General features: G+C 31.2%; 68 protein-coding genes and 1 pseudogene (1 of these 69 cut by a window edge). 45 read left to right on the top strand and 24 right to left on the bottom strand.

Annotation, left to right across the window (positions count from 1 at the left end):
- Positions 1–252 precede the first annotated feature (252 nt).
- Positions 253–696 (bottom strand): DUF4870 domain-containing protein, encoded by a 444-nt coding sequence (locus HMPREF3125_RS09745; RefSeq protein ID WP_029055833.1) that lies wholly within the window; start codon positions 694–696, stop codon positions 253–255.
- A gap of 388 nt (positions 697–1084) precedes the next feature.
- Here HMPREF3125_RS09745 and HMPREF3125_RS09750 point away from each other — a divergent pair, with 388 nt between their 5' ends.
- Together HMPREF3125_RS09750 and nhaC are read left to right on the top strand one after the other, a co-directional pair.
- Positions 1085–2155 carry an NAD/NADP-dependent octopine/nopaline dehydrogenase family protein gene (locus HMPREF3125_RS09750; RefSeq protein ID WP_070453584.1) on the top strand — a complete coding sequence of 357 codons (1071 nt, stop codon included), beginning with the start codon at positions 1085–1087 and terminating at the stop codon, positions 2153–2155.
- 71 nt (positions 2156–2226) lie between these two features.
- A pseudogene (nhaC, locus tag HMPREF3125_RS09755) lies at positions 2227–3621 on the top strand (Na+/H+ antiporter NhaC).
- 435 nt (positions 3622–4056) lie between these two features.
- On the opposite strand, the gene HMPREF3125_RS09760 reads toward nhaC, so the two are convergent.
- Positions 4057–4839, bottom strand: coding sequence for a CHAP domain-containing protein (locus HMPREF3125_RS09760; RefSeq protein ID WP_017636248.1), 783 nt, complete (start codon positions 4837–4839; stop codon positions 4057–4059).
- 624 nt (positions 4840–5463) lie between these two features.
- Here HMPREF3125_RS09760 and HMPREF3125_RS09765 point away from each other — a divergent pair.
- The 5 genes from HMPREF3125_RS09765 to HMPREF3125_RS09780 all read left to right on the top strand — a co-directional run bounded on the left by HMPREF3125_RS09765 (position 5464) and on the right by HMPREF3125_RS09780 (position 9314).
- Positions 5464–7026 (top strand): helix-turn-helix transcriptional regulator, encoded by a 1563-nt coding sequence (locus tag HMPREF3125_RS09765; RefSeq protein WP_256278099.1) that lies wholly within the window; start codon positions 5464–5466, stop codon positions 7024–7026.
- A gap of 48 nt (positions 7027–7074) precedes the next feature.
- Complete coding sequence (locus tag HMPREF3125_RS13115) at positions 7075–7437, top strand: hypothetical protein (protein ID WP_256278100.1); 363 nt, start codon at positions 7075–7077, stop codon at positions 7435–7437.
- 40 nt (positions 7438–7477) lie between these two features.
- Complete coding sequence (locus HMPREF3125_RS09770) at positions 7478–8200, top strand: transcriptional regulator, SarA/Rot family (protein WP_046467137.1); 723 nt, start codon at positions 7478–7480, stop codon at positions 8198–8200.
- 28 nt (positions 8201–8228) lie between these two features.
- Complete coding sequence (locus HMPREF3125_RS09775) at positions 8229–8558, top strand: PH domain-containing protein (RefSeq protein ID WP_046467138.1); 330 nt, start codon at positions 8229–8231, stop codon at positions 8556–8558.
- 414 nt (positions 8559–8972) lie between these two features.
- Positions 8973–9314, top strand: coding sequence for a transcriptional regulator, SarA/Rot family (locus HMPREF3125_RS09780; RefSeq protein WP_029055839.1), 342 nt, complete (start codon positions 8973–8975; stop codon positions 9312–9314).
- 349 nt (positions 9315–9663) lie between these two features.
- Here HMPREF3125_RS09780 and HMPREF3125_RS09785 read toward each other — a convergent pair whose 3' ends face one another.
- Genes HMPREF3125_RS09785 through HMPREF3125_RS09815 form a run of 7 tightly spaced genes read right to left on the bottom strand, consistent with a single transcriptional unit; the run spans position 9664 to position 14714 of the window.
- Positions 9664–10500: an urease accessory protein UreD gene (locus tag HMPREF3125_RS09785; RefSeq protein ID WP_017638565.1), complete on the bottom strand. Its 837-nt coding sequence runs from the start codon at positions 10498–10500 to the stop codon at positions 9664–9666.
- Positions 10500–11114: an urease accessory protein UreG gene (ureG, locus tag HMPREF3125_RS09790; protein ID WP_070453588.1), complete on the bottom strand. Its 615-nt coding sequence runs from the start codon at positions 11112–11114 to the stop codon at positions 10500–10502. Before ureG ends, HMPREF3125_RS09785 begins: the two co-directional genes overlap by 1 nt.
- 12 nt (positions 11115–11126) lie before the next feature.
- A complete protein-coding gene (locus HMPREF3125_RS09795) occupies positions 11127–11816 on the bottom strand; it encodes an urease accessory protein UreF (RefSeq protein WP_046467139.1) in 690 nt (229 codons plus the stop codon).
- Positions 11809–12261: an urease accessory protein UreE gene (ureE, locus tag HMPREF3125_RS09800; protein ID WP_017638562.1), complete on the bottom strand. Its 453-nt coding sequence runs from the start codon at positions 12259–12261 to the stop codon at positions 11809–11811. The genes HMPREF3125_RS09795 and ureE overlap by 8 nt, the downstream gene beginning before the upstream one ends.
- A gap of 14 nt (positions 12262–12275) precedes the next feature.
- Entirely contained in the window at positions 12276–13991 is a 1716-nt protein-coding gene (gene ureC / locus HMPREF3125_RS09805) for an urease subunit alpha (RefSeq protein ID WP_070453591.1), read from the bottom strand.
- A complete protein-coding gene (locus tag HMPREF3125_RS09810) occupies positions 13991–14398 on the bottom strand; it encodes an urease subunit beta (RefSeq protein WP_017638560.1) in 408 nt (135 codons plus the stop codon). The genes ureC and HMPREF3125_RS09810 overlap by 1 nt, the downstream gene beginning before the upstream one ends.
- Positions 14399–14411: 13 nt before the next feature.
- A complete protein-coding gene (locus tag HMPREF3125_RS09815; RefSeq protein ID WP_017638559.1) occupies positions 14412–14714 on the bottom strand; it encodes an urease subunit gamma in 303 nt (100 codons plus the stop codon).
- A gap of 264 nt (positions 14715–14978) precedes the next feature.
- Here HMPREF3125_RS09815 and yut point away from each other — a divergent pair, with 264 nt between their 5' ends.
- Positions 14979–15890 (top strand): urea transporter, encoded by a 912-nt coding sequence (yut, locus tag HMPREF3125_RS09820; RefSeq protein WP_017638558.1) that lies wholly within the window; start codon positions 14979–14981, stop codon positions 15888–15890.
- 50 nt (positions 15891–15940) lie between these two features.
- On the opposite strand, the gene HMPREF3125_RS09825 is transcribed toward yut, so the two are convergent.
- The 4 genes from HMPREF3125_RS09825 to HMPREF3125_RS09840 are packed head-to-tail and all read right to left on the bottom strand — an operon-like array spanning position 15941 to position 18930.
- Complete coding sequence (locus HMPREF3125_RS09825) at positions 15941–16630, bottom strand: amino acid ABC transporter permease (RefSeq protein WP_070453594.1); 690 nt, start codon at positions 16628–16630, stop codon at positions 15941–15943.
- An 11-nt stretch (positions 16631–16641) separates the two neighbouring features.
- Positions 16642–17325 carry an amino acid ABC transporter permease gene (locus HMPREF3125_RS09830; RefSeq protein ID WP_029055842.1) on the bottom strand — a complete coding sequence of 228 codons (684 nt, stop codon included), beginning with the start codon at positions 17323–17325 and terminating at the stop codon, positions 16642–16644.
- 1 nt (position 17326) lies between these two features.
- Complete coding sequence (locus HMPREF3125_RS09835) at positions 17327–18154, bottom strand: amino acid ABC transporter substrate-binding protein (protein WP_070453748.1); 828 nt, start codon at positions 18152–18154, stop codon at positions 17327–17329.
- A gap of 26 nt (positions 18155–18180) precedes the next feature.
- Entirely contained in the window at positions 18181–18930 is a 750-nt protein-coding gene (locus HMPREF3125_RS09840; protein ID WP_017638554.1) for an amino acid ABC transporter ATP-binding protein, read from the bottom strand.
- Positions 18931–19085: 155 nt separating this feature from the next.
- On the opposite strand from HMPREF3125_RS09840, the gene HMPREF3125_RS09845 reads away from it, so the two are divergent.
- From HMPREF3125_RS09845 to HMPREF3125_RS09865, 5 genes are all read left to right on the top strand, one after another.
- Positions 19086–20231, top strand: coding sequence for an acyl-CoA dehydrogenase family protein (locus tag HMPREF3125_RS09845; RefSeq protein ID WP_070453597.1), 1146 nt, complete (start codon positions 19086–19088; stop codon positions 20229–20231).
- A 129-nt stretch (positions 20232–20360) separates the two neighbouring features.
- On the top strand, positions 20361–21269 hold the full coding sequence (locus HMPREF3125_RS09850; protein WP_070453601.1) for an ABC transporter substrate-binding protein: 909 nt from the start codon (positions 20361–20363) through the stop codon (positions 21267–21269).
- A gap of 156 nt (positions 21270–21425) precedes the next feature.
- Positions 21426–22364: a nucleoside hydrolase gene (locus HMPREF3125_RS09855; protein WP_070453604.1), complete on the top strand. Its 939-nt coding sequence runs from the start codon at positions 21426–21428 to the stop codon at positions 22362–22364.
- Positions 22365–22432: 68 nt separating this feature from the next.
- Positions 22433–22981 carry a biotin transporter BioY gene (locus HMPREF3125_RS09860; protein ID WP_070453607.1) on the top strand — a complete coding sequence of 183 codons (549 nt, stop codon included), beginning with the start codon at positions 22433–22435 and terminating at the stop codon, positions 22979–22981.
- A 73-nt stretch (positions 22982–23054) separates the two neighbouring features.
- Positions 23055–23810 carry a GNAT family N-acetyltransferase gene (locus tag HMPREF3125_RS09865; RefSeq protein ID WP_070453610.1) on the top strand — a complete coding sequence of 252 codons (756 nt, stop codon included), beginning with the start codon at positions 23055–23057 and terminating at the stop codon, positions 23808–23810.
- A 35-nt stretch (positions 23811–23845) separates the two neighbouring features.
- Here HMPREF3125_RS09865 and fdhD read toward each other — a convergent pair whose 3' ends face one another.
- Positions 23846–24640 carry a formate dehydrogenase accessory sulfurtransferase FdhD gene (gene fdhD, locus HMPREF3125_RS09870; RefSeq protein ID WP_070453613.1) on the bottom strand — a complete coding sequence of 265 codons (795 nt, stop codon included), beginning with the start codon at positions 24638–24640 and terminating at the stop codon, positions 23846–23848.
- Between the two features lie 187 nt (positions 24641–24827).
- Here fdhD and modA point away from each other — a divergent pair, with 187 nt between their 5' ends.
- The 5 genes from modA (at position 24828) to HMPREF3125_RS09895 (ending at position 28619) form a co-directional block, all read left to right on the top strand.
- Entirely contained in the window at positions 24828–25613 is a 786-nt protein-coding gene (gene modA, locus HMPREF3125_RS09875; protein ID WP_070453617.1) for a molybdate ABC transporter substrate-binding protein, read from the top strand.
- 12 nt (positions 25614–25625) lie between these two features.
- Positions 25626–26297, top strand: a complete 672-nt coding sequence (gene modB / locus HMPREF3125_RS09880) for a molybdate ABC transporter permease subunit (RefSeq protein WP_017638546.1) — start codon at positions 25626–25628, stop codon at positions 26295–26297.
- Complete coding sequence (locus HMPREF3125_RS09885; protein WP_017638545.1) at positions 26298–26903, top strand: ATP-binding cassette domain-containing protein; 606 nt, start codon at positions 26298–26300, stop codon at positions 26901–26903.
- Between the two features lie 187 nt (positions 26904–27090).
- Positions 27091–28095 (top strand): ThiF family adenylyltransferase, encoded by a 1005-nt coding sequence (locus tag HMPREF3125_RS09890; protein ID WP_070453749.1) that lies wholly within the window; start codon positions 27091–27093, stop codon positions 28093–28095.
- Positions 28096–28115: 20 nt separating this feature from the next.
- Positions 28116–28619: a MogA/MoaB family molybdenum cofactor biosynthesis protein gene (locus HMPREF3125_RS09895; RefSeq protein WP_070453621.1), complete on the top strand. Its 504-nt coding sequence runs from the start codon at positions 28116–28118 to the stop codon at positions 28617–28619.
- Positions 28620–28687: 68 nt separating this feature from the next.
- On the opposite strand, the gene moaC is transcribed toward HMPREF3125_RS09895, so the two are convergent.
- The gene (gene moaC, locus HMPREF3125_RS09900) at positions 28688–29176 is read right to left on the bottom strand and encodes a cyclic pyranopterin monophosphate synthase MoaC (RefSeq protein ID WP_046467145.1); all 489 of its coding nucleotides are present in this window, start codon (positions 29174–29176) and stop codon (positions 28688–28690) included.
- Between the two features lie 58 nt (positions 29177–29234).
- Between moaC and glp the strand changes: the two genes are divergently transcribed.
- The 7 genes from glp (at position 29235) to HMPREF3125_RS09935 (ending at position 33926) form a co-directional block, all read left to right on the top strand.
- On the top strand, positions 29235–30494 hold the full coding sequence (gene glp, locus HMPREF3125_RS09905; RefSeq protein WP_070453624.1) for a molybdopterin molybdotransferase MoeA: 1260 nt from the start codon (positions 29235–29237) through the stop codon (positions 30492–30494).
- The gene (mobB, locus tag HMPREF3125_RS09910) at positions 30491–30961 is read left to right on the top strand and encodes a molybdopterin-guanine dinucleotide biosynthesis protein B (protein WP_070453628.1); all 471 of its coding nucleotides are present in this window, start codon (positions 30491–30493) and stop codon (positions 30959–30961) included. The genes glp and mobB overlap by 4 nt, the downstream gene beginning before the upstream one ends.
- A gap of 5 nt (positions 30962–30966) precedes the next feature.
- Complete coding sequence (locus HMPREF3125_RS09915) at positions 30967–31413, top strand: molybdenum cofactor biosynthesis protein MoaE (RefSeq protein WP_017638539.1); 447 nt, start codon at positions 30967–30969, stop codon at positions 31411–31413.
- A 1-nt stretch (position 31414) separates the two neighbouring features.
- On the top strand, positions 31415–31648 hold the full coding sequence (gene moaD / locus HMPREF3125_RS09920; RefSeq protein WP_017638538.1) for a molybdopterin converting factor subunit 1: 234 nt from the start codon (positions 31415–31417) through the stop codon (positions 31646–31648).
- 4 nt (positions 31649–31652) lie between these two features.
- A complete protein-coding gene (gene mobA, locus HMPREF3125_RS09925) occupies positions 31653–32258 on the top strand; it encodes a molybdenum cofactor guanylyltransferase MobA (protein WP_070453631.1) in 606 nt (201 codons plus the stop codon).
- Positions 32259–32270: 12 nt separating this feature from the next.
- Positions 32271–33293: a GTP 3',8-cyclase MoaA gene (gene moaA / locus HMPREF3125_RS09930; protein WP_017638536.1), complete on the top strand. Its 1023-nt coding sequence runs from the start codon at positions 32271–32273 to the stop codon at positions 33291–33293.
- A 282-nt stretch (positions 33294–33575) separates the two neighbouring features.
- Positions 33576–33926, top strand: a complete 351-nt coding sequence (locus tag HMPREF3125_RS09935; RefSeq protein ID WP_070453634.1) for a SarA family transcriptional regulator — start codon at positions 33576–33578, stop codon at positions 33924–33926.
- A 74-nt stretch (positions 33927–34000) separates the two neighbouring features.
- Here the strand turns inward: HMPREF3125_RS09935 and HMPREF3125_RS09940 are convergent, their stop codons facing one another.
- Positions 34001–35206, bottom strand: coding sequence for an MFS transporter (locus tag HMPREF3125_RS09940; RefSeq protein WP_070453637.1), 1206 nt, complete (start codon positions 35204–35206; stop codon positions 34001–34003).
- Positions 35203–35637: a MarR family winged helix-turn-helix transcriptional regulator gene (locus HMPREF3125_RS09945; protein WP_017638533.1), complete on the bottom strand. Its 435-nt coding sequence runs from the start codon at positions 35635–35637 to the stop codon at positions 35203–35205. Before HMPREF3125_RS09945 ends, HMPREF3125_RS09940 begins: the two co-directional genes overlap by 4 nt.
- A 178-nt stretch (positions 35638–35815) precedes the next feature.
- Between HMPREF3125_RS09945 and HMPREF3125_RS09950 the strand changes: the two genes are divergently transcribed.
- Positions 35816–36577: a VOC family protein gene (locus HMPREF3125_RS09950; protein ID WP_070453641.1), complete on the top strand. Its 762-nt coding sequence runs from the start codon at positions 35816–35818 to the stop codon at positions 36575–36577.
- Here HMPREF3125_RS09950 and HMPREF3125_RS09955 read toward each other — a convergent pair.
- Complete coding sequence (locus tag HMPREF3125_RS09955; RefSeq protein WP_070453644.1) at positions 36574–36825, bottom strand: hypothetical protein; 252 nt, start codon at positions 36823–36825, stop codon at positions 36574–36576. The two genes, HMPREF3125_RS09950 and HMPREF3125_RS09955, sit on opposite strands and share 4 nt — an antisense overlap.
- Before the next feature lie 211 nt (positions 36826–37036).
- Here HMPREF3125_RS09955 and HMPREF3125_RS09960 point away from each other — a divergent pair, with 211 nt between their 5' ends.
- Entirely contained in the window at positions 37037–38287 is a 1251-nt protein-coding gene (locus tag HMPREF3125_RS09960) for a lipid II:glycine glycyltransferase FemX (protein ID WP_017638530.1), read from the top strand.
- Positions 38288–38405: 118 nt separating this feature from the next.
- A complete protein-coding gene (locus HMPREF3125_RS09965) occupies positions 38406–41570 on the top strand; it encodes an efflux RND transporter permease subunit (RefSeq protein WP_070453646.1) in 3165 nt (1054 codons plus the stop codon).
- Between the two features lie 45 nt (positions 41571–41615).
- On the opposite strand, the gene mspA is transcribed toward HMPREF3125_RS09965, so the two are convergent.
- Entirely contained in the window at positions 41616–41933 is a 318-nt protein-coding gene (mspA, locus tag HMPREF3125_RS09970) for a membrane stabilizing protein MspA (RefSeq protein ID WP_017638528.1), read from the bottom strand.
- A gap of 99 nt (positions 41934–42032) precedes the next feature.
- Positions 42033–42200, bottom strand: a complete 168-nt coding sequence (locus tag HMPREF3125_RS12860; protein ID WP_017638527.1) for an SE1832 family protein — start codon at positions 42198–42200, stop codon at positions 42033–42035.
- Positions 42201–42327: 127 nt separating this feature from the next.
- On the opposite strand from HMPREF3125_RS12860, the gene HMPREF3125_RS09975 reads away from it, so the two are divergent.
- A complete protein-coding gene (locus tag HMPREF3125_RS09975) occupies positions 42328–43239 on the top strand; it encodes an AEC family transporter (RefSeq protein ID WP_046467155.1) in 912 nt (303 codons plus the stop codon).
- Positions 43240–43346: 107 nt separating this feature from the next.
- Here the strand turns inward: HMPREF3125_RS09975 and HMPREF3125_RS09980 are convergent, their stop codons facing one another.
- From HMPREF3125_RS09980 to HMPREF3125_RS09990, 3 genes are all read right to left on the bottom strand, one after another.
- Positions 43347–44138 (bottom strand): glucose 1-dehydrogenase, encoded by a 792-nt coding sequence (locus HMPREF3125_RS09980; RefSeq protein WP_046467156.1) that lies wholly within the window; start codon positions 44136–44138, stop codon positions 43347–43349.
- A 22-nt stretch (positions 44139–44160) separates the two neighbouring features.
- Positions 44161–45024, bottom strand: coding sequence for a GRP family sugar transporter (locus tag HMPREF3125_RS09985; protein WP_029055858.1), 864 nt, complete (start codon positions 45022–45024; stop codon positions 44161–44163).
- Positions 45025–45213: 189 nt separating this feature from the next.
- Positions 45214–46107 (bottom strand): GNAT family N-acetyltransferase, encoded by an 894-nt coding sequence (locus HMPREF3125_RS09990; protein WP_070453648.1) that lies wholly within the window; start codon positions 46105–46107, stop codon positions 45214–45216.
- A 166-nt stretch (positions 46108–46273) separates the two neighbouring features.
- On the opposite strand from HMPREF3125_RS09990, the gene HMPREF3125_RS09995 reads away from it, so the two are divergent.
- Both HMPREF3125_RS09995 and HMPREF3125_RS10000 read left to right on the top strand, forming a co-directional pair.
- Positions 46274–48412, top strand: coding sequence for a DNA topoisomerase III (locus HMPREF3125_RS09995; protein WP_070453652.1), 2139 nt, complete (start codon positions 46274–46276; stop codon positions 48410–48412).
- Positions 48413–48523: 111 nt separating this feature from the next.
- Positions 48524–49858 (top strand): NCS2 family permease, encoded by a 1335-nt coding sequence (locus tag HMPREF3125_RS10000; RefSeq protein WP_017638521.1) that lies wholly within the window; start codon positions 48524–48526, stop codon positions 49856–49858.
- A gap of 69 nt (positions 49859–49927) precedes the next feature.
- Here the strand turns inward: HMPREF3125_RS10000 and HMPREF3125_RS10005 are convergent, their stop codons facing one another.
- Positions 49928–50320, bottom strand: a complete 393-nt coding sequence (locus HMPREF3125_RS10005) for a hypothetical protein (RefSeq protein WP_017638520.1) — start codon at positions 50318–50320, stop codon at positions 49928–49930.
- A gap of 355 nt (positions 50321–50675) precedes the next feature.
- Here HMPREF3125_RS10005 and rpsJ point away from each other — a divergent pair, with 355 nt between their 5' ends.
- From rpsJ to rplE, 14 genes are all read left to right on the top strand, one after another.
- Positions 50676–50984: a 30S ribosomal protein S10 gene (rpsJ, locus tag HMPREF3125_RS10010; protein WP_001118667.1), complete on the top strand. Its 309-nt coding sequence runs from the start codon at positions 50676–50678 to the stop codon at positions 50982–50984.
- Between the two features lie 27 nt (positions 50985–51011).
- The gene (gene rplC / locus HMPREF3125_RS10015; RefSeq protein ID WP_070453655.1) at positions 51012–51683 is read left to right on the top strand and encodes a 50S ribosomal protein L3; all 672 of its coding nucleotides are present in this window, start codon (positions 51012–51014) and stop codon (positions 51681–51683) included.
- A 28-nt stretch (positions 51684–51711) separates the two neighbouring features.
- The gene (gene rplD, locus HMPREF3125_RS10020; protein WP_070453659.1) at positions 51712–52335 is read left to right on the top strand and encodes a 50S ribosomal protein L4; all 624 of its coding nucleotides are present in this window, start codon (positions 51712–51714) and stop codon (positions 52333–52335) included.
- Positions 52335–52610, top strand: coding sequence for a 50S ribosomal protein L23 (gene rplW, locus HMPREF3125_RS10025; RefSeq protein WP_070453662.1), 276 nt, complete (start codon positions 52335–52337; stop codon positions 52608–52610). Before rplD ends, rplW begins: the two co-directional genes overlap by 1 nt.
- 28 nt (positions 52611–52638) lie before the next feature.
- Positions 52639–53472 carry a 50S ribosomal protein L2 gene (gene rplB / locus HMPREF3125_RS10030; RefSeq protein ID WP_017638517.1) on the top strand — a complete coding sequence of 278 codons (834 nt, stop codon included), beginning with the start codon at positions 52639–52641 and terminating at the stop codon, positions 53470–53472.
- A gap of 67 nt (positions 53473–53539) precedes the next feature.
- Positions 53540–53818 (top strand): 30S ribosomal protein S19, encoded by a 279-nt coding sequence (rpsS, locus tag HMPREF3125_RS10035; protein ID WP_002450522.1) that lies wholly within the window; start codon positions 53540–53542, stop codon positions 53816–53818.
- Between the two features lie 28 nt (positions 53819–53846).
- Positions 53847–54200, top strand: a complete 354-nt coding sequence (gene rplV, locus HMPREF3125_RS10040; protein ID WP_029055861.1) for a 50S ribosomal protein L22 — start codon at positions 53847–53849, stop codon at positions 54198–54200.
- Positions 54201–54223: 23 nt separating this feature from the next.
- A complete protein-coding gene (rpsC, locus tag HMPREF3125_RS10045) occupies positions 54224–54880 on the top strand; it encodes a 30S ribosomal protein S3 (protein ID WP_017638515.1) in 657 nt (218 codons plus the stop codon).
- A 2-nt stretch (positions 54881–54882) separates the two neighbouring features.
- Entirely contained in the window at positions 54883–55317 is a 435-nt protein-coding gene (rplP, locus tag HMPREF3125_RS10050; protein WP_002450520.1) for a 50S ribosomal protein L16, read from the top strand.
- Positions 55307–55516, top strand: coding sequence for a 50S ribosomal protein L29 (gene rpmC, locus HMPREF3125_RS10055; RefSeq protein ID WP_000644737.1), 210 nt, complete (start codon positions 55307–55309; stop codon positions 55514–55516). Before rplP ends, rpmC begins: the two co-directional genes overlap by 11 nt.
- A gap of 25 nt (positions 55517–55541) precedes the next feature.
- A complete protein-coding gene (rpsQ, locus tag HMPREF3125_RS10060; RefSeq protein ID WP_070453665.1) occupies positions 55542–55805 on the top strand; it encodes a 30S ribosomal protein S17 in 264 nt (87 codons plus the stop codon).
- A gap of 31 nt (positions 55806–55836) precedes the next feature.
- Positions 55837–56205 (top strand): 50S ribosomal protein L14, encoded by a 369-nt coding sequence (gene rplN, locus HMPREF3125_RS10065; RefSeq protein WP_017638514.1) that lies wholly within the window; start codon positions 55837–55839, stop codon positions 56203–56205.
- 35 nt (positions 56206–56240) lie between these two features.
- The gene (rplX, locus tag HMPREF3125_RS10070) at positions 56241–56558 is read left to right on the top strand and encodes a 50S ribosomal protein L24 (RefSeq protein WP_002466469.1); all 318 of its coding nucleotides are present in this window, start codon (positions 56241–56243) and stop codon (positions 56556–56558) included.
- Positions 56559–56583: 25 nt separating this feature from the next.
- Positions 56584–56778: the start of a 50S ribosomal protein L5 gene (rplE, locus tag HMPREF3125_RS10075; protein WP_026083545.1), read on the top strand. Its footprint extends 345 nt past the window's final position; only the first 195 of its 540 coding nucleotides appear in the window; the start codon lies at positions 56584–56586; its stop codon lies off the right edge, out of view.

Genomic DNA, 56778 nt, shown 5'->3' on the forward strand with positions numbered 1-56778 from the left:
CATCTTCATTTACCAATTTAAGTTTTAATCGTTTTACGACAAGAGTAACTTTAACAGATATCAATGACTTTGTGTGTGTTGTTACACTATCGTAATTAAATTAAAAAAACCATGACTCTTGTTGTAATAAACAAAAATCATGGTAATAAATATAGTTAACGCTTCCAAAGGCGTTGTAAATCTATTTTTTTAATATAAGTAACATTTCTAAAAAACATATATTACAAGAGGTTGTAATAAACTATCCAGAAATTATTTGAAAAATCTTATGCTTAAAGGAATTAAATATTCTTTACCACCATAATATTTTACACATGCAATGATAGTAAAAATAAATGATAGTAAACATAAAACTAATAATGCAATTATGCCAACAATATAGAAGATGATGCCAATTATTGCGGCAGTATCATTATTCATACTTAAACCGATAATAAAAGGTATTAACATAATTACTGTAAGAATGATTGTCCAAATAGTATACGAAATAGCAAAATTAAAATAGTTCTTACCAGCTTTATCAACAAGTTTAGATTCTTTACGTTTAATAACCCAAATAATAATCGGTCCAATAATGCCACTAAATAAACTTAGTAGATATATTAGCATAGACATAAGACGTGAATCTTCATCGTTCGAATCAACCATTTGAGACGTTTGATCAGATATTTCATTATCTTGAAATTGTTCTGCCATAGGAATACCCCCGTTTTATATGTAAATTAAATTTATTACATCTTTACTATATCAAATGTTTATAAATTAATAAATAAGTTTTTAGTTTATATAATAACATGTTTTGTCTTATCGTCTATCTACAGGTTTATTTATTTTAAAATAGGATATATAAAATTATTAGTTTCGTCATTAAGTATTCTGTAACCTAAGTTTATATATAAATTTAATATGTAAATGGTGACTAAACTAAATAAATAGTTTAATCATATTGTATTAACAATTATAATGTAGAAATGTAAAATTATTAATGATTTACGAAGGTATAGAGTGGGACTAGGATAACTTTTTATAAAGCCATTTTAGTTCCACCTTTTTAATGAAATATAAATAAGAAAGAGGTTTTTATATGAAAATTGCAATTATTGGATCAGGTAATGGTGCAGTAACAGCTGCTTTAGATATGGTAGACAAAGGGCATGATGTTAAATTATATTGCCGAAATCAATCTATTGAAAAGTTCAATAAAGCATTTGAACGTGGTGGGTTTGATTTTAATAATGAAGGCGAAGAAAAATTTATAGAATTCACTAATATTAGTGATGATATTGAAGATGTAATGAAAGATACAGAAATTATTCAAGTTATTATTCCTTCTTCATTTATAGAATATTATGCAAAAGTGATGTCTTATCATGTGACAAATGATCAATTAATATTCTTTAACATTGCAGCTTCTATGGCATCTATTCGTTTTATGAATGTATTAGAAGACAGACATATTGATGTTATGCCTAATTTTGCAGAAGCGAATACATTAACATATGGGACTCGTGTTGACTTTAATGAAGCACGTGTTGATTTATCTTTAAACGTACGTAGAGTTTATTTCTCAACATTTAACAGAGAAGAATTGAATGATAGTTATGATAAAGTATCAGAAATTTATCCAAACCTAGTTAAAGAAGAAAGTTTACTTAAAACTAATTTAGAAAATGGTAACCCCGAAGTTCATCCAGGGCCAACTTTATTAAATGTAGGTCGTATAGATTATGCAGAAGAGTTCTCATTATATAAAGAAGGAATAACAAAACATACGGTACGTTTACTTCATGGCATTGAATTAGAACGTTTAAATTTAGGACGTAAATTAGGTTTTGAGTTAGAAACCGCTAAAGAATCAAGAATTCAAAGAGGGTATTTAGAACGTAAAGATGAAGACGAACCATTAAATAGATTATTTAATACCAGTCCAGTATTTTCTCAAATTCCAGGTCCTAATCATGTGGAAAATAGATATCTGACAGAGGATATTGCATATGGTCTAGTGCTATGGTCAAGTTTAGGCCGTGTCATAGATGTACCTACACCTAATATAGATGCAGTCATTGTCATTGCTTCTACTATATTAGAACGTGATTTCTTTGAAGATGGTTTAACTGTAGAAGAATTAGGATTAGATAAATTAGATTTAGAATAATTACATGTCAAAAATATTGAAAGGAAAGAGGTCTTGTTTCAAAAAGAAAAGTATAGATAAGGGGAAAATATATGAAAAGACAACCAACTTTTTTAGAATCGATATCTACTATTATAGTTATGGTAATAGTAGTAACTACTGGTTTTGTAATATTTAACATACCTATTCAAGTATTGTTATTGATCTCTTCTGCATATGCAGCTTGTATTGCATACCGTGTAGGCTTACGATAGGAAGATTTGGAAGAAGGAATTTCTAAACGTTTAAATACAGCAATGCCAGCTATATTTATCATTTTAGCAGTAGGTATTATAGTTGGTAGCTGGATGTTTTCAGGTACAGTTCCGGCACTCATTTATTATGGTCTTAATTTCTTAAATCCGAGTTATTATTTAGTATCAGCTTTTATAATTAGTGCAATTACTTCAGTAGCAACAGGGACTGCTTGGGGATCTGCATCCACTGCAGGGATTGCTTTAATATCAATAGGAAATCAATTAGGCATTGATAGTGGTATGGCTGCCGGTGCAATTATTGCTGGAGCTGTTTTTGGTGATAAAATGTCGCCACTTTCTGATACTACCAATTTAGCAGCTTTAGTTACAAAGGTGAATATCTTTGCACATATCAAATCGATGATGTGGACAACAATTCCTGCATCAATCATAGGTTTAATTGTTTGGTTTTTTGTTGGATTACGCTACCATAGTCAAACTAATCCTAAACAAATTGAACAATTACTACATGAACTTGCAAAGATATATCATATCAATGTATTTGTATGGATTCCTTTAATTGTTATAATCATTTGTTTACTATGTAAAATATCTACAGTACCTGCGATGTTAATATCAAGTTTAAGTGCATTATTAGTCGGTACATTTAATAATCATTTCAATATCGTTGATGGATTTAAAGCGACATTTAATGGCTTTAGCCATACAATGACGAATCATAGCCATGTGTCGAATAATGTTAAAGCACTTATTGAGCAAGGCGGTATGATGAGTATGACCGAAATTATTGTTACGATATTTTGCGGTTATGCATTTGCGGGGATAGTAGAAAGAACAGGTTGTTTAGACGTATTGTTAAAAACTGTCTCTAAAGGTGTTAATTCAGTAGGGACACTGATTTTAATAACAGTTGTATGTTGTCTTATGTTAGTTTTTGCGGCAGGTGTAGCTTCTATCGTCATCATTATGGTTGGCGTTTTAATGAAAGAAATGTTTGAAGAAAGACAATTATCACAAACTGTGTTATCAAGAACGTTAGAAGATTCAAGTACAATGGTGTTACCTTTAATTCCTTGGGGTACTTCAGGTATATACTATGCACAACAATTAAATGTAAATGTTAATGACTTCTTTATTTGGACAGTTCCTTGTTACATTTGCGCAATTATAGCAGTGATATATGGCTTTACAGGAATAGGAATTAAAAAAATTAATAAAAATGAAGTTTAAATTAATAAATAAGTGGAAAATAGTAAATACGTTAAAACAATTACATAGGTATAAATTGTAGCGATTATATCTTCATTATGTTTTAACTATGATAAATATCCTTCTAATTAGAGTAGGGGTTAAGTTTTGTAGCGGAATTTAACCGTGAAATATTAGACTAAACGAATTCTTTTAAACAACATATTAATAAATTGCCAATTATTATGAGAAAGACTAATCAAGAAATTTATTTGAATTTGTTTATAATCAAAGAACCAGGTGAGATATATTGATATTACCTGGTTCGTTTGGTTATTGACTATGTCGAATGATAAGTTACGACATTTTTGATGAGTAAATAATAGTTGCACTAATATAATATAAGAAGACCGAGCTATGAAATCACTAGAAAGTGACTTATAGTTCGGTCTTCTTTTTATTAATATTTAAAATTGATTAGTGAATGTAGTTATATGAAGCGGCTTGACTAGCTGAGATTGTACGTGAAGTAACAACACCAGCACCATGACCATAATTCATTTCAGATACACGTACTGAACCATTACTATTTACACTTTCAACATATGCAACGTGACCATATCCACCTTGAGTTGTTTGTAAAATAGAACCAGCAGCTGGTTTATTATTTACTGTATAACCTGCAGCTGCAGCAGCATTTGCCCAGTTATTAGCATTGCCCCAAGTTGATCCAACTTTACCACCTACGCGATCATATACGTAATAAGTACATTGACCAGCAGTATATAAGTTACCACCATTTGAAGATGCTTGAGATAATGATACACCGTTTGATGATGGTGCAGTAGTAGTAGTTACATGTACATTGCTGCTTGAAGTTGAGTAACTAGCACCAAGACCACCTGTACGTTGGTTGTTTTGATTATAAGCTTGTGTATTATAGCCGTAATCATAACTATTTTTGTAGCTATTGTAATTATTGTTATAACTATTGTAATTATTATTGTTGTAATTGTAAGCTTGAGTATTGTAACCATAATCGTAGCTATTATTTTGGTTTACTTGATTTGGACTCCAGTTACCTTTCCAAGTGTAGTGGTAGTTACCTTGTTGATCGATTGTGTATGAGTAACTATATGAACTTGGGTCATTTGGGTTGTAGCCCCCGTTATTATTTTCTGCTGCTTGAGCATCATGACTTGCAAAAGCGAAAGTAGCGATTCCTGCAGTTGCGATTGTAGCTGTAGCGATTTTTTTCATTTGATAAATATCCTCCTAAAATATGTTTAAAAAGTTTAAATAGCATTAATGCTATAGTTTATGTAAGTTTTATTTCGTTTGTTAACGACAAGACATACTTTACCAAAAAAAAGTGAATTTGTGTGCCTTGTTATTGATTTGTAATTTTATGCTAATATTGTTACACAATTTAAAATTAATATAATAGTACATGAAAGGCACATAAATATGGTGGTTAAGCTATTTATCAAATATATTAAAAAAGTTACAAAATGATGTGTTACATATCTGTAAATTTACAGAAAATTTAAATTGAATATAGATGAAAAGTATAAACAAAATTTTTAAGTGTGAGACAACCTCTTTTAATCATACGTTGACTAACGTGCATATTTTAAAATCAAAGTAAGATGAATGAGCAGTGATAAAATATTAAGAAATATGGATAAAGTAACATATAGTTCAAAACATGCTATTTAAATATAATTAAAAATTGATATAATATTAAAATAAATTGCTACTATAAATTTTTGAATCATTATACAATTAAGTAAGAAGATAGATGTTATCTAATTTAAAGATTTAAAAGAAATGGGGACAAAATAAAGATTAGAAATATGTCTATATGCAACGTGAGGAATTTAAATGATAGAAAATTATTCAATTCGTGTTTTCAAGAATTTAATTATTAATAATAGTAAAGAGACAAATGTTAAACTTGTTTATTGGTTGAAAGGGAATGGAGATATATTAATCAACTTAAAAAGATATAAAATGCAAACCGGTAGCATTGCACTTATTATGATTAATGATGTGTATCAAATTAATAGTGAAGAACAAGCTATAACTAGTCTAATAGAAATTTCGGCAAAGGATTTTATGAGATTTATGACTCCTGGGACGAGTTTATTAGGTGGAGAAATTAATTCAGAAAATCATACAAGAATATCTTGGTTATTAAAGAAACTAATTGAATTAAGATGTATCAATCAAACTCAATACATGACGATAGATAAAGTTATTAAATACTTGTGTATCGAACTATGTTCAGTTGATTCAAATATTAATGATAATGAAAAATTATCTTTTATTGCTGAACCAGTTCATGAATACTTAGTTAAGAATCATTCACAAAAAATTATTAAAAGTGATCTCGTGTCTGCTACAAAAATACCTAGTCAATTATTAACAGAAATGTTTCGTCATACGCCATTCAATAGTTTTAATCAATATTTAAATCATATTAGACTTAGATTTTGTTTATTAGATATTATTTCAACGAATCTTCCTATTGAAGATATAGCTGGTAAGCATGGGTTTAATCACTATTCTCGATTTATACAACTTTTTAAAGAAGCTTATGGACAAACTCCTAAATTAATTAGAAAGAAATACATAGGAACATCTATCTCAAATAATGAAACTGAAGAAATTAAATTGGACGAAAATGTGTTTAAACTTATACGTAATATAGAGAAAGGTTCTAATAACACATCTATACAATGTGATATTCAATTTTCTGCGCAAGACAAACAGAATTGTATTTTTCCATATCAACTTTATATAGAAATGAATAAATTAATGACGTTGAGTCATTTTGATTTATTAAAATTAAAAAATAAATTGAATTATAGAAGTAATGAGATACATCTTATTATTGACATTGATTTTGACTTAATTATGCAAAATATAAAAATATTTGAAGATAACATAACTCAATTGTTGACATTAATGGACGATGTACATATGACGCCTGTTTATAAAATCAAAACTAAACAATCTAAGTATTTTACAGCGCAAGAAAGAATAGCATTACAACAATTAATGAATACGTTGTTTCAAGTATCAAGACGCTTTAGAAATGAAAATATTGAATTTTTAATGCATGAATTAAGTTTATTTGAAATAAAAGAACTTAAGCAAATTTTAAATTCATATTTTGATAATCACATTTTGCTATGGAGACCTAATGAAGAACAATTAGCAATAGTTGAACAAGTTGAAACATTCGTTGACTATATTATTCTTCCAATAAATCAGACAGATAAAATCAAATTAGCGCAACCAAATAAGTTAATGATAAGTAATTTATTTACAAATACAACAAAAGAACTTATTGATATAGTTGATTTAAAAAATTTGAAAAATATATTTAAACATCTATGTAATATGAGATCTATTCATTTATATTGGCAACATTTAGATTAGAAAGAAAAACAGTCATCTCAAATTTCATTGTCAGATTCCATTTTATTTATGCTAAATATTTTTAATCAACTACGAGGGGATATAGTTTATCTAGATACACAATTATTAGTTACTAATTATAAAAATGAATATCAATGTATTGCACTATTTGATTTACCTATTTCCAAAAATCCAAATGTTGAGCAAGTTCAATTAAATTTCTCAAGTATTAATAAAATCACTCATGCTGAAATTAACATGATTAATTATCAAACATTTATGAAACCAATGAAAAACGATAATGAATCAATTGTAAGTGAAATGAAAATAGAGAACCTTTATTGGATTGGCGAAATGACTAAAAAATACATAGAAGAAAGCTTAATTCGATTACCAAGTATGACAATAGCACATATTAAAATATTGATTTAGTTAATTATGCATGACTGATTAGTAGAGAGGAAGATATGTCATGTCATATGTGAAAATGAACTGTTTTGTAGCACACTATATGTTAGTTAAATTAGCTAATGATTATTTAAAATATTCATACCATTTAACTATAAATCATGTTAAATTACTCTACTTTATATTATATTTATATGATGAAAATAAGCATATAGATATTAGCCAACTCGAAATGTATAATAAGCGATCGAAATTTTCAATTTTAAAAATGTTGCAATATTTGTATCAAAACAATTGGATATCAAAAGAACGTGATGACAAAGATCAACGAAAATTGGTTATTACTATGTCAGAACAACAGAAGAATAAAATTCATTTATTATTTAATGAAATTGATGAGATGCTAGAATCTCGAAAGATAGTTATAAATCAGAGAGTAAGTAACCACATTTTATATTTTATTAAATGTGGTGAGGTACTTGATGATATGGATGAACAATTAATGATTAATAATCTCTCTTTGGAAGAGGTGTATTTGTTAGCAATATTACTTAATAATGATAATAAAATGACAGTTAAGTATATGAGATATAAAACTCAAGTAGGTATAGTTTCTTTAAGTTCTATAATAAAAAAGTTAAATCAAAAAGGCTATATAATCAAAGAACGTAGTTTAGAAGATGAAAGAACGATTATATTAAAATTGAACGATTGTAAAGCATCCTTAATACTTTCTATTATTGAATCATGTTACAATACTTTAAAACAAGGAATGAAGAACTTGTAAATTAGTAAGTGATAGAAGGAGTTAACATATGATTTTAGATAATGTAAATCCCAATGATTTATTTCCAACAGAGAAAAAAGGGCCTTCTGTATTAGGCATTATGGATTACGAAGTTAGAGGACAGTCACAATTTGAAGGTGCATTTATAGCTACTTCAGAAAGAATTATAATGAATGTAGATATGAATGGACAATTTTATTATAGAAGTATTGGGTATGATGAAGTTAATGATATACAATATGATGGTAAAACAATCACTTTTGATTTCAATATTGGTAAAATTCCAATGCACGATTTTAAATCTAACGATGTACAAAGTTTTGTTGATTTTGTTAAAGAAAAATTACAATCAAAGTAATTTAGAGTTTCAAAATCAGCTGAATTAAAATTATTAATATAGCGATAAACCGTGAATAAATTAATTCTTAATTTTTTCTGGCTTATCGCTTTTTTATTTTAAAAGTTTAAACATGTAGAATTACTTCTAAAAAGTCAATTAATCAGATAGTTATTATAAAATAATTAAAATATAACCAATAATTAAAAGTATTAAAATTTTGATATGCATATTTTAATAACCTTGAATAAAGTTAAATAAATGTTTGTGAAAAGTAATAAATATATAAATGCAAATTCGAGTAATAAAATTATTGAATTTTTATACTTGTTTGTTTAAAATGAACTTTGTAACATGGGTGGAGTTCAATTCAGTTAGATGAAATTATGTGAGCCTTGCTACAACAAGATGTGCATCAGAGGAGTGGTTTTTAAAATGGCAAAAATAAAAAATATTAATGATTTAGTAGAAGCTACATTTCAAGTGAAAAAGTTCTTTAGAGACACTAAAAAGAAATATAATTTGAATTATGAGGAAATTTATATTTTGAATTATATCTTAAAAAGTGGTTCTACTGAGATTTCTTCTAAAGAAATTGCGACATGTTCTGAATTTAAACCATATTACTTAACAAAAGCATTACAAAAACTAAAAGAGTTAGATTTATTATCGAAAAAAAGAAGTGTTCATGATGAACGTACAGTTATAGTATATGTAACTAAAGAACAAAAAGATAAAATTAAAAAGCTCATTGATGAATTAGAACAATATATCTAAGTAACTCGTTTTATTATATTGTATTTCTTATATTAAGGGTTCAAATTCAGGTGATTGATGTAATGGAAAAGTAGGTTTTGGAATTGAGAAGTGGAATGGAGTATATAAATTTATATGATATGCTCCATTTAATAGGGTAGCTAGGAAATGATAGATGTTGATCAGTAAGAAAGTTTATTAAATAGAAAAGAGATTTATTTAATGGTTAGTGAATGTGTTTTTATTGTTAATACGATAAAGAGTATCCATTGATCACAAATTGAATAGCATCTAAACTACATAATATAGCTTCATCCTTATTTTTTAGCTTGAAAAAGGCATGGTTACATTTGTAACCATGCCTTTTAATTTAATATTTTCTTAAAAAGTTAATTTCTCTATCATACAGTTCATTAGCAATATAAGATTGGGCTTTTTCAAGTATGGATTCTATATACTGCGTACGGTTAGACAAAATTCTAATTGAAAGTCCATGAGTAGGTAATTGAGTTATACCTAATCGACAGTTTAATTCTTTCTCAAAGTGTTTAATTTGATTATAAATTTCATCAATGAATTTTTGATTTACACTAGGATGAATAAAATATGCTGAGCCTAAGTGTGTATAATTTTCCATGTAACCTAAAGAATCAATTGAATTTTTTTCAGGATTTAACATAAGATTGTCGTATGTTACGAGTTCATTATTGATATAAATTTCATTAACTAAATGCATATATTTATATGAAAAGTTTTTATCATCTGATGAGTAACCAGGTGTGAGAATATCGGTATAAAACATCGCACTTGTTTCATCTAAATCAAAACGATTGTGTTGATAAAATTTAGCATTTTCATAAGCAATGATTGGATCAGCTACGTATTCCATATAAGCATTAGGTTTTAATTGGAAAGTTTGATATTGTTCAACATGATCTTTTAAAGTTTTATAAATTTTTGTTGCACCTTGAGACGTTAATGTGACACTAGCATTATCTTCAATATTGAAATTCATAGAATAACGGTCACCATCAAGGTAACCACCACCTACATTAACAATATAGAAAGTAGGGGTAGTTGACCCATTTAGGTAAACAGGACGTATGACTTTTAATGCCTTTTCAAAAAAGATGTCACGTGCTACAGAACGTTTACCATTGTTAAAAACCGTTAAATCAAGTTGACCTGTCCAAGATTGTTGAGACATTATGATAATCCTTTAAGTAACGTATCTCGTTCAATCCACTCAATAACTTCATCTAGGCCTTCATCTGTTTTTAAGTTTGTAAATGCGAATGGTCTGTCACCACGAAATACTTTTGTATCTTCAGTCATTTGGTCTAAAGAAGCGCCAACGTGAGGTGCTAAGTCTGTCTTATTAATGATAAAGAAATCAGATTTAATCATACCTTGTCCACCTTTACGTGGAATTTTTTCACCTTGGGCAACGTCGATAATATAAATTGAAAAGTCAACAAGTTCAGGACTAAATGTTGCAGCTAAATTATCGCCACCAGATTCAATGAAAATAAGTTCGATGTCATCATTTCTTTCTAACAATTCATCAATAGCAGCAAAGTTCATAGAAGCATCTTCACGAATTGCTGTATGCGGACAACCACCAGTTTCAACACCGATAATTCTATCTTCTGGTAAGACACCTGTATTGACTAAGATTTTTTCGTCTTCTTTTGTATATATATCGTTTGTTATAACGCCAATGCTCATATCTTTAGCTAGACGTCTAACAACTTTTTCTATTAATTGAGTTTTACCTGCACCAACAGGTCCACCAATTCCAATTTTAATTGGTTCAGTCATATATTTGACCTCCTATGAAATAAATATTCTTACATTTACATTTTCGTGTTCCATTTGATTTAATTCTAATCCAGGCGCAGTCATACCAAAGTCACTTTCATCAAGAGATAAAACATGATTTCGTGTTTCTTCTATATAAGGAATCATTTGAGTTACTACTTTTTGACCGGCAGTTTGACCTAAGGGAATAGCTCTTACTGCATTTTGCGTGAGACTAGATACATTTTGATAGAGATAATAATCAATAATTGTACTAATATCAACGCCTAAATAATGACCAAGCATAGTAAAACAAATTGCTGGATGTAACTTAGCTTTTTTATTTTTCATTTGTTCATGATACCATTGAATCCATTCACTATCGTATAATTCCATAGCTAATTTCACCATTCGAGTGCCCATTTGTTTAGCCCCGACACGAGTTTCTTTAGGTAAACTTTGAACAAAGATAAGTCGATCCATACGTAAGATTTTATCAACATCATTATTGTCTAAGGCTTCGTATACAATTTTCATTGCTAAACCATCAGAATAAGTTAGCTGTTCATTTAAAAATAATTTTAACCATTGAACAAATGTTAAATCATCATGTACCGCTTCATGTTGAATATATGTTTCCAAGCCGAATGAATGACTAAATGCACCGGTTGGAAACTGTGAATCACAGAACTGAAATAAGCGTAAATTTTGATGATCAATCATGAGAATGTCCTATATGTCTAAACGCTTGGTTTACTTTTCTATCTTCATGACTATAAGGAATACCTAAAGATTTAAGTAAATCTTCAACGAGATAGTCATATTGTACTAACATCTCAGTTTCTGTGAACTGTGCAGGTAAATGACGATTACCAAGTTGATGGGCAATATCTCCCATTTCTTTTAATGTACGTGGTTTGATAACAAGTAAATCTTCAGAATTTACATCAACGATAATCATGTTTGTATCATCTTTATATAAAATATCACCGTACTGTAAATCGATAGGTTGTTTCAAACGAATACCAATTTCATTACCATGATCCGTTTTTACGCGTTGGATACGTTTAACTAAGTCAGAATTTTCTAGATAAACTTTTTCTACATGTTTATTTTTTTCATCAGCTGATAAATTAGCAATATTGCCTTGAATTTCTTCTATAATCATTAACAATTTTCCTCCTAGAACAAGAAGTATCTTTGAGTTAATGGTAACTCAGTAGCAGCTTCACTTGTAATTTTTTCACCGTCAACAAATACTTCATATGTTTGTGGATCAACGTCTAATTTAGGTGTTGCACTGTTATTTTTCATATCTGCTTTAGATAAGTTACGAATGTTTTTAACAGGTCTTACCATACGTTGTAAGTTAAGTTGTCTATAAATACCATTTTCAAATGCAGTGTTAGAAACGAAAGTCATTGCTGTATGAGTGATATTACCACCATATTGACCATACATTTTACGATATTTCATAGGTTCTGAAGTTGGAATAGAGCCATTAGCATCACCGTTAACTGCTACATTGATTAAACCACCTTTAACTACAAGTTCAGGTTTAACGCCAAAGAACGCAGGATCCCATAATACAAGGTCAGCTAATTTACCTGATTCAATTGAGCCAACATATTCTGAAATACCATGTGTAATCGCAGGGTTAATAGTATATTTAGCGATATAACGTTTAATACGATTGTTATCATTATATTCTGAGTCGCCTTCTAAAGCACCACGTTGTTCTTTCATACGATGAGCAGTTTGCCAAGTACGTGTAATCACTTCACCTACACGACCCATAGCTTGAGAGTCAGAACTAATCATACTGAATACTCCCATATCTTGTAATACGTCTTCTGCAGCAATTGTTTCTTTACGAATACGAGAATCCGCGAATGCAATATCTTCAGGAATAGAAGCATTTAAATGGTGAGTAATCATTACCATGTCTAAATGTTCGTCTACAGTATTATGTGTATAAGGTAGAGTTGGGTTTGTAGATGAAGGTAAAATATTTGAATATGAAGCGGACTTAATTAAGTCAGGTGCGTGACCACCACCAGCACCCTCAGTATGGTACATGTGTAACACACGGTTCTTAATTGCTTTCATAGTGTCTTCCATAAATCCAGCTTCATTCAATGTATCAGCATGTAAAGCGATTTGGACATCGAATTCATCTGCAACATCTAAAGCATGACTTAAAGCTGAAGGCGTTGCACCCCAGTCTTCGTGTACTTTTAAACCAATAACCCCAGCGTGAATTTGTTCAATAAGTGCTGTATGATTGACAGCTTGCCCTTTACCTGTGAAACCTACATTGATAGGTAATGCTTCAGCAGCTTCTAACATACGATGTATATGCCAAGGTCCAGGTGTAACTGTAGTTGCTTTTGCACCTTCAGATGCACCAGTTCCGCCACCAATATGAGTAGTGATACCACTTTCTAAAGCAACTTCAGCTTGTTCTGGGTTAATAAAGTGAACGTGTGTATCAATACCACCCGCTGTAACAATTTTACCTTCAGCAGAAATAATATCTGTTGTACTTCTGATGATTATATTGACGTTATCCATAATATCTGGATTACCCGCTTTACCGATTGCAAAAATATAGCCGTTTTTAATACCGATATCGCCTTTAATTACCTTGTCATAGTCAATAATGACTGCATTAGTTATAACTAAATCGGCTACATTTTTATCATCACGAGTCACGTTAGGATTTTGAGCCATACCATCACGGATAGATTTTCCGCCACCGAAAGTTGCTTCGTCACCATAATTGGCATAATCTTTTTCAACTTCTGCGAATAGGTTAGTGTCGCCTAATCTAATTGCATCTCCAACTGTTGGACCATATAAACTTGTATATTGTGATTGAGTCATTTTAAAGCTCATTATCTTTTACCACCTTTTTTATTGGTATTTTCATGACCTTCGTCATTATAAACACCAGCGTACTCGTCGTCTTCACCAGTAGGGCGATAAACACGGGAGCCATCAATTGGACCATTAACGAATCCACGGAAACCATAAATTCTACGGTTACCAGAATACTCTACTAGTTGCACGTGTTTTACATCGCCAGGTTCAAATCTGACAGCGGCACCAGCTGGAATATCTAAATGTTTACCATATGCTTTGTCTCTTTCAAATTCTAAACCTAAGTTAGCTTCAAAAAAGTGGAAATGTGAGCCAATTTGAATAGGACGATCTCCAACATTCTTAACTTCAATAACTGTTTCAGGTGAATTTGGATTAATTTCAATATCTGTTTTTTTTACTCTAATTTCTCCAGGAATCATATTTATGTCCTCCTTAGACAATTGGATGATGGACAGTGATTAATTTAGTTCCATCTGGGAATGTTGCTTCAATTTCAATTTCAGTAATCATACTTGCAACCCCATCCATAACATCTTCTTCATTTAAAATTGTTTTACCATAACTCATCAATTCAGCTACAGTTTTACCGTCACGAGCACCTTCTAATAATTCATCGCTAATTAATGCAAGTGCTTCTGGATGATTTAATTTAAGTCCTCGCGCTTTTCTGCGACGAGCAACTTCTGCAGCTACAACTATCATTAGTTTATCTTGTTCACGTTGTGTAAAGTGCAAAATAATCCCTTCTTTCCCGAAATAAAGTTCGCAATAAACTTGCAAATTTTATATTAGGACGATTTTTAATTTTAAATAAGTATAACGATTCCATAAATTTAAAAATTTAATTAAAATGGGCAAAACTTTTAATGATTACAGCGCGTTTACTAATATTATTTGAATTTTTTAATTAGTAAAACATTTTCATTCTTTATATCAAATTAATACACATTAATATTAAATTGTTGTATCATATTCATTGTCGAATTGGGGGAAAAGTTCATGAAATCCATTCAAATCATTTTGAAAAACATTTCACAAGTTTTATTAATTAATAATCATTACACAGGGCTTTTTATATTAATTGCATTATTTGTTGGTAATTGGAAAGTCGGTATAAGTGCATTAATTGGAAGTATCATTGCATACATACTTGCGCCATATATTAACTATTCTCAAGAAGAAATAGATAATGGATTAGCAGGTTTTAATCCTGTATTAACTGCAATAGCTTTGACATTATTTTTAAATGAAAACTGGGCAGGTATTCTAATTACATTGATGGCAACAATATTAACATTACCTGTTGGATCAGCAATAAGAGAATGGTTAAAGCCATACGGAATAGCAATGCTTACAGCACCCTTTGTCATTGTGACGTGGTTTGCAGTTTCTATATCTGAACAAGTAAAAGCTGTGAAAACACCATTAAATTTATTACCAAACACCATTAAACCAGTGACAAGTAATTCTGGTCATCATTTAAATTTACTACATTCCATTTTAGATGGGTTTAGTGAAGTATTTTTAATACCTAGTGTATGGGCTGGATTATTAATACTTATTGGAATTTTAATTGGCTCAAGAAAAGCGTTTGTTTTTGCAATTGTAGGAAGTATTATTGGTTATTTAATTGTTGGTTTATTAGGTGGTAACACTGATAACATCAACCAAGGACTATTTGGATATAATTTAATTTTAACTGCAATAGCTTTAGGCTCAACATTTAAAACGTCAATTAATACATATCTTTCTGCCTTTTTAGGGTTATTACTAGCAGTACTATTAAATCTAGGTTTGAACACAATGCTTGAACCTCTTGGGTTACCTTCATTAACAATGCCATTTATATTAGCAACATGGATTATGTTATTTGCAGGCCGTCAAAATAGAGATATAGGAAGTAGAAATTAATAAAAAATTATGGGACTCACCATTAAAGTAGTGAGTCCCATAATTTTTTATTAAGATGTTAAATAGTGTGTTGTGCGATGTTCAATTTTATGGAACACATACTCAATAACAATTGCCAATGCCCAGTAAAATATCGCTGCTACTGTATATACTGGTACAAATTGATAACCTTCATTAGCAATTTCAGTACTTATTGCCATAATTTCTGTTACTTGTACAGCAAAAGCAAGTGATGTTCCTTTTAATAACATAATAAATTGATTTTCAATATTAGGTAATGCATAGCCAAACGCTTGAGGGAAAACAATGCGTCTATAAACATTCCATTTAGATAAACCTACAGTTTGAGCAGCTTCAATTTGTTTAGGATCAACAGAAAGTAAACCACCTTTAATAGATTCTGATAAATAGGCCGTCGCATGCAATGCAAAGGTGATTGCAGCAATCATCAATTGATGTGCCATATCTGGATTAAGTGAAGTATGAAAAATTGAGTTGAACCATAGAATAAGTGCTGGCAAACCATAATAGAAAATGAATAATTGAACTATGAGCGGTGTACTTCTGAAAAATGAATTATAAACGATTACTAATTGAGATAGTACAGGTATTCGTTGCAATCGAATAATCGCAAATACTGTACCTATAATAATACCAATCAACATAGCTATAAGTGTAATTGCAATTGTATTTGGTACACCCTTTAAAACTTCAATGAAGGTATGTAAAATGAATGACATTTGATTGCCTCCTATGCTTGATATGGTTTTTCTGAAACTTTATTAATTAATGTAAACACACCTTGAACAATCAAAGCGAGCATCCAATATATAATAGAAATAACAATATATACTTCTAACATTCCTAAACCATAATTATTGCCAATAATAAGTTGAACTTGTCCCATCATGTCTATAATTCCAATAGTAAATGCTAACGATGTATCTTTAATTAATTCTATAATCTGAGTCGTTAAATTAGGAATACTGTTACGTAAAGCTTGTGGAACGATAATATTTTTTAGTATTCTCGGATAGCTTAAACCTACTGATAATCCAGCTTCAATCTGACTATATTCAACAGATAAATAACCAGCTCGAAAGACTTCTGATAAATAAGCAGCACTATGAAGACTAAAAGCTAATATTATGAAAAATAATCTGTCAAAGTGATTAATGTTTATATGAAATATTAATAAAAATTGAGGTAATGCAAAATATACTAAAAACAATTGAAGTAGAAGTGGGGTACTTCTCATAAATGATTGGTATATTCTGACGCAAGGCGCCAATATAGGCGTTTGTTTAATACGAATCATTGTTAATAATAGTCCTAATATAATGGCAAAGATTAAAGCACTTATAATCATTACTAGAGTAATAGGAAGTTGTTGTAATACTTGATTAAATAAATCTAACCATTGTGTGGCAGACATATTATTGCACCTCCAATTGTTTCTTATGCTTATTGATATTTTCTAAATCATCAAACACATCAATATCAAAATATTTTTTAGATAATTTTTGAAGTTTACCTTCTTTTTTTAATTCTTGAGTAGCTTGATCAATATCATCATGTAATTGTTGATTATCTTTGTTATAAACGATGTGAAGCGGTTCTTTTTTAACAATGCCACCAATTTTAACATCTTCATTTACTTTTTCTTGAATCGCTTTATATGTATTCCAATTTAAAAACATTGCATCACGTCGATGATTACCAACCATTTTTAAATTATCTCCATTAGAAGGTGCTTGAATCGTATCTATATTGATAGGTTCTTTATGTGACTTGTTATATTGTTTTAATATAGAAAATAAACCACCACTTGGTGCCATTGGAGTTAATCTCTTATTAGTTAAATCGCTAAGCTGATGTATATCATGATTATTTTTATTAACTGCAAGCATAGGTAATGCATAACTGTAAGGAACATCTTGATATAAAAATTGTTTTTCGCGTTCGGGTGTTTTAAAGAACCAATTAATTCCCATATCAAATTTTTTAGAACCTATACCTACTAGGTTAGACTCTTCTTCACCAACTTCATATTTAAAATGATATTGTGGTAATTTCTTCTCTAATAATTTCATATAATCCATATCAAGTCCTACAAATTCATTCTTTTTATTAGTATATAAATATGGAGGATTTACTTCTGCCGATAACGCTACTTTGATTTCTTTTGGATGAGCTTTAGTAGCACGTTGTGATTGATCATTTGAGCATGCAGATAAAGCTATAGTAGATATAAATACGCTCATTAATACTAACCAAGGGAAGAATTGTTTCAATTTACATCTACCTCCGTTCTAATACGTTGTATAAAACGTTGGATACGGTCATTATCTTGATTATATAAAACATCACTTGGTGAACCATGTACGACTAGTTCTCCGTTATCAATAAATAAAATTTGATCAGCAATAGCTTCAGCAAAGCTAATTTCGTGAGTTACTATAACCATTGTCATTCCTTGTTGTGCAATACGTTGTATAAGATTTAATACACTTTGGATTGATTCAGGGTCTAATGCAGATGTAGGTTCATCTAATAATAGTACTTTAGGATTTAATGCAAGTGCACGTACTATACCAACACGTTGACTTTGACCTCCTGATAGTTGGATAGGGTACTTATCTTTATGTTCTAATAAATTCACCATATTTAAGTGATCTTCAGCAATATGTATCGCTTCTCTTTTTCCTTTACCTTGCCCATAAATTAAGCCCTCAGTAATATTCTCTAATACGGTTTTGTTTTTAAATAAATTATAATTTTGAAAAACCATTGCTGATTGTTGTCGAAGATGATAAATATCTTTTTTAGTATGTTGTTCAGCATTAAATTGATAATCATCAATCGTTATCGAACCTTTAGAAGGAGTTGCGAGTGCGTTGAGAGTACGAAGTAAAGTTGTTTTTCCTGAACCACTAGGTCCAATAATAGCTGTCACGGTTCCCTGTTCTTGTGAAAAATTAATATCTTTTAAAACCTGATTTGAATGATAAAAATGAGATAAATGTTCTACTTGTATCAAGGTATCAGCCTCCCAAATATATTAAAGTAAATTTATCACATTAATTCTTATCGGTAAAGTAGGAATTGTGAAATATCAGTCCTTTTATTTAATAATGTTGAGTGTTAAACTAAGGATAATTAACAAGCTATTAATACTATGATGAGGTGAAAATAATGACACAGTCATTCTTGGTGCAATCAGAGATACAACATAAATGGATAAAAAAGTTTAAAACAATAGAAGAGCAGTTTAAATCGTATGCGGAGCAAAATGATATTGCCTCACGCTTTCCATTTGAAAATATAGAGTGGTTAATTAATGAAGGATATACTTTATTAACATTACCAAAAGCATACGGCGGTGAAGGCGCTACGATTGAAGATATGGTTATTTTGCAAACTTATTTAGCAGAAATAGATGGCGCAACTGCCTTATCAATAGGTTGGCATTTAAGTGTAGTGGGTCAATTATTTGAACAACAATTGTGGGAGCCTGAATTATTAGAAGAATTTGCCGAAGAAGTGAAAAAAGGCACACTCGTTAATCGTGCAGTAAGTGAAGCTGAAACTGGTAGCCCTACACGCGGAGGACGTCCGGCAACTCATGCAGTAAGAGAAAAAGACGGCTATATTTTAAATGGTGTCAAAACATTTACTTCAATGAGTAAGGCATTAACACACTTTATTGTAGGAGCATATGTAGAAGAATTAGATCAAGTAGGATTCTTTTTAGTTCCAAGAAATGTTGAAGGCGTGGACATCGCCGATAATTGGAACATGATTGGTATGCGTGCTACTGAAAGTCATGATTTAGTGTTAAATAATGTAAAAATTCCTCATAAATATTTTGTTGAACAGAAACGTAAACCTGGAGCAAATGGTTGGATTTTGCATATTCCTAGTGTCTATTTAGGAATCGCACAAGCAGCTAGAAATTACGCAGTAGATTTCACTAAAACGTATAGTCCGAATAGTATAGAAGGAACTATTGCAGAATTACCTACAGTTCAACAAAATTTAGGTAAAATGGAATCTCTATTATTATCGGCAAGACATTTTTTATGGAGTACTGCCCACGGTTATCAATTATATGAGAAAGACACAGAAATTTGGAATGAGACTTCTGCAAGTAAAGTACTTGTATTAAATCAAGGATTGGAAGTTGTAGATTTAGCAATGAGAATTGTAGGAGCAAAAAGTCTTGAGATGGAAAGACCATTACAAAGATATTATCGAGATATGCGCGCAGGTCTTCATAATCCTCCGATGGAAGATATGGCATATACTAATATTGCAAAAAGCATTACAGGATTAATATAGTAATAAGTTACTTTATTGAAATAAATTTATTAAAATTTAAAAAAACTGGTGAAATTGCTTATTGTAAAAATATATGTAAAGTTGTATAATTTTAATGAAATTGATAATCGTTTTCAATGGGAGGAAAAAATGAAGAAATTATTATTACCTTTAATAGCACTAGTGTTAGTTTTAGCTGCATGTGGTAACAACTCAGACGATAGTTCAAAGAGTTCTGAGAAGAAATCTTACAAAACGGATGATGGGAAAACAATAAAAGTTCCTAAGGATCCAAAAAGAATTGCTGTTGTAGCTCCATCATATGCTGGTGGCGTGAAAAAATTAGGTGGAAATGTAGTAGCAGTAAGTAATCAAGTCGATCAAAGTGATATTTTGAAAGACAAATTTAAAGGTGTAACTAAAGTTGGAGACGATGATGTCGAAAAAGTTGCAAAAGAAAAACCAGATTTAATTATTGTCTTAGATCAAAATAAAAACATTAAAAAATATAAAAAAATCGCAGCAACTGTACCATTTAACTATGCGAAACATAGTTACTTAGAACAACAAGAAGAACTAGGTAAATTACTAGGTAAAGAAGATGCAGTTAAAAATTGGGAAAAAGAATGGAAAGATCAAACTTCTAAAGACGGCAAAGAGATTAAAGATAAAATTGGTAAAGATAAAACTGTAACTATCTTTGATGAATTTGATAAAAAATTATACACTTACGGCGACCATTGGGGCCGTGGCGGAGAAATTTTATATCAAGCATTCGGTCTTAAAATGCCAAAATCAGTTGATGATTTAACTAAAAAAGCTGGATTTGCTGAAGTTAAACAAGAAAAAGTTGATCAATACGCTGGCGATTACATTGTATCTACAAGTGAAGGTAAAGCAACACCTGCATATGAAAAAACAAATATGTGGAAAAACTTACCTGCAGTTAAAAATGGTAATGTGATTAAAGTTAAAGCAGAAACATACTGGTATAATGATCCATATAGCTTAGACTTCATGCGTAAAGATTTGAAGAAAAAATTAATGGATACTAAATAAAAAGATAATAAAAAAACGATATCAATAACTTAGAAGTTGAGACGCAAATTGTGTCTCAACTTCTTTTATGTAGTAGTAAATTATGAATTTTGTTTGTGATTTCGATATAATTACATATAAATTGAAAGAAATAAAATAATAAAAAGGAGAAAAACAATGAAAAAAGTTTATTTTAATCATGATGGTGGCGTTGATGATCTTATATCTTTATTCTTACTTTTACAAATGGAAGAAATAGAACTTGTAGGTGTAAGCACGATTGGAGCAGATTGCTATTTAGAACCATCTTTAAGTGCGTCTATCAAGATTATCAATCGCTTTTCCAATCAAAAACTTGATGTTGCACCATCATTTGAAAGAGGGAAAAATCCATTTCCTAAGGATTGGAGAATGCATGCATTTTTCATGGACGCGTTACCAATTTTAAATGAAAAAGTTACTTTAACAAATTCAAAAGAAAATCATCTTGAGGCTTATGAAGATATCATTAACATTCTTCAAAATACTGAAGAAAAAATTACATTGTTATTTACTGGTCCTTTAACTGACTTAGCTAAAGCATTAAAAATACAACCAACTATAGTGAACAAAGTAGATAAATTAGTTTGGATGGGAGGAACATTTTTAGAAAAAGGTAATGTTGAAGAACCAGAGCATGACGGCACGGCAGAATGGAATGCATTTTGGGATCCAGAAGCGGTGAAAACAGTATTTGATAGTGACATCAAGATAGATATGGTAGCTTTAGAAAGCACCAATCAAGTTCCTTTAACTTTAGAAGTGAGACAACGTTGGGCAGATGAACGTCAGTATACAGGTATTGATTTCTTAGGTGTTAGTTATGCAGCTGTACCACCATTAACACATTTTATAACAAATTCGACTTACTTTTTATGGGATGTGTTAACAACAGCTTATGTAGGTAATCCTAAATTAACTAAATCAGTTAAATTGAATGTAGATGTTATAGCACATGGCCCAAGTCAAGGTAGAACATTTAAATGTAATGATGGTCGAGAGGTTAATGTGATTAATTATGTAGAGCGAAATAATTTCTTTAATTATATAAGTGATTTGGCAAAACGCGTCAATTAATGTAAACTTTATATTCCATTAAGTTTACATTAATGGTATAATCATTCTCATGTAAGGAGGATGAAATGATGAGTACAAAAGAATTAGTATTTACAGCTTTGATGGCAGCCATCATTTGTATTTTAGGTTTGGTACCACCAGTACCTTTACCAATTATGCCAGTACCAATTGTATTGCAAAATATAGGGATATTTTTAGCAGGAATAATGTTAGGAAGAAAGTTAGGAACTATAAGTGTTGTTGTATTTTTACTGTTAGCTGCAGTAGGACTACCAGTGTTATCAGGTGGTAGAGGGGGTATCGGTGTTTTCGCAGGTCCTTCAGCAGGATTTTTATTCTTATATCCAATTGTAGCTTTCTTTATCGGATGGATAAGAGACAAATATTTACATAAAGTAAACTTTATAACGCTAATAGTTGCTACTATTATCATTGGTGTACTTGGATTAGATATACTAGGTACCATTATAATGGGATTCATTATAAATATACCTATTTCTAAATCCATCGTATTATCATTAACTTTTATGCCTGGGGATGTAGTTAAAGCAATTATTGCAAGCTTAATAGGAGCGACTTTACTTAATCACTCTCGATTCAAACAGTTGATAAAATAAAATCAGTGTAAGACAATGTTTCATATATAGAATCATAACAATTCTAATTATCTACTGAGATGGGGTAATATTTATGAAGCATTTGACGATGTCTGATATATATTTGGAAGGTAACATTTTTTTAGAAGATTCAATGAAGACCGTTTATTTAACACCATCAGATGCACTTCAATTTGCCAACAATACTTGGTTATATCATCAGTGCCCATCACAAGTTCAATGGTTGAAAGATATTGAAACCCAAAAGGAAATGCATGTTGCACAAGGTTCCAATCACTTATCTTTTTACTTTCCTGAGAACGATCAACTTAATGAACAGTGGTTTGAACTGTTTAAGGAATTAGGATTTGAACTTGGTGTATTAGAATTCTATATCATTGAAGCAAATGACTTAGCCCAATTAAGTAGAAATAAAGATGTAAGATTAATCAAAGTAAATCGTACTAACTTAAATGATTATCTTGATATTTACTATCAATTTTCATTACCATATGGCAAAAAATATGCTAAAAAAAATGTTGAAAAGATTAGACAAAATTTTGATAACATGAAAGCAATACCTATGATTGGATATTTAGAAAATAAGCCAGTAGGTATTGTCGATGTGATAGAAAATAAAAACTCTGTAGAAATAGATGGATTTGGTGTACTTGAAAATTATCAAAGAACTGGTATCGGTCGAACGATGCAATCTTATATAGGGGAATTAGCAGGGCAACGCCCAGTTATTTTAGTTGCAGATGGTGAAGATACAGTTAAAGATATGTATTTGAAACAAGGTTATGTATATAGAAGTTTCAGGTATCAAATATTAAAAGAAAATATATAAAAAGAGCTGCTGATGATTTCAACCACTAATTGAAATCACCAGCAGCTTTTTATACGTTCTGGATGGCTATATATATTAAAGTTACCGTCTCTAATAAAACCAACTGCAGTAATATTTAAATCGTCTGCTAATTGTACAGCTAACGTCGTTGGAGCTGATTTAGATAAAATAACGCCTACGCCAATTTTGGCAGCTTTAATTAAAATTTCCGAGGAAATACGACCACTAAATATTAAAATTTTATTTCTTACTGGAATATCATTTTGTATACAGAACCCAAATAATTTATCTAATGCATTATGACGACCAATATCTTGACGATGTTCAAAGAAATTATCACCATCACTAATAGCCGCATTGTGCAATCCGCCTGTCTGCTTAAATATAGTACTGGCAGTTTGTAAGCGAGTCATCATATTTAAAACTTGTTGAGGAGTAATAGTGATGTTAGATAAGGATGTTTTAGCAGTAGCAGCATCGTTATGAAAGTAAAATTCACGACTTTTACCACAACAGGATGCAATCATTCGTTTACTAGAATATTCGAAACGATCATTTAGCGATTTTGTCAGTTCAACATGAGCAAACCCTCTACTATCATCTATTTGTAATGATTTTAATTCTGCTTTTTTTAATAATGCACCTTCTGATGCTAAGAAACCCAGTACTAATTCTTCAATATTAGTAGGACTACAAATAACAGTTGCAAACTCTTCACCATTGACCATGATAGTTAATGGAAATTCTGTTACATAAGTATCTACTGTATCCTTTAATTCACCATTTTCAAATCTAATAATGTGCTGATTGGATGAAACATCTTTATTCATTTTGTAACTCCTTTATATCACTATAAATATTATATTAGTGCGTTTTTCATAAAATATAAATAAATTTGCTTTGATAGTTATTTCAATTTTAAAAAGTAAAGTATATAATCTACATATAGATATTAACTTCAAATAAAATATAAATCTATTAAATTTGAAGTATAATGTACTTTAAGGAGGAATTGTTATGAAGATTAAAAGTTTATTTGTGATTTTGTTAATGGGACTTTTGGTTCTAGCCGGATGTTCGAATTCATCATCAGATAATGGAAAGAAAAGTGAAAAATCTAACAGTAAAGATAAGAAACAAGAATTACAAATTTCAGCAGCAGCAAGTTTGACAGATGTTAGTAAAGAATTGAAAAAAGAATTTGAAAAAGATCATAAAGATGCTAAAGTTGATTTCAACTATGGTGGTTCAGGTGCTTTAAGACAACAAGTTGAATCAGGTGCACCAGTAGACGTTATTATGTCAGCTAACACTAAAGATGTTGACATCTTAAAAGATAAAAAGAAAGCGCATGATACATATAATTATGCCAAAAATAAATTAGTACTTATAGGCGACAAAGATAAAAATTATAAATCTGTTAAAGATTTAAAAGATAATGAAAAATTAGCTTTAGGTCAAATCAAAACAGTACCTGCAGGTAAATATGGTAAACAATACTTACAAGAAAATAATTTGTGGGATGCAACAAAAGACAAAGTAGTTTACGCAAAAGACGTTAAACAAGTATTAAACTATGTACAAAAAGGTAACGCACAACAAGGATTTGTTTATAAAACAGATTTATATAAAAATAAAAAGAAAATTGATTCAGTAAAAGAAATTAAAGAAGTAAAATTATCAAAACCAATTACTTATGAAGCAGGAGCGACTTCTGATAAAAAATTAGCTAAAGAATGGATGGAATTCTTAAAATCAGACAAAGCTAAACAAATCATCAAAGATTATCAGTTCTCAGCATAGGGGTTGTTTTTAATGCCTGACTTAACTGCATTTTGGCTATCGATTCGAGTAGCAACTTTGAGTACATTGATTGTAATGGTACTTGGAATTATTGTATCAAGATGGTTATATCATCGTAAGAAACGATGGGTTAAAATCATTGAAAGTTTTATATTATTACCTATTGTTCTTCCGCCCACAGTAATGGGGTTCATATTATTAATTATATTTTCACCACGAGGTATTGTAGGAAAATTCTTCAGTAATATATTGCATTTACCAGTAGTATTTACATTGACTGGGGCTGTTATTGCATCTGTTATTGTTAGTTTTCCACTGATGTATCAACATACAATTCAAGGTTTTAATAGCATTGATAAACGTATGTTGGATACTGCTAGAACAATGGGAGCAAGTGAAGGAAAGATTTTCTATAGAATAGTATTACCTTTATCTAAACGTTATATATTATCAGGAATTATGATGAGTTTCGCTAGAGCTATCGGTGAATTCGGAGCAACTTTAATGGTTGCCGGCTATATTCCTAATAAAACAAATACTCTACCACTAGAAATTTATTTCTTAGTTGTTGAAGGAAAAGAAAATCAAGCTTGGTTGTGGGTGTTAGTTCTAGTAGCATTCTCTATTGTTGTTATTATGACAATCAATTTATTAAATTATGATAAGTTTAGGGAGCGTGATTAAATGTTGAATATTGATATAACACATCAAATTAATCAACGTCCAATTCATATTCACATTGAAGATCAGGTTCCCAAAATATATGCAATCCAAGGACCTTCTGGAATAGGCAAAACGACTATATTAAATATGATAGCCGGTTTAAAAAAACCAGATGATGGAATGATTCAAATTAATGATCGTGTACTAACCGAAACTGAAAAGCATATTGATATAAAAATTCAACAAAGACAAATTGGTTATTTATTTCAAGATTATCAATTGTTTCCGCATCTCACAGTGAAACAGAATATTACATTTATGACATCTTCATCGGAGCATATTGATAATTTATTAGAAACACTAAATATAAAACATTTAATGAATCATTACCCAATCACCTTATCAGGTGGGGAAGCTCAACGTGTTGCTTTAGCAAGAGCTTTAAGTATAAAACCAGATTTAATACTACTCGATGAACCATTTTCTAGTTTAGACGATCAGACTAAACGTGAAAGCATAGCCTTAGTTCGAAAGATTTTTAATGAGTGGCAAATTCCTATTATATTTGTTACACATTCGAATGAAGAAGCCAAAGAACTTGCAGACGAAATGATTATGATTTCTTAACCATAATAAAACTTTAATTATTAATCAAAATTAATGAGAGTCAATTTTAATAAGTTCCTATCAGAGTAAACATTGAAAAATGAGAACTTTGATAGGAACTTTTTATGTTGAGGTTTTGTCACTTTGAGACACAAGATTTATAATAGAGATAACATACTTCAAGGGAGATTCAAAAATGAATCAGGAAATGAATCAGGATAGATATTCAAGACAAATGTTATATAAACATATAGGTGTTGAAGGTCAACGCAGTATTAGTCAAAAACGTGTGATGATTGTTGGTATGGGTGCTTTAGGCACACATGTTTCAGAAGGCTTAGTAAGAGCCGGCATACAACAACTTACGATTGTTGACAGAGATTATATTGAATATAGTAATTTGCAACGGCAAACTTTATTTACTGAGCAAGATGCACTTGATATGCTCCCTAAAGTCATTGCTGCCAAGAAACATCTAGAATCAATTCGACATGATGTGACAATCAATGAATTTGTCTCACACGTAGATGCTTACTTTTTAGATAAACATACATCTGGAATTGATTTAATCATTGATGCAACTGATAATTTTGATACAAGACAGCTTATTAATGATTTTGCTTATCAAAATTCAATTCCATGGATTTATGGGGGAGTTGTACAAAGTACTTATGCTCAAACTACCTTTGTTCCAGGAAAGACACCATGTTTTAATTGCTTATTACCACATTTACCTTCAATTAATTTAACTTGCGATACTGTAGGTGTGATACAACCGGCTGTAACAATGACAACTAGTTTTCAAATCACTGATGCATTGAAAATACTCACGCATCAAGCTACCGATATTAAATTAAAATATGGTGATGTGTGGGAAGGATATCATCATGCCATTGGTTTTAAAAATATGCAAAATGACTCATGTTCTACCTGCGGACAATCACCTACTTATCCTTATTTGAATAATAGTCAACGTCAGTATGCAACATTATGTGGCAGAGATACAGTGCAATATATTAATAAAGATATTACCCAGGAAATGCTTATATCATTTTTAAATTCTCACCATATTCAATATAAACAAAATCCATATATGATTGTATTTTCATTTAAAGGTTATAGAATCGTAGCATTTAATGGAGGTCGATTATTAATACATGGATTAACTAGTCCTAACGAAGCTACTAAACTAATCAATCAATTATTTGGGTAAACATTTAAGGAGGAGAAATCATGCATCAACATATTAAACTGGATAGAAACATTGAAGTGGCAATTTTAACTGTATCGGACACAAGAGATTATAATACTGATAAAGGTGGACAACTTATTCAAACATTATTAGAAAATGAAAATGTTAATGTGAAAGATGACTATTATAAGATTGTAAAAGACAATCAGCAAGATATTCATGAACAACTTTCTACATGGTTAAAACAGAATGATATAGATGTCATTATAACGACTGGTGGGACAGGTATAGCACAAAGAGATGTGACAATTGAGGTTGTACGTCCTTTATTAGATAAAGAAATTGAAGGATTTGGAGAAATGTTTCGTTATTTAAGTTATACAGAAGATGTAGGCACGAGAGCTATTTTATCTAGAGCAATTGCAGGTACACATCAGGATAAACTGTTATTTTCACTTCCAGGATCAACTGGTGCAGTTAAATTAGCTATGGATAAACTTATTAAGCCAGAATTAAATCATCTAGTTCATGAATTAACAAAATAATATAAAAGAGGACTGAAGTCAAAGTTTCATTGCTTCAATCCCATTTAAGTATACAGTTATTTTATTTATTATTCTGGACGCTTGTAATCGCCTGATTTACCACCAGATTTAGCAGCTAAATAAGTTTGACCTATTGTCATTCCTTTATCAACTGCTTTCGTCATATCATATATTGTTAAAGCTGTTACCGATGCAGCAGTTAGTGCTTCCATTTCTACACCTGTTTTTCCAGTTGTTGATACAGTCGCTTTTATATGCAATTCATATTGATTAGATTGATGAGTATCCCATTCAAAAGCGACGTCTATACCAGTTAATGGAAGCGGATGACACATTGGTATTATTGTAGAAGTATTTTTAGCTGCCATGATGCCAGCAATTTGTGCAGTATTTAATACGTTACCTTTAGCATTAGTATTTTGAACAATTTGTTGATAAATAGTTTCGTTTACTATAATACTGGAATAAGCGATTGCTGTTCGTTTTGTAATTTCTTTATTTGAAACATCAACCATTTTCGCATTACCCTGTTGGTTAATGTGTGTGAAATCTGACATATTAACCCTCCTTATCGATACAAGTATATCACGAAATAAATATTTTGGAGATGATCATATGACATTTGAAAAAAGAAGTCCAATTCCCGTTAAAGAAGCAATTCAACGTGTTGTAAAACAAGATATAAATTCTAGCAAAATTTCAGTTCCTTTAAATCAAAGTACTGGCCATATTTTAGCAAGTGACGTTGTAGCTACTTATGATATACCAAGATTTAATAAATCACCGTACGATGGATTTGCGATTAGAAGTCAAGACTCTATAGGAGCAAGTGGTGATAATCGAGTACATTTTAAAGTGATTGATCATATTGGTGCTGGTTCCGTGTCTGATAAAAAAGTTGGTGAACATGAAGCGGTAAGAATTATGACTGGTGCACAATTACCTGAAGGAACAGATGCAGTTGTCATGTTTGAACAAACTGTACAACAAGAAGATACGTTTTCAATTAGAAAGACGTTTGAACAACATGAAAATGTTTCATTGAAAGGTGAAGAAACACAGACTGGAGACATTGTTTTGAAAGCAGGACAACAAATCAATCCAGGAGCTATAGCTGTATTAGCAACATATGGTTATACAGATATTGAAGTATGGAAGAAACCAAGTATAGCTGTTATTGCGACAGGTAGTGAGTTACTAGAAGTGGAAGATGAGCTTCAACCTGGTAAAATTAGAAACTCAAACGGTCCGATGATTAAAGCATTAGCTGAAAAGTTTGGATTAAAAGTAGGTACTTATCAAATTCAGCAAGATGATTTACAAAGTAGTATTGAAGTCGTTAAAAAAGCGATGGATGAACATGACATTGTTATTACTACAGGTGGCGTATCTGTCGGAGATTTTGACTACTTACCTGAAATTTATCAAGCACTACATGCAGAAGTATTATTTAATAAAGTTGCAATGAGACCAGGAAGTGTAACAACTGTTGCAGTTGCTAATAATAAATACTTATTTGGTTTGTCTGGTAATCCTTCAGCATGTTTCACAGGATTTGAATTGTTTGTAAAACCAGCAATTAATCAAATGATGAACGCTAATGCAGTTTATCCTCAAATTGTTAAAGCTACATTAATGGAAGATTTTACTAAAGCTAATCCATTTACTAGATTTATACGCGCTAAAGCTACATTTACATCTGCTGGCGCTACAGTTGTTCCATCTGGATTTAATAAATCAGGTGCAGTAGTCGCTATTGCTCATTCAAATTCAATGATTATGTTGCCAGGAGGAACACGAGGGTTTAAAAAAGGACACCTAGTAGACGTTATACTTACAGAATCATCTGCTTATGAAGAGGAATTGAATATATGATTCTTCAAATAGTCGGATTTAAAAATTCTGGAAAAACAACACTCATGATGCATACAATTAATAAATTAAAATCTCTAAAGTTAAAAGTTGCGACAATAAAACATCATGGGCATACTGGTTCGGATATTGAGTTACAAGGACACCATGTGGACCATATGAAACACTTTGAATCAGGAGCGGACCAAAGCATTATACAAGGGCATGAATATAGACAAACTGTAACTAGAATTAATGAACAAAGCCTTTCAAAGATTATTAAAGACTCTGTTACAATTGATTATGACATCATTTTAGTTGAAGGTTTTAAGGATGAAAAATATGAAAAAATCATAGTTTATAACAGTGAATCACAATTGCAAAAGCTAAATCATTTAAACAATGTATGTTATAAGATAAAATTAAATGAACCTAATGCTTATCAATTATTTGATGAATGGTTAATAAATAAAGTGACACATAAGGATTGAGTGCAATGAAACAATTTGAAATCGTTAAAGAACCAATTCAAATAGAGCCATATCGTGCATTTACACTAAACGAACATCAAGGTGCAATGGTGACGTTCACTGGACATGTTCGTGAATGGACTAAAGGAGTAAAAACTGAGTATTTAGAATATGAAGCTTATATTCCAATGGCTGAAAAGAAAATGGCTCAAATAGGTCAAGAAATAGAACAAAAATGGCCAGGTACTATAACAACTATAGTACACAGAATTGGTCCTCTTGAGATATCAGATATAGCTGTCTTAATTGTGGTATCATCTCCTCATCGTAAAAATGCATATCGTGCGAATGAATATGCCATAGAACGAATTAAAGAAATAGTACCAATATGGAAAAAAGAGATATGGGAAGATGGTGCTGAATGGCAAGGCCATCAAAAAGGCGACTATGATGAAGCTAATGGGAGGAAATAAATTGGAAGTACTTTACTTTGCAGAATTAAAAGATATAGCTAATAAACAGTCAGAAACAATAGATGTTTCAGATCCTTTAACTGTAGAAGCGTTTAAAGTGATGATTGTTGAACATTATCCAGAAATGGCACATAAGCAATTTCAAATTGCAGTTAATGAAGAATTCGTTAAATTAACTGATAAGATTGAACCTGGTGATACTGTAGCACTCATTCCACCAGTGAGTGGAGGATAAATAAATGAAAGCAATTATACTCGCTGGAGGCCAATCAAGTCGTTTTGGGCGTCCTAAAGCATTTGCTTCAGTTGACGGACAAATGTTTTATCAGCGAATAGTGAATGTACTTAAATCAACAAATATGTTTAATGACATTATTATTAGTACGAATAGTCAACTTAAAAATGAATTTAAATATCAAAATATAGTTGTAGATAAAGACAATTATAAAGGAAAAGGACCGCTAGCAGGCATATTGTCAGTGATGGAACAATACCCGGATGAAGAATTATTTTTCGTAGTATCAGTTGATACACCGATGATAAACGAAAAAGCCATAAATCAACTATATCAATTTATGATGTCTCATCTTATTGAAGATCAAATAGATATAGCAACGGTTAAGTCAAATGGATATATGATTCCGACGATTGGCTTTTATAGTCCTAAGACGAAAAATGTTATTGAAGAAATATTGAGTTCTGATGATTATAGTTTTAAGCAATTATATGAAGAAATGAATGTAGATTGGATTAATGTAGAAGACATCGATGCACCGTCATATTGGTATTATAATATTAACTCTCAACAAGATTTGGACACTTTAAAACAACAGTTAGATCAATAAGGAGGGTCCATTATGGTGGAGCAAATTAAAGATAAACTTGGTCGACCGATAAGAGACTTAAGATTATCAGTCACAGATAGATGTAATTTCAGATGTGATTATTGCATGCCAAAAGAAATATTTGGCGATGATTTTGTCTTTTTACCTAAAGATGAATTATTGTCTTTTGATGAAATGGTCAGAATTGCTAGATTGTATGCTCAATTAGGGGTTAAAAAGATAAGAATAACAGGTGGAGAACCATTATTAAGAAGAAATCTTTATCAACTCATTGAGCAACTGAATCAAATAGAAGGCATTGAAGATATAGGTATGACTACTAATGGATTACTTTTAAAAAAACATGGTCAAAATTTATATAATGCAGGCCTAAGACGTATTAATGTGAGTTTAGATGCTATTGACGATGAAGTCTTTCAAGCAATTAATAATAGAAATATTAAAGCTTCTACAATATTAGAACAGATTGATTATGCGATTTCGATTGGTTTACAAGTTAAAGTGAATGTCGTTATTCAAAAAGGCGTGAATGATGATCAAATCATACCTATGATTGAATATTTTAAAGATAAAGCTATTGAAATAAGATTTATTGAATTTATGGATGTCGGTAATGACAATGGCTGGGACTTTAGCAAAGTAGTGAGTAAAGATGAAATGTTAAATATGGTTGAACAACATTTTGAAGTTGAGCCTGTAGAACCTAAATATTTTGGAGAGGTAGCTAAATACTATCGTCACAAAGATAATCAAGTGAAGTTTGGACTTATAACTAGTGTATCTCAATCATTTTGTTCAACATGTACGAGAGCCCGTTTATCCTCAGATGGTAAATTTTACGGATGTTTATTTGCAGATGTAGAAGGATTTGATGTTAAGAACTTTATGCGCTCTGGTGCAACAGATGAGGAATTATTAGAGCAATTTAAAGCACTTTGGCACATTAGAGATGATCGATATTCAGATGAACGAACAGAACAAACAGTAAAAAATAGAAAACGTAATAAGATTAATATGAACTATATTGGTGGATAGTATTAAATTTTAATTTAAATAAGTGGAAAAATAGAGTCATATTTATACAATCATAAAATCTTTTATAGATTATATGTGTCTCGTAATTTCAATACAATAACTTTTATATACTTTTCACTATTAAACATGTACTTTAAAATGTTGAATTTCTAAACAAAATTTAGACTTAAATTTAATATTTGTAATAGATAAAATGCTTACTATGTTATATAATAAAGTTAAGCAATTTAATTGTATAATACAAACATAACATCTAAGAATCAACATAGGAGGCATTTTAATATGAATAATAAAGAACAAGGGTTTATTGCATCTGAAAGAGAACTAAGTCAACTTAAGCACTGGTTAAAAACATCTTATCGCACTTCAATTGAAGAATTTGTCGTTTTATACAAAGTCTTTGAAGGTGAGAAGATTAGTGGTAAAGAATTAAGAGATACGTTACATTTTGAAATGTTATGGGACACAAGTAAAATTGATGTGATTATCCGTAAGATTTATAAAAAAGAACTTATTTCAAAATTACGTTCAGAAACAGATGAGCGACAAGTTTACTACTTCTTTAACGCAAAGCAAAAGAAATTAATGGATAAAATGATAAACGAAATCGAAGCAATTAGTATTGCAAACTAAATATAAAAAATAAAAGCTAGAGACATCATCTTTAATGTGATGTCTCTAGCTTTTTAATTTATTTGTAGTAACTACTATTCATATGAATATGTGTTTTTAACTTTTTTACCATGAACAAAGAAATATACAATTGTAGTTAGAATGCCTAAAATAGCCATTGCTCCATAAATTTGACTATATGAAATCATATGTGTAAATAAACCTAAGAATGAAGGACCGAAGCCAATACCAACATCTAATCCGATAAAGTAAGTTGATGTAGCTAAGCCATACTTAAATGAAGGTGATACTTTAATTGAAATAGCTTGCATTGATGAAGAAAGGTTACCGTAACCAATACCTAGTAATACACCAGAAAGTAATAATAATCCACTATTAAAACTAAACATTAAACAAATGAAACTTAGTATAAGAGCAATAAATGAAGGGTAAACGACTACATTTTCATTTTTACTATCCATTAAACGACCGGCAATAGGGCGTGTAACTAAAGAAGCCACTGCGTAGAAAATAAAGAAGTAACTAGCCGCACTGACTAAATCACGTTGCTCAGCAAAAGCTTGTAAGTACGTTAATATCGCTGCATAAGTAACACCAACTAGTAACATAACAATTGCAACTGGTACAGCTTCTTTAGCGATGAAATTGTGAATACTAAAGCCATTTGAATTTGTGGAATTTTGTTCTTTATTCGTAGGGTTAAAATCAATATTAATAAAGAACGATAAGATAAGTCCTAAAATACCTAACACAATACATAACGTGAATAGTAATGTGATAGAAAATGTATTTAGTAATAAAATACCAAAGAAAGGACCAACAGCAGTACCTAATACTAAACTTAATGAAAATAAGCTAATGCCTTCACTTTTACGTGTTTGTGGTGTGACATAAGCTGCGATAGTACCTGTTGCGGTTGTAGCAATTGCAGTTGCAATACCGTTGATTAAACGTACAAACATTAAGAAATAAATATTACCAGGAATAAAATACAATGCTTGAGTTATCACAAGACAGAAAAGACCAAACATTAAAATCTTTTTAGGACCAAATGTATTTACATATTTACCCGTTCCAAAACGACCAATTAATGATCCGACAATAAATAACCCCACGACTAGTCCAGCTAAACTATCAGATGCATGATATTCAGATTTACTATAGCCTGCGATGACTACAATCAATAAATACATACATAAGTACACGAAAAAATTTATGATGAAATTAAGATTGAAGCGTTTAGTAAAGATAGGTGCTTTAATAGATGAAGTTTCACTCATTCTTGACTCTCCTTTAGTATTGTTTCATAAATAATTGACATTGAATTAGTAATTTCTGTCAGTTGTTGCTCATTTATACCAGATTTTTCAATAATTTCATCCTGTATTTCATTTACCTCTTTATTGATAGTTTCAAAAAATTGTCGACCTTCTTCAGTTAAACTTAACCATTTTTGTCGTTTATCATTTCCAGTAGTATAAGAAATTAATTCTCTTTCGAGTAAAACTTTAATAAATTTTCTAGCAGTCGGTTTTTCTATAGCACGACGATAAGATATATTAACTAAGGTCGTTGGTTGAAATTGCGCAATATCCTTTAAAACGAGCCATTGGCCAGTATGAATGTTATGTCGTTCTAATATAGGCTGAGTTAATTTAATATAAGGTCGATAAATACTAATAAAACTATTGAAAAATTTGTTGTTAATCATGAGCACACCTCAAAATTTATAATTTAGTTAGCTTAGCTAACCTTTTTGAAACGCAAGATTCATTATAAAACTAAAAGCAATATTTTTCAATACCAATTTAAAGTAAGTTTTTAGAAGTATAATACTTCGTATTTTGTTAAAATAAGAACTGAGAAATGAATAAAAAGGGGACAAAAAGATGGATTTGAAATTTGATCATATCATTCATTATATTGATCAATTAGAGCAATTTAAGTTTCCAGGTAACCTTATCACGTTGCATTCAGGTGGAAAACATAATAAATTTGGAACATTTAATAAGTTATCGTATATAAATGGAAACTACATAGAATTTTTAGATGTAGAAGATCAAGAAAAATTGCAGAAATTAGCTAAAACTGAAGAGGGAAGAGTATCATTTGCTACTAAAATAGCTCAAGATCATTTTAAACAAGGATTCAAAACCATTTGTTTAAGAACAAATAATATAGACGCTATTAAGCAAACACTGGAAGAACGTAATATAGAAGTTATTGGTCCAGTAAATATGGAGAGAGAAACTAAAAAAGATGAAAAAATAACTTGGCGACTTTTATATATTGCTGATCCTAGTTATATGGTTAAACCACCATTTTTCATACAATGGGATCAAGGTGAAGCTAATCGAGATGCACAGTTAGAACCTTTATATCAAACCCAATTCTCTATAGAGATGATAATAGTTACTACTAGTCAACGAGAAAAGACAGTACAAAACTGGCAAAATTGGTTTGATATGCAAGTTGTAAATGAAACTGATAAATACACTGATTTAATTTTAAAGGAAGATCAAATGTACTTTAGAATTGAAGATGGTAAAGAATCTGGTTATCACACTGTCGTGTTTAAAGACGCTGAGGCAACATCACCATATTCAATATATATAAGAGGTGCAAAATATCGTTTTGAACCTAATAATTAATATAGATAAGTATAAGCACTTTGTATGATAATGGCGATATGGACAACTGCAATAATAATCGAAGTAATACTTAAATACATGCTAAATTGAGTTGTTCTAATAAGTAAAAAGAACAATGATAAAACGAAACTAAATGCAGCCAGTATGACTCTTAAGCTAAAATATTGGACTGTTAAATCATTATTCAAACTAATGACAATGATAAGAGCGTTTAAGATGATAAATAAAATTAATAGCGTTGGACGCAATTTGAACACCTCTTTCGTAAGAATTTTAGTGTTTTATTATACCAATTTTAAAACTGCTTTAAAAATTATTTAGCTGAAATAAAATAACTTATAGGAATTAAAGAACATGTTTTTAATGTTGTTGTAGATTCATTTATGTGTTTTATCGACACTCATAGATAGACGTTGTATAATTATAGTTATTGTTAATAAAAAGGAGATATTATAAACCATGGAAAAGATGAATATCACTAATCAAGAACATGACGCATTTGTAAAATCTCATCCAAATGGCGATTTACTGCAACTTACGAAATGGGCAGAAACAAAGAAATTGACTGGATGGTATTCAAGAAGAATTGCGATAGGTGAAAATGGTGAAATTAAGGGCGTTGGACAATTATTATTCAAAAAAATTCCGAAACTACCATTTACATTATGTTATGTATCTAGAGGATTTGTAACTGATTACGATAATAAAGAAGCATTATCACAATTATTAGAAGAAGCGAAAAAAGTAGCTAAAGAAGAAAAAGCTTACGCAATTAAAATAGATCCAGACGTTGAAGTAGAACACGGTGCTGAAGCATTGAAAAATTTACGTAATTTAGGATTTAAGCATAAAGGATTTAAAGAAGGTTTATCTAAAGATTATATTCAACCAAGAATGACAATGATCACACCAATTGATAAATCTGATGAAGACATTATTCAAAGTTTTGAAAGACGAAATCGCTCTAAAGTGAGATTAGCATTAAAAAGAGGTACGAAAGTTGAAAGAGCTGGTAGAGAAGGATTAAAAACATTCGCACATTTAATGCAAATCACAGGGGAACGTGATGGATTCTTAACTAGAGATATTAGTTACTTTGAAAATATATATGATGCATTACATGAAGATGGCGATGCAGAATTGTTCTTAGTTAAATTAGAACCAAAACCAGTGCTTGAAACAGTGAATTCAGAAATTAAAGAATTAGAAAATGAAATTGAAAAACTTCAAAATAAAAAGCAAGATAAAAAAACACTAAATAAAATCAATGATGCTAATAATAAAATTAAAAAATCTCAAGATTTAAAAGATGATTTATTAAGACTTGAAAAAGAACATCCAGAAGGTATTTATTTATCAGGTGCATTATTAATGTTTGCAGGTAGTAAATCTTATTACTTATATGGCGCTTCATCTAATGACTTCCGAGATTTCTTACCTAATCATCATATGCAATATACTATGATGAAATATGCTCGTGATCACGGAGCTAAAACATATGATTTTGGTGGAACTGATAATAATCCAGACAAAGATTCAGACCATTATGGATTATGGACATTTAAAAAAGTATGGGGAACTTACTTAAGTGAAAAAATTGGTGAATTTGATTATGTTTTAAATCAACCACTTTACCAACTTATTGAACAAGTTAAACCAAAATTAACAAAAGCTAAAATTAAACTATCACGAAAATTAAAGCGTAAATAGATTTTTTATTATCTGAACGATTCTATAAATAAAGAACGTTCAGATTTTTTTAGAATCATTTTTTAAAATAATAGAATATAGCACTATATATAAATTGATAAAAGGGGACACTAATTATATGATCAAAAAGCTATTGCAATTTTCTTTAGGCAATAAGTTCGCAATATTCTTGATGGTATTACTCGTTATTTTAGGTGGAGTGTATGCTAGTGCCAAGTTAAAACTTGAATTATTACCGGACGTAGAGAATCCTATGATCTCAGTTCAAACAACAATGCCTGGTGCCACACCACAAACTACTCAAGATGAGATTAACAGTAAAATAGATAGTCAAGTTAGATCGATGGCATATGTTAAAAGCGTTAAAACTGAATCTATCCAAAATGCTTCAATTGTAACTGTAGAATATAATAATGATACAGACATGGATAAAGCTGAGGAACAGTTAAAAAAAGAAATTGATAAAATTAAATTCAAAGACGGGGTCAGTGATCCTGAATTAACAAGAAATTCTATGGATGCATTTCCTATCGTAGCTTATTCTTTAACAGATAAAGATAATGATTTAAAATCAGTAACTAAAAAATTAAACCAGCAACTTATTCCAAAATTACAAACAATCGATGGTGTTCAAAATGCTCAATTAAATGGCCAAACAAATCGTGAAGTAACATTAAAGTTCAAGCAAAAAGAACTTGATGAAAAAGGTGTTACAGCAGATGATGTCGAAAACTATTTAAAAACAGCGACTCGAGAAACGCCGCTAGGGCTTTTCCAATTTGGAGATACTGACAAATCTATCGTTGTCGATGGACAGTTTACATCAGTCAATGCACTGAAAAACTTAAAAATCCCTGCAACGATTGCCGGACAAGGACAAAGTAGTGATAGCAGCGACGATGGAGAGAGCGACAGCTTAATGCCATCTGATCAATCATCAGCGTCCGCTGGTAGTTCTAAACAAAGTTCATCAGGATCTATGCCTACATTTAAATTAAAAGACGTAGCTAATATTTCGGTTGGTGATGAACGTACATCCATTTCGAAAACGAATGGAAAAGATGCAGTAAATTTACAAATAACAAAAGCTCAAGATGCTAATACCGTTCAAGTTGCAAAAGATGTACAGAAAAAAGTAGATGAATTTGAAAAAAATAATAGTGAAATGAAAGCTATTAAAACGATGGATACTGCTAAACCAATTGAAGATTCTTTATATACAATGATTGAAAAAGCAGCATTAGGAACAATCGTAGCTATCGTAGTTATATTGTTATTCTTAAGAAATATACGAACAACAGCTATTTCAGTCATTTCAATACCAATGTCAATATTAATTGCACTCGTAGCATTGAAATTATCTAATGTGTCACTAAATATATTGACTTTAGGGGCATTAACAGTAGCTATTGGACGAGTGATAGATGATTCTATCGTTGTGGTTGAGAATATATATAGACGTTTATCTGATAAAAATGAACAACTCAAAGGTGATTCATTAATCATAAACGCAACAACTGAAGTGTTTAAACCAATACTATCTTCAACATTGGTTACTATTATTGTGTTCTTACCATTAGCATTTGTGTCAGGGTCTGTTGGTGAAATGTTCAGACCATTCGCACTCGCAATTACATTCAGTTTATTAGCTTCATTATTAGTATCAATCACAGTAGTTCCAGCGCTAGGTTCTACGCTATTTAGAAAAGGAATCCAAACTAAACCTCAAAAACAAAAGCATGGGGTAGTTAGTGAGGGGTATAAAAAGGTATTAAATTGGTCACTTAATCATAAGTGGATCGTCATTATAATTAGTATTGTATTACTAGCTGGAAGTATTGGCTTAGGTGCTGCAAAATTAGGCACAAGTTATATTTCATCAGGAGATAATAAATTCATGGCGTTAACTTATACGCCTAAACCAGGTGAAACTGAAAAATCAGTGCTCGAACATGGTGAACAAGTTCAAAAGTATTTAAAATCTAAAGATAAAGTTAACACTGTTCAATATTCTGTAGGAGGGCCAACACCATCTGATCCTACTGGTAGTACAAATAGTATGGCGTTGATGGTAGATTATGATAAAGATACGCCAAACTTTGAAGAAGAGCCAGATAAAGTATTAAAACATGTTGATTCATTTAAACATCCTGGTCAATGGAAGAACCAAGATTTAGGTACTGGTGCTGGAAATGATTCTATTGAAGTGACAGTTAAAGGTCCATCAACGGATGCTATTAAAGGTACTGTTCATAAAATTGAAAGCACTATGAAAGATGTTAAAGGTATCAATAATGTTAAATCAGATTTATCACAAACATACGATCAATATGAAGTAAAAGTCGATCAAAATAAAGCGGCAGATAATGGAATATCAGCTAGTCAGCTTGCGATGAATTTAAATGAAAACTTACCAGAAAAAACAATTACGACAGTTAAAGAAAACGGTAAGAAAATAGATGTTAAAGTAAAACAAAACAAGCAAACTGATTGGTCACAAAGTAAATTAGAAAATATTAAATTGAAAAAACCAACAGGTGGTTCAATTAAATTAAGTGAAATTGCTAGTCTTAAAAAATCAACTACACCAAGTAAATTGACTCAAGAAGATGGTGACTATTCAACTACAGTTTCAGGTAAGATTACGACAAGTGATGTAGGTGGTACTTCACAAAAAGTAATGTCTAAAATTAATAAAATTGATAAACCACATAGCGTAAAAGTGAATGTTGGAGGCGCAACTGATGACATCAACTCTGCTATATCTCAACTTGCAATAGCTATGTTAGCAGCAATAATTATAGTGTATCTTATTTTAGTAATTACATTTAAAGGTGGATTAGCTCCATTCACTATTTTATTCTCATTACCATTTACAATAATAGGTGTTGTATTATCACTTGTGATTACAGGCGAAACTATCTCAGTACCTAGTTTAATTGGTATGTTGATGTTAATTGGTATTGTTGTTACAAATGCTATTGTATTGATAGATAGAGTTATTAATAATGAAAAATCAGGTATGGATATGAAAGCTGCTTTAATTGAAGCAGGAGGAACGAGAATTCGTCCTATCTTAATGACAGCAATAGCAACTATAGGTGCTTTAGTACCGTTGTTATTTGGTGAAGATAGTTCTATCTTAATATCTAAAGGAATGGCAGCAACTGTTATTGGAGGACTAATATCTTCAACAATATTAACGCTTGTTGTTGTTCCAGTAATTTACGAAATTTTATTCACAATTAAAGATAAAATTTATCGTAAACTAAACAGAAAATAATAAAAAAAGCATCATTCCTCCAAAAAAGGAATGATGCTTTTTACTTTAGTATAAAATTAAAGTTAGAATGATATAAATCACGAACAAACCGATTGATAATATATTTAAAATATTAACGCCTTTATCATCATTCTTAAGTGTTTTAAATGCAGTAACTTCTACATTTCCAACTAAAAGTAGCAACACTATAAATACCCACCAGTTCTCACTAGGGAACTGCATCGTTGTAATTGCTACAACAAATAACAATAATATACCCATTATGATTCTTAAAATTCTAGTGAAAATTGAATTCATCTTGAATATACTTATGTAACTTACAATTAAGTATAGTAAAGGCAATAAAATTAAGTATAATTTCATGAGTTGACATCCTTTCTTTTCCGAATATATATTAGCACGTTCACATACTTATGACTAGGATGTCTAAAGAAATGTAGTTAAATTGTGACATGTAATTAATTATTGTTCATTTATTTGCTTTCTTACATTGGCCATTTCTTTCTCAATTTCTTCAAGCTGATTGACTAAAGGATCGATATTTTGATTTAATGACTCGCGCTTTTCTAAGTCACCTTGTAGTCTAGTATAATCATATTTTAGTTCTGTTAATTTACTTTCTAAATCCATTATACAATCGCTCCTTAAATTAAAGTATGATTAAATTATAGCATGAAACAAACTAGTTCTAAAATTTATAGCAAATGTGTTAAAGTTATCAATTGAAAGTGTTGAGATACGTGAAAGAAGGGCTAATATGACAGAACAATTTGTAATGATCATTCTTTTAATTGCTTTAGGCTATTTTTTAAAGCGTATTAATTATTTGAAAGCAACAGATAGCCAAGTGCTTTCAACAATAGTATTAAATGTAACTTTACCTTCTTTAGTTATCGTGAATTTAAATAAAGCTGATTTAAACCTATCATTTTCTATTTTGCCTATTATGATGATTATCTACGGTGTGGTCTCAAAAATAATTGTTATTTGGAGTTTCCGTAAATACGATAATCAAATGCGTGGTTCTGTTGGTATGATGATTGGAGCTATGAATATTGGATTATTTGCTTATCCATTAGTAGATGCTATATGGCCAAGTAAGGGAATGGTTTATTTTGGCATGGTTGATATTGGTGGCGCAGTTATTATGTTTGGTCTCACTTACTTTGTTGGAAGTTACTTTAGTGAGGGAAGTGACCAATTCAATTTTAAATTCTTAGTTAAGAAATTAATTCAATCTGTACCACTGGTTACTTATATTGTTATGTTTATACTTAATATGGCGAACATTCATTTACCTAAAGTGTCTATTGATTTCTTTTCAATTTTAGGAAAAGCTAATATGCCACTATCTATGATTTTATTAGGCGTTATGTTGAACTTTACTATTGAAAAAGCTTATTTACCTGCAGCAATCAAATATCTTTCTCTTCATTATGGAATAGGTCTTATTGCTGGATTAATTGTATATTTCTTCTTACCAGTTTCAGATCAGATGATTAAAACGACATTGCTTATCACATGGTTATTACCAGTTGGTGTGGCAATTATTCCTTATTCAATACAATTCAAATATAAAACACTACCCTTAATAGGGATGGTAACTAATTTATCAATTGTTATAAGTATTGTTATTATATATGTTTATCAAGCGTTCTTTGTTTCATAATAAATAGAAATAGTTATTTATATATAAAAAGCCATGCAATTCATGAGTACACACTACATTAATTTAATGTATGTTACACATGAAAATTGCATGGTTTATTGTTTGACTTAGCCTTTACCTCCCATGAAAGCTGGATAGTTTGTCATACCACCATCTACATAAATAGTAGTTCCGTGGATATAACTAGCTAAGTCTGATGCTAAGAATAATGCAGCATTAGCGATATCTTGAGCATCTCCAATTTCTCTAGCTGGAATCATTTCTAATGTTTCCTCACGAGTTTTTGGATCAGAGAATTTTTCTTTAGTATGTTCAGTAACAACAGCTCCAGGGGATATATTATTAATACGAATTCCATATTGTGCATATTCCATTGACATGGTTTCCATCATTAATTTTAATCCACCTTTACTTGAAGCATAGTGAACATAATTTGGCCATGGAATAGTATCATGAACACTTGAAGTATTAATAATAACACCTTTTTTATCTTCTTTTCTGAAGTGTTTTACTGCTTCACGTGAACCTATAAACGCACCTGTTAAGTTGATATCTATCACTTTTTGCCATTCTTCAATCGTCATTTCATGCGATGGTGTTGCTTTTTCAAAACCAGCATTGTTAATCATGATATCTAAAGTACCGAAATGGTCTACAGATTGATTGATTAAATTAATGACATCTTCTTCTTTAGCCATATCTCCTTGAACGAGTAACGCATCTCCACCAGCTTGTTTGATGATATTTACAGATTCTTGTAATGATTCATCGTGTTTATCTGAACGATAGTTAAGTACGACTTTTGCTTTGGCTTTACCAAAATTTTCTGCAAAAGACTTACCAATACCACTACCAGCTCCTGTAATGATAACAACTTTATTTTCTAATTCTTTAAACATGGAAATGCCTCCTAAAAATGTTTTATTTTAGGTTACCTAAAATAATTGCTGCAATAATGATGAGTATGATACCTGACCAAATACCCATCATCTGACGACGGTCTTTTTTCTCTCCTAAAATAAAAATGCCACCAAGTGTAGATACGATAACTAATAATTGAGATAATGAAAAACTAGTTGCAACACCTACTTTAGGTTGAGAATAGAACATAAATAAGTTACCAATTGCCCATACAATACCAGGAATTAAATTGAGGGCAGTAGACTTGATAGACGTTTTGTGATTCATTGAAAGAATGAAACCGCCAATAGCCATACCAACAGATTGGAAGAATAGTGCTTTTGTACCACTTACATTGAAAATGTCTCCTAACACGACATAGCCAACATAACCTACTGTTGAAATTAGAAGGATACCCATTGCTTTTTTAAATTCAGGATCATTTGATTTACCTTCATTTTTAGCTTTTAATGATGTTAATGCGATACCTGAAACTAATAAGACCATAGAAATCAGTCCGAATACGACTTGTATCATTGTGCTCCATTCGCCTAGGAATATAACACTAAATAAAGTAGTACCAACTAATTGCATACCAGTAGAAATTGGCATTGTTTTTGAAACACCAATTAAATTAACAGATTTTAATTGGTTACCTTGACCAAATGCCCATAATGCACCTGAGAATAATCCAACAATAATAACAGTTAAATCATCAAATGCTGCATTACCTGTTAGTAATAAAATAATACCAACAATGAGTGCACCTAAAGTAGTACCTCTAATTTGATTATAGGGGCCTCCACCTACGAATACATTGATTATTACAACACTACCCCAAAATAGTGCAGGTAATAATGCTATTAAAATATCAAGAAACTGCATATGTTTCTCACTCTCCTAAATAAACGAATTAAGTGCTTCCCCTTTAATAACACTTGAAGTTAATTCTAAAACAATTAAGTTGAATAGTAAAAAACATCGGCTTATTTTAGAAAAGTAAAAAGGGGAGTAGGACCGAAATAAATTTTGGAAAATTATTATTTCAGTCCTACTCCCAAGTTTAATCAATAATTAAGTTTCTGGATTAGTAGCATTTTCATGAATGTATTGTGGTTCTAATTTATACTTTTTATATTCATAATTAGTAGTAAATCCAAGTTCATTAAAACGTTCTACGAGCTTACTATTTTTGTTTCGAATTTTAAAATAAACTTTATGCAGTTCATAATGAGAAAAAGCGTAATGCAAAGCATACTCCAATAAATCAAAAGCAATTCCTTTCATTCGATAATCTATGTGAGAACTGAAATATTTAATTTCTGCTTTAGATTTTTGAGGATTAACATGTAGATATAAATAACCTTTTAAAAGTCCTTCGCTTACAAAAAGAAATAGCTTATTATTTTCATCTAATGTATTAACAATATCATCTGCTTTCATTGCATCATGTTTAAATGTCTTATGATGCATTTTTGCCAATGCTCTATGGAAACCTTTTTGATATTCTATAATATTTTGTTCATTTTCTAATTCCCCAATATCTTGATGTGCCTCTAAATAATAGTCAGTAAAATTATAACTTGCTTTTATTTGCTTAATAAAAGGTTTATAAGTTTGAACGCCTTCTTCAAATGAAAAGTTATATATAGCATTATCAGGTTGATTTTCTGTCATTGCATTGAATAGGTTTTGAAATAACTGTGGAGTGACGTCAAAATTTGGCTCTATAAAAGGGCCAATTATCTTAAACTTATGTGTTTCATAAGAAATCGCAATGATTAATGCTTTTATTTGATTATTATCAGAAATGGCAAAAGCGCCAGGAGTTTTAATTGCTTCTTCTAATAAATGATCAAATTCTGCAAATTGTTGAGGTATTTTATATAAATAGGAAGTTACTTGGTAATCAGCAGTTTCAATAAAAGCTTTTATTTTTTTAGGGTCCTTCAACTGAATAATATCCATGTTCTTACCTCCGTACCGTATTTATTAATTTAATTATATGAGTAATTGCATTGAAATGAAAGTTAATATATATACGTACATGTTACAATTAAGGTAACTATTCTTAAAGCAAATTAATCAAACATAAACTTAAAATGTATTAAATATAGAAAGGGAACTATAACTCATGCAATCATTAATTTTAGCGGAAAAACCATCAGTAGCTCGAGATATTGCAAATGCACTCAATATCAATCAAAAAAGAAATGGCTATTATGAAAATAATCAATATATTGTTACTTGGGCATTAGGACATTTAGTGACTAATGCAACGCCAGAACAATATGATAAGAAATATCAAGAATGGAAACTTGAAGACTTACCAATAATTCCAAAACATATGAAAACAATAGTTATAGGTAAAACTAGAAAACAGTTTAAGACTGTAAAATCACTAATACTTAACCAGAATGTGAATAAAATTATAATTGCTACTGATGCAGGAAGAGAAGGAGAGCTTGTAGCAAGATTGATTTTAGATAAAGTGGGAAATAAAAAGCCAATCAAACGATTATGGATTAGTTCAGTAACTAAAAAAGCAATCAAAGATGGATTTAACCACTTGAAAGATGGAAGACAATATCAGCATTTATACGAAGCTGCTTTAGCTAGAAGTGAAGCGGATTGGGTGGTTGGTATTAATGCAACAAGAGCATTAACAACAAAATATGATGCTCAGTTATCACTTGGACGCGTACAGACGCCAACAATTCAACTAGTACAATCTCGTCAAAATGAAATTAATCAATTTAAACCACAAACCTATTACACTCTTACAGCTATAGTGGATGGTTTTGAATTTAATTATGTTTCAACACAACAAAGAATTACTGACCAACAAAAATTAAAAAATGTTATGAATCAAATAAATAAACAGCAAGGTAATATAGAAAAAGTTAAATCTAAAATTAAGAAAACATTTCCTAAGCCACTTTATAATTTAACTGATCTACAACAAGACGCTTATAATCGATTTAAAATGGGGACCAAAGAGACACTAAATACGTTACAAAATTTATATGAAAGACATAAATTAGTAACGTATCCACGTACAGATTCCAATTATTTAACTGCAGATATGGTTTCTACAATAAAAGAAAGATTACAAGCCTTATTAGCTACAGACTATAAAGAAAGTGTTCGTAATTTAATAGGAAAGTCATATTCCGCTAAAATGCATATATTTAATGATCAAAAGGTTTCAGATCACCATGCTATTATACCTACTGAGATAAGACCTGATTTTTCACAATTAAGTAATAGAGAAAGTAAAATATATATGCTTATTGTAGAAAGATTTCTAGAAAGTTTAATGCCTCCTTATGAATATGAAAGTATTAAAGTATACTTAACTGTTAATGGTTATCAATTTGTATTACAAGAAAAAGTTACAAAACAATTAGGGTATAAGGCTTTAAAAGAAAATGAGCAATCAGTTGTTACTCAACATCCTTTTAAAAACAATCAAGTCGTCACTGTCTCAAATTCTAAAATTAATGATCATCAAACAACACCACCTGACTACTTTAATGAAGGAACATTATTAAAAGCGATGGAAAATCCTCAAAACTATATTCAACTTAAGGATAAAAAACATGCACATACTCTGAAGGAAACAGGCGGTATTGGAACTGTTGCGACACGTGCGGATATCATTGAAAAACTATTTAATATGAATGCAATAGAATCAAGAGATGGTAAAATTAAAGTAACTTCAAAAGGTAAACAAATCTTAGAATTAGCACCTCAAAAATTAACATCACCATTATTAACTGCTGAATGGGAAGAAAAATTATTGCTTATTGAAAAAGGTAAATATAATAAACAGCAGTTTATAAAAGAAATGAAAGAATTAACAACAGAAGTAGTGAACACAATTAAGAATAGCGAACAAAAATATAAACATGATAATTTAACTACAACAGAATGTCCTACTTGTGGCAAATTTATGATTAAAGTTAAAACTAAAAATGGACAAATGTTGGTATGCCAAGATCCATCTTGTAAAACAAAGAAAAATGTCCAAAGAAAAACAAATGCACGTTGTCCTAACTGTAAAAAGAAAATGACTTTATTTGGTAAAGGTAAGGATGCGACATATAGATGTACATGTGGTCATTCAGAAACGCAAGCTCAAATGGATAAACGTATGAAAGAAAAATCAAGCGGTAAAGTTTCTAAAAAAGAAATGAAGAAATACATGAATCAACAAGAAGAATTAGACAATAATCCGTTCAAAGATGCTTTGAAAAATCTAAAATTATAAATAAATTCGAACAAAAGGAAAAAGAATATAACTAAAGTTCGTATTTAGTATTGTCATTTTAGAGATTTGGTATTAAACTTATTAAGTATTTCAAAAAAAGGAGCATTAGCCGTGAAAAAATACTTCAAGTTCGATGAACATGGTACTAACTTTAAAAAAGAAATTTTAGGTGGTATCACTACGTTTTTATCAATGGCGTACATACTAGCTGTAAACCCTCAAGTATTAAGCCTAGCAGGAGTCAAAGGTGTATCTGAAGATATGAAAATGGATCAGGGAGCCATTTTTGTTGCGACTGCTTTAGCTGCGTTTGTAGGTTCGCTATTTATGGGACTCATAGCAAAATACCCTATAGCATTAGCACCTGGCATGGGATTAAATGCATTTTTCGCATTTACAGTAGTTCTTACAATGGGGATACCATGGAAAGTCGGATTAACTGGCGTTCTATTCTCAGGTATATTCTTTGCAATATTAACAGTAACCGGATTAAGGGAAATAATTATTAACGCAATACCTTATCAAATGAAGATGGCTGTTTCTGCTGGAATAGGGTTGTTTATAACCTTTGTAGGTTTACAAAGTTCAGGAATTATTGTGAAAAATGATTCAACATTAGTTACCCTAGGGCATTTAACGAAAGCACCAGTATTATTAGCAATATTTGGTATTGTTATTACCGTTATTTTATACACTAAAAAAGTACCGGGTTCTATATTTATAGGTATGATAATTACTGCAATAGTAGGAATGATAACTGGACAAATACATACGCCAACTGGCATTGTAGGTCACGTTCCAAGTATTAAACCAACTTTCGGAGCTGCATTTGAATCATTTAAGGATCCAGGTCAATTATTTACTATTCAATTTTTAATTGTTATTCTAACATTCCTATTTATTGATTTCTTTGATACTGCAGGAACATTAGTAGCTGTTGCAACTCAAGCAGGAATTATGAAAGATAATAAACTTCCTAGAGCAGGTAGAGCGTTATTTTCAGATTCATTAGCTACAATTGTTGGTTCTATATTCGGTACAACAACGACTACTTCTTATATAGAATCTACGTCAGGTGTTGCAGTTGGTGCAAGAACAGGATTCGCAAGTATTGTTACAGGTTGCTGTTTCTTACTAGCTTTATTCTTTAGTCCACTAATTGCAGTTGTAACAAGTGCTGTAACTACACCGGCATTGGTAGTGGTAGGTGTACTAATGGCTGCAAACTTTGCGGAAATCAATTGGAAAAAATTCGAAGTCGCTGTACCTGCTTTTATAACAATCATCATGATGCCTTTATCTTATTCAATTGCAACAGGTATAGCTTGTGGATTTATCTTTTATCCAATAACAATGATTATTAGTAAAAGACATAAAGAAGTACATCCAATTATGTATGTATTAATGGTATTATTTATCTTATACTTTGTATTCGTACATGGCTAAATAAAAAATAAGACGCTCGTACTTAAAATAGTACGAACGTCTTTTTTTAGTTGTGAAATGAATTCAAGTTTATTTAGACTTATGACCATCTTTATATTGAGTATAAATAACGCGAGCATTTTTATTAGGAACATAAGTTGGAGCAGCTAAGACTATAAATACAAAGAAAATCATTAATACGAATAAAGCCCAATGTATAATCATACCAATAAATGGAATGAATGCGACAAACGAACCAATAATACCTAAAATAGGTATAATGACCATTGGTTTAATTGTGTTTTGTTTATCAACTAATAGAATAATCGTTAAAACCAAATAGAGAAAAGCGTTAAATAATAGAGGTTGCCAACCAAAACTTAAAATTACACTGCCACCTAAAAAAGGAATCCCATAAAAGAACTCACATATAACTAGGAAGACGCCAATAATGGATAGGGCAAGCTTAATACCGTTTTTCAAATGATTCACCCCCGTTCTCTACTATTATAATAGAAAATGATTAAGGTTAATATTAATATGATTAAATTTAGTCTTGTAATTACATATTTAAATATAAAAATTTCCCTAAAAAGGTTGAACAAGAGATACATTTAAAGTACAATAACAAAGTATGTGTTAGACAAAACAGAAAAAAGTTAATGAAAACAATTGATTTATCAGTGTTTTTCATGTAACATATTTAATGTTGGACTTTAAATAACGCGATGAAGCGAAAGGTTACTGACACACCCGGCCGCTTTGCCATGGCGTTGTGTGAGATAGTTTTCGTGGAGAAGTCTATCACTTAAATGTAGACGAATAAGGAGGGAAAATTATGGCAAAACAAAAAATCAGAATCAGATTAAAAGCTTATGATCACCGTGTGATTGATCAATCAGCAGAAAAAATTGTTGAAACTGCTAAACGTTCTGGTGCAGATGTTTCTGGACCAATTCCGTTACCAACTGAAAAATCAGTTTATACAATCATCCGTGCAGTGCATAAGTACAAAGATTCACGTGAACAATTCGAACAACGTACACATAAACGTTTAATCGATATTGTTAACCCAACACCAAAAACAGTCGATGCTCTAATGGGCTTAAACTTACCATCTGGTGTAGACATCGAAATCAAATTATAATAGAAAAAATTAGGAGGTGGACTTTCGATGACCAAAGGAATCTTAGGAAGAAAAATCGGGATGACACAAGTGTTTGGAGAAAACGGTGAATTAATCCCAGTAACAGTAGTAGAAGCAGGACAAAACGTTGTATTACAAAAGAAAACTGAAGAAGTTGACGGTTACAACGCAATCCAAGTAGGATTTGAAGATAAAAAAGCATATAAAAAAGGTTCAAAAACTAACAAATATGCTAATAAACCAGCTGAAGGTCATGCTAAAAAAGCTGACACAGCACCTAAGCGCTTCATTCGTGAATTCAGAAACGTTAATGTTGATGAATACGAAGTAGGTCAAGAAGTCTCAGTTGATAAATTCGAAACTGGTGACATCATTGATGTTACAGGTGTTTCAAAAGGTAAAGGTTTCCAAGGTGCTATTAAACGCCACGGACAATCTCGTGGACCAATGGCGCACGGTTCTCATTTCCACAGAGCACCAGGTTCTGTAGGTATGGCTTCAGATGCTTCAAGAGTATTTAAAGGTCAAAAAATGCCAGGCCGTATGGGTGGAAACACAGTTACTGTACAAAACCTTGAAGTAGTACAAGTTGACACTGAAAACAGTGTAATCTTAGTAAAAGGTAATGTACCTGGACCTAAAAAAGGTTTAGTAGAAATTTCAACTTCAATTAAATCAATTAAAAAAGGTAATAAATAATCAATAAGCGAAAGGAGGAAAATGCATAATGGCTAATTATGATGTTTTAAAAGTAGACGGATCAAAAAGTGGTTCAGTTGAATTAAGCGATGCAGTCTTTGCAATCGAACCAAACAATAGTGTCCTTTTCGAAGCTATCAATTTACAACGTGCTTCATTACGTCAAGGTACACATTCAGTTAAAAACCGTTCAGCAGTACGCGGCGGTGGACGTAAACCATGGAGACAAAAAGGAACAGGTCGTGCTCGTCAAGGTACAATTCGTGCACCTCAATGGCGCGGTGGTGGTATTGTATCCGGACCAACTCCAAGAAATTACGGATATAAAATGCCTAAGAAAATGCGTCGTTTAGCATTACGTTCTGCATTATCATTTAAAGTTAAAGAAAATGGATTTACAGTTGTTGATGCATTCGGATTTGATGCACCAAAAACAAAAGAATTCAAAAATGTTTTAACTACATTAGTACAACCTAAAAAAGTATTAGTTGTTGTTGAAAACGAAGATGTTAACGTTGAATTATCAGCACGTAACATCCCTGGTGTTCAAGTAACAACTGCTCAAGGTTTAAATGTATTAGATATCACAAGTGCTGACAGTTTAGTAATTACTGAAGCTGCTGCTAAAAAAGTTGAGGAGGTGCTCGGATAATGGAAGCTAGAGATATTCTTAAGCGCCCCGTAATCACTGAAAAATCTTCAGAAGCAATGACGGAAGATAAATATACTTTCGATGTTGATACTCGTGCTAACAAAACACAAGTTAAAATTGCTGTTGAAGAAATCTTCGACGTAAAAGTTGATAATGTAAACATCATCAACTATAAACCTAAGAAAAAACGTATGGGCCGTTACCAAGGCTACACAAATAAAAGAAGAAAAGCGATTGTTAAACTAAAAGAAGGTTCAATCGACTTATTCAACTAAAACATTACCAATAAGGAGGTAAACGACAATGGCTCTTAAAAAATATAAGCCAATAACTAATGGTCGTCGTAATATGACTTCATTAGATTTCGCTGAAATTACGAAAACTACACCAGAAAAGTCATTATTACAACCGCTACCGAAAAGAGCGGGACGTAACAACCAAGGTAAATTGACTGTTCGCCATCACGGTGGAGGACATAAACGTCAATACCGAGTTATCGATTTCAAACGTAACAAAGATGGTATCAACGCTAAAGTTGATTCAATCCAATACGATCCAAACCGTTCAGCTAACATTGCTTTATTAGTATATGCTGACGGAGAAAAACGTTATATTATCGCACCTAAAGGATTACAAGTAGGACAAGTAGTTGAAAGTGGTGCTGAAGCAGATATCAAAATTGGTAATGCTTTACCATTACAAAACATTCCTGTAGGTACTGTAATTCATAATATTGAGTTAAAACCTGGTAAAGGTGGACAAATCGCTCGTTCAGCTGGTGCTAGTTCACAAGTGTTAGGTAAAGAAGGTAAATACGTATTAATCAGATTACGCTCTGGTGAAGTTCGTATGATTCTTTCAACTTGCCGTGCTACAATTGGACAAGTTGGTAATATCCAACACGAACTAGTAAATGTTGGTAAAGCAGGTCGTTCAAGATGGAAAGGTATCCGTCCAACAGTTCGTGGTTCTGTAATGAACCCTAACGATCACCCACACGGTGGTGGTGAAGGACGTGCTCCAATCGGTAGACCATCTCCAATGTCACCTTGGGGTAAACCTACGCTTGGTAAGAAAACTCGTCGTGGTAAAAAATCTTCAGACAAACTTATCGTTCGTGGACGTAAGAAAAAATAATAAAATTAACTTATTTGGGTGTGCGGCTTAATTGCTGCACGCACAGAATAAGAAGGGAGGCGCCCAAATGGCTCGTAGTATTAAAAAAGGACCTTTCGTTGATGACCACTTAATGAAAAAAGTGGAAGCACAAGACGGAAGTGAAAAAAAACAAGTAATTAAAACATGGTCTCGTCGTTCTACAGTTTTCCCAAATTTCATTGGTCATACTTTCGCAGTATACGATGGACGTAAACATGTACCTGTATATGTAACAGAAGATATGGTAGGTCACAAATTAGGTGAATTCGCACCAACTCGTACATTTAAAGGTCATGCTGTTGACGATAAAAAAACAAGAAGATAATTTTTAAAAAGTAGAGGAGGAAATCCTAATGGAAGCAAAAGCGGTTGCTAGAACAATAAGAATCGCACCTCGTAAAGTAAGACTAGTTCTTGACTTAATTAGAGGTAAAAATGCTGGAGAAGCTATTGCAATTTTAAAATTAGCAAACAAAGCTTCATCACCAGTGATCGAAAAAGTATTAATGTCCGCTTTAGCAAATGCTGAACATAACTACGACATGAACACAGATGAATTAGTAGTAAAAGAAGCTTATGCTAATGAAGGACCAACTTTAAAACGTTTCCGCCCACGTGCGCAAGGACGTGCAAGTGCGATAAACAAACGTACAAGCCACATTACAATCGTCGTAAGTGACGGTAAAGAAGAAGCTAAAGAAGCTTAATAACTTTCTAAGGAGGGAATACTGTGGGTCAAAAAATTAATCCAATCGGACTTCGTGTTGGTATCATCCGTGATTGGGAAGCAAAATGGTATGCTGAAAAAGATTTCGCTTCATTATTACACGAAGATTTAAGAATCCGTAAGTTTATTGATAATGAATTAAAAGAAGCATCAGTTTCTCACGTAGATATCGAACGTGCAGCTAACCGTATTAATATCGCTATTCATACTGGTAAACCAGGTATGGTAATTGGTAAAGGCGGTTCAGAAATTGACAAACTTCGTAACAAATTAAATGCTTTAACAGATAAAAAAGTACACATCAACGTAATTGAAATCAAGAAAATTGATATTGATGCAAGATTAGTTGCTGAAAATATCGCACGTCAATTAGAAAACCGTGCTTCATTCCGTCGTGTACAAAAACAAGCTATTACAAGAGCTATGAAACTTGGTGCTAAAGGTATCAAAACTCAAGTATCAGGTCGTTTAGGCGGAGCAGATATTGCTCGTGCTGAACAATATTCTGAAGGAACTGTTCCACTTCATACATTACGTGCTGACATCGATTATGCACACGCTGAAGCAGATACTACTTATGGTAAATTAGGCGTTAAAGTATGGATCTATCGTGGAGAAGTTCTTCCTACTACTAAGAACACTAGTGAAGGAGGAAAATAATCATGTTACTACCAAAACGTGTTAAATATCGTCGTCAACATCGTCCTAAAACAACTGGTCGTTCTAAAGGCGGTAACTATGTAACATTTGGTGAGTATGGTTTACAAGCTACTACAACGTCTTGGATCACATCTCGTCAAATCGAATCAGCTCGTATTGCAATGACTCGTTATATGAAACGTGGTGGGAAAGTTTGGATCAAAATCTTCCCTCATACACCATATACTAAAAAACCTTTAGAAGTACGTATGGGTGCTGGTAAAGGTGCGGTTGAAGGCTGGATTGCAGTCGTTAAACCTGGTAGAATCTTATTTGAAGTCGCTGGGGTACAAGAAGAAGTTGCCCGCGAAGCACTACGTTTAGCAAGTCACAAACTTCCAGTAAAAACTAAGTTTGTAAAACGTGAAGAATTGGGTGGTGAAACAAATGAAAGCTAAGGAAATTAGAGACTTAACCACTTCAGAAATCGAAGAACAAATCAAATCTTCAAAAGAAGAGCTTTTTAACCTACGCTTTCAGTTAGCTACAGGTCAATTAGAAGAAACGGCACGTATTCGCACAGTAAGAAAAACGATTGCTCGTCTAAAAACTGTTGCTCGTGAAAGAGAAATTGAACAAAGTAAGGCTAATCAATAATTAATTGAAAGAGGAGGTTACAAAAGTGAGCGAAAGAAATGATCGTAAAGTTTATGTAGGTAGAGTTGTTTCTGATAAAATGGACAATACTATTACTGTACTTGTTGAAACTTACAAAACACACAAATTATACGGTAAACGAGTAAAATACTCAAAAAAATACAAAACTCATGATGAAAACAATTCAGCTAAATTAGGAGACATTGTTAAAATTCAAGAAACTCGTCCTTTATCAGCAACAAAACGTTTTCGTTTAGTAGAAATTGTTGAAGAGTCAGTAATTATTTAATACAAGATTAGAGATAAGGGAGGTTTAACTAATGATCCAACAAGAGACACGTTTAAAAGTAGCAGACAACTCTGGTGCTCGTGAAGTTCTTACAATCAAAGTATTAGGTGGATCTGGTCGCAAAACAGCGAACATCGGCGATGTTATCGTATGTACTGTTAAAAATGCAACACCGGGTGGCGTTGTCAAAAAAGGCGAAGTTGTCAAAGCTGTTGTAGTACGTACTAAATCAGGTGTACGCCGTAACGATGGTTCATATATCAAATTTGATGAAAATGCATGTGTTATCATTCGTGATGACAAAGGCCCACGTGGTACTCGTATCTTTGGTCCGGTTGCTCGTGAATTACGTGAAGGTAACTTCATGAAGATCGTATCATTAGCACCAGAAGTACTATAAAATCAATTAACCAAAATATATAAGGAGGTGCCCACATGCATATCAAAAAAGGTGACAACGTAAAAGTTATCGCAGGTAAAGACAAAGGTAAAGAAGGTAAAGTAGTTGCTACTGAACCTAAACGTGACCGTGTCGTTGTGGAAGGTGTTAATGTTATTAAAAAACACCAAAAACCAACTCAATTAAACCCTGAAGGTGGAATTTTAGAAACAGAGGCAGCTATCCATGTTTCTAACGTACAATTATTAGACCCTAAAACAAACGAACCAACTCGTGTAGGTTACAAATTTGTTGATGGTAAAAAAGTTCGTATTGCAAAAAAATCTGGCGAAGAAATCAAATCTAATAATTAATTACTAGTTGAAAGGAGGATCCACTTTGAACCGTTTAAAAGAAAAATTTAATTCTGAAGTTACTGAGAACTTAGTAAAAAAATTCAACTATAGTTCAGTAATGGAAGTACCTAAAATTGACAAAATCGTAGTGAACATGGGTGTCGGTGACGCTGTTCAAAACTCCAAAGTGTTAGATAACGCTGTAGAAGAATTAGAACAAATCACTGGTCAAAAACCA

Origin of the sequence: Staphylococcus sp. HMSC13A10, from assembly GCF_001808005.1 — a bacterium.
In the GTDB taxonomy this organism is placed as follows: Bacteria; Bacillota; Bacilli; order Staphylococcales; family Staphylococcaceae; genus Staphylococcus; species Staphylococcus pasteuri.

Coding starts and splice junctions, on each gene's coding strand:
- HMPREF3125_RS09745 (WP_029055833.1), bottom strand. CDS start 696: ATGGCAGAACAATTTCAAGATAATGAAATATCTGATCAAACGTCTCAA.
- HMPREF3125_RS09750 (WP_070453584.1), top strand. CDS start 1,085: ATGAAAATTGCAATTATTGGATCAGGTAATGGTGCAGTAACAGCTGCT.
- HMPREF3125_RS09760 (WP_017636248.1), bottom strand. CDS start 4,839: ATGAAAAAAATCGCTACAGCTACAATCGCAACTGCAGGAATCGCTACT.
- HMPREF3125_RS09765 (WP_256278099.1), top strand. CDS start 5,464: ATGATAGAAAATTATTCAATTCGTGTTTTCAAGAATTTAATTATTAAT.
- HMPREF3125_RS13115 (WP_256278100.1), top strand. CDS start 7,075: ATGCTAAATATTTTTAATCAACTACGAGGGGATATAGTTTATCTAGAT.
- HMPREF3125_RS09770 (WP_046467137.1), top strand. CDS start 7,478: ATGTCATATGTGAAAATGAACTGTTTTGTAGCACACTATATGTTAGTT.
- HMPREF3125_RS09775 (WP_046467138.1), top strand. CDS start 8,229: ATGATTTTAGATAATGTAAATCCCAATGATTTATTTCCAACAGAGAAA.
- HMPREF3125_RS09780 (WP_029055839.1), top strand. CDS start 8,973: ATGGCAAAAATAAAAAATATTAATGATTTAGTAGAAGCTACATTTCAA.
- HMPREF3125_RS09785 (WP_017638565.1), bottom strand. CDS start 10,500: ATGTCTCAACAATCTTGGACAGGTCAACTTGATTTAACGGTTTTTAAC.
- ureG (WP_070453588.1), bottom strand. CDS start 11,114: ATGACTGAACCAATTAAAATTGGAATTGGTGGACCTGTTGGTGCAGGT.
- HMPREF3125_RS09795 (WP_046467139.1), bottom strand. CDS start 11,816: ATGATTGATCATCAAAATTTACGCTTATTTCAGTTCTGTGATTCACAG.
- ureE (WP_017638562.1), bottom strand. CDS start 12,261: ATGATTATAGAAGAAATTCAAGGCAATATTGCTAATTTATCAGCTGAT.
- ureC (WP_070453591.1), bottom strand. CDS start 13,991: ATGAGCTTTAAAATGACTCAATCACAATATACAAGTTTATATGGTCCA.
- HMPREF3125_RS09810 (WP_017638560.1), bottom strand. CDS start 14,398: ATGATTCCTGGAGAAATTAGAGTAAAAAAAACAGATATTGAAATTAAT.
- yut (WP_017638558.1), top strand. CDS start 14,979: ATGAAATCCATTCAAATCATTTTGAAAAACATTTCACAAGTTTTATTA.
- HMPREF3125_RS09825 (WP_070453594.1), bottom strand. CDS start 16,630: ATGTCATTCATTTTACATACCTTCATTGAAGTTTTAAAGGGTGTACCA.
- HMPREF3125_RS09830 (WP_029055842.1), bottom strand. CDS start 17,325: ATGTCTGCCACACAATGGTTAGATTTATTTAATCAAGTATTACAACAA.
- HMPREF3125_RS09835 (WP_070453748.1), bottom strand. CDS start 18,154: ATGAGCGTATTTATATCTACTATAGCTTTATCTGCATGCTCAAATGAT.
- HMPREF3125_RS09845 (WP_070453597.1), top strand. CDS start 19,086: ATGACACAGTCATTCTTGGTGCAATCAGAGATACAACATAAATGGATA.
- HMPREF3125_RS09850 (WP_070453601.1), top strand. CDS start 20,361: ATGAAGAAATTATTATTACCTTTAATAGCACTAGTGTTAGTTTTAGCT.
- HMPREF3125_RS09855 (WP_070453604.1), top strand. CDS start 21,426: ATGAAAAAAGTTTATTTTAATCATGATGGTGGCGTTGATGATCTTATA.
- HMPREF3125_RS09860 (WP_070453607.1), top strand. CDS start 22,433: ATGAGTACAAAAGAATTAGTATTTACAGCTTTGATGGCAGCCATCATT.
- HMPREF3125_RS09865 (WP_070453610.1), top strand. CDS start 23,055: ATGAAGCATTTGACGATGTCTGATATATATTTGGAAGGTAACATTTTT.
- fdhD (WP_070453613.1), bottom strand. CDS start 24,640: ATGAATAAAGATGTTTCATCCAATCAGCACATTATTAGATTTGAAAAT.
- modA (WP_070453617.1), top strand. CDS start 24,828: ATGAAGATTAAAAGTTTATTTGTGATTTTGTTAATGGGACTTTTGGTT.
- modB (WP_017638546.1), top strand. CDS start 25,626: ATGCCTGACTTAACTGCATTTTGGCTATCGATTCGAGTAGCAACTTTG.
- HMPREF3125_RS09885 (WP_017638545.1), top strand. CDS start 26,298: ATGTTGAATATTGATATAACACATCAAATTAATCAACGTCCAATTCAT.
- HMPREF3125_RS09890 (WP_070453749.1), top strand. CDS start 27,091: ATGAATCAGGATAGATATTCAAGACAAATGTTATATAAACATATAGGT.
- HMPREF3125_RS09895 (WP_070453621.1), top strand. CDS start 28,116: ATGCATCAACATATTAAACTGGATAGAAACATTGAAGTGGCAATTTTA.
- moaC (WP_046467145.1), bottom strand. CDS start 29,176: ATGTCAGATTTCACACACATTAACCAACAGGGTAATGCGAAAATGGTT.
- glp (WP_070453624.1), top strand. CDS start 29,235: ATGACATTTGAAAAAAGAAGTCCAATTCCCGTTAAAGAAGCAATTCAA.
- mobB (WP_070453628.1), top strand. CDS start 30,491: ATGATTCTTCAAATAGTCGGATTTAAAAATTCTGGAAAAACAACACTC.
- HMPREF3125_RS09915 (WP_017638539.1), top strand. CDS start 30,967: ATGAAACAATTTGAAATCGTTAAAGAACCAATTCAAATAGAGCCATAT.
- mobA (WP_070453631.1), top strand. CDS start 31,653: ATGAAAGCAATTATACTCGCTGGAGGCCAATCAAGTCGTTTTGGGCGT.
- moaA (WP_017638536.1), top strand. CDS start 32,271: ATGGTGGAGCAAATTAAAGATAAACTTGGTCGACCGATAAGAGACTTA.
- HMPREF3125_RS09935 (WP_070453634.1), top strand. CDS start 33,576: ATGAATAATAAAGAACAAGGGTTTATTGCATCTGAAAGAGAACTAAGT.
- HMPREF3125_RS09940 (WP_070453637.1), bottom strand. CDS start 35,206: ATGAGTGAAACTTCATCTATTAAAGCACCTATCTTTACTAAACGCTTC.
- HMPREF3125_RS09945 (WP_017638533.1), bottom strand. CDS start 35,637: ATGATTAACAACAAATTTTTCAATAGTTTTATTAGTATTTATCGACCT.
- HMPREF3125_RS09950 (WP_070453641.1), top strand. CDS start 35,816: ATGGATTTGAAATTTGATCATATCATTCATTATATTGATCAATTAGAG.
- HMPREF3125_RS09960 (WP_017638530.1), top strand. CDS start 37,037: ATGGAAAAGATGAATATCACTAATCAAGAACATGACGCATTTGTAAAA.
- HMPREF3125_RS09965 (WP_070453646.1), top strand. CDS start 38,406: ATGATCAAAAAGCTATTGCAATTTTCTTTAGGCAATAAGTTCGCAATA.
- mspA (WP_017638528.1), bottom strand. CDS start 41,933: ATGAAATTATACTTAATTTTATTGCCTTTACTATACTTAATTGTAAGT.
- HMPREF3125_RS12860 (WP_017638527.1), bottom strand. CDS start 42,200: ATGGATTTAGAAAGTAAATTAACAGAACTAAAATATGATTATACTAGA.
- HMPREF3125_RS09975 (WP_046467155.1), top strand. CDS start 42,328: ATGACAGAACAATTTGTAATGATCATTCTTTTAATTGCTTTAGGCTAT.
- HMPREF3125_RS09980 (WP_046467156.1), bottom strand. CDS start 44,138: ATGTTTAAAGAATTAGAAAATAAAGTTGTTATCATTACAGGAGCTGGT.
- HMPREF3125_RS09985 (WP_029055858.1), bottom strand. CDS start 45,024: ATGCAGTTTCTTGATATTTTAATAGCATTATTACCTGCACTATTTTGG.
- HMPREF3125_RS09990 (WP_070453648.1), bottom strand. CDS start 46,107: ATGGATATTATTCAGTTGAAGGACCCTAAAAAAATAAAAGCTTTTATT.
- HMPREF3125_RS09995 (WP_070453652.1), top strand. CDS start 46,274: ATGCAATCATTAATTTTAGCGGAAAAACCATCAGTAGCTCGAGATATT.
- rpsJ (WP_001118667.1), top strand. CDS start 50,676: ATGGCAAAACAAAAAATCAGAATCAGATTAAAAGCTTATGATCACCGT.
- rplC (WP_070453655.1), top strand. CDS start 51,012: ATGACCAAAGGAATCTTAGGAAGAAAAATCGGGATGACACAAGTGTTT.
- rplD (WP_070453659.1), top strand. CDS start 51,712: ATGGCTAATTATGATGTTTTAAAAGTAGACGGATCAAAAAGTGGTTCA.
- rplW (WP_070453662.1), top strand. CDS start 52,335: ATGGAAGCTAGAGATATTCTTAAGCGCCCCGTAATCACTGAAAAATCT.
- rplB (WP_017638517.1), top strand. CDS start 52,639: ATGGCTCTTAAAAAATATAAGCCAATAACTAATGGTCGTCGTAATATG.
- rpsS (WP_002450522.1), top strand. CDS start 53,540: ATGGCTCGTAGTATTAAAAAAGGACCTTTCGTTGATGACCACTTAATG.
- rplV (WP_029055861.1), top strand. CDS start 53,847: ATGGAAGCAAAAGCGGTTGCTAGAACAATAAGAATCGCACCTCGTAAA.
- rplP (WP_002450520.1), top strand. CDS start 54,883: ATGTTACTACCAAAACGTGTTAAATATCGTCGTCAACATCGTCCTAAA.
- rpmC (WP_000644737.1), top strand. CDS start 55,307: ATGAAAGCTAAGGAAATTAGAGACTTAACCACTTCAGAAATCGAAGAA.
- rplN (WP_017638514.1), top strand. CDS start 55,837: ATGATCCAACAAGAGACACGTTTAAAAGTAGCAGACAACTCTGGTGCT.
- rplX (WP_002466469.1), top strand. CDS start 56,241: ATGCATATCAAAAAAGGTGACAACGTAAAAGTTATCGCAGGTAAAGAC.